Source organism: Bacillus cereus group sp. N8, assembly GCF_016483685.1.
Classification (GTDB): Bacteria; Bacillota; Bacilli; order Bacillales; family Bacillaceae_G; genus Bacillus_A; species Bacillus_A proteolyticus.
This window is the reverse complement of record NZ_JAEHBK010000026.1, coordinates 1-51,595: the sequence shown is the minus strand read 5'-3', so window position 1 is coordinate 51,595 and position 51,595 is coordinate 1. Positions and strand designations below refer to the sequence as shown.

Here is a 51,595-nt window from a genome sequence, read left to right as displayed (position 1 = left end):
GCCAGCATTTTGGAAAAAACCATGCTAAGCAAAAAATACAATGAGCCGCCCATATGGACAGCTCATTTACATAATGACCGTTATTGGAAGTTGTAATGTGGTCTCTTGTTTTAAACGGTTAACTAACTTTAAATTTTTCCATTTTGACGACATGCTCAACGCCGCGAAAAAATAAGTTTATTTTCTGTTCCTGAAAGTAACCTTTTTATATTTTCTCTATGCTTGAAAATAACTATAAACGTCATTAGGAAAGCAAATATATAAAAATATATGGTATTCCCGAAAACTGGAACAAATGAGATCGCTGCAAAAAGCATTGTAGCGCATATTGTGCCTAAAGAAACATAACGGGTAAAAACTACTATCGTCACAAAAAAACAAATGCATAAAATGGCCATAACCCAGTTGATCATAAACATCACAGCTACTCCCGTAAGTGCTCCTTTGCCCCCTTTAAAACCAAAATATATCGGCCAGTTATGCCCTATAATCACTCCTGCACCTGCCGCTAAAAGGCTTACGCAATCTTTAGCCTCTCCTGAATAAAAGTAAACGCTAAGGAACAATCCTATAAAACAGGCAATTATTCCTTTTAATATATCTCCAGCAAGAACAAATACTGCAGCAGATTTACCAAGTACCCTCAGGGTATTGGTAAGCCCGGCGCTTTTGCTTCCATGGTTTCTTATGTCCTTTCCGTATATTTTCCCTACAATCACCGCTGTATTAAGGCTGCCTAAAAAGTAGCCCAAAGCTAAGGCCGAAAAAATTTTAAAAATATCAATCATCACTCTTCTCCCTTTAAATTATTCTAATTTTCTTTTATTTCATTTTATCAGAATGTAGCATGTAGCAAACTATGAATATCGTATACATGCTTGGTTAACATAACGCATTATTATCAGTAGTTAATAATTAATAGAATTTTCGTTATGGGGGGATATTGATTCTTTAGGTTGATAGCGATGTGGTGCTACCCCATCCCTATCAAGCTAAACTCATACAACGTCACTTATAGTAGAGGTTATTTCTTTTTTTCTAGAGGATACATGTAGGGAATTTAAAGATTTGCATACGAAAGAAACCCTAACGGGTTTCATTTTTTTCTGAAAATCCAATGTCCTTATAACACTTTTCTAAAATCATTAAAAACATTTTATCTACTGCTTTATCCCTATTAAGTAAGGTATCATCTAAATCAAATAGCATTGCTTTATAACCTCTCAAATAACTTCACAGCCTTTCTCACATTATATAAATAATCCCTAGTTCGCACCTTCAAACTTTCAGTTTACCAAAAAATGTAACCTTCAACTATCGCACCCGATAATTGAAGATAAGCAAAACTGAGTTGTCAATTGGCAACCAGTTCTTAAAATCAAATTCATTTCTTTGTTAATCATTATGTAAAATCTATTACAACGGGGTTGGAGCATTAATTAGTTGGTCAAAATTTATTTCTAAAAGTTGTCCTGCGTGAACTAAACCACTTCCAAAACCGTACATAAGAACTCGATCTCCATTTTTGACTTTTCCTTCACGAATTCCAAGATCAAGGGCTAAAGGAATTGTAGCAGCAGAGGTATTTCCATAATTGACTAAGCTATAAAGGGTTTTTTCCAATGGGTATTCTAATTTTTCGCAAATTGGTTCTATCAATCTTAAGTTAGCACTATGGGGTATAAACCAATCAACTTGATCTAAACTCGTTTGCGTTTTTTCTAAAATCTTTCGTATACTATCTGGAATATTTCTTACAACCCAACGAAAAACTTCTCTACCATTTTGTACAAGGCATTGAGTATCGATTAACTCAATCCCATTGACCTTTTTGGATAGTCCAGAACGATATACATGTTGTGCTCCTCTTCCATCACTTCCTAAATGAAATCCAATGAAATCGTTTGATTGTTCATCCCTTTCAACTAATACTGCACCAGCACCATCACCAAATAGAATACATGTACTTCTATCGGTATAATCCGTAATTTTTGAGATTGTGTCTGCTCCAATAACTAATACCTTTTTGTGTAGTCCAGAAGAAATTAAACTGTTTGCTGTATGCAATGCGTAAACAAATCCTGCACACGCTGCACTTAAATCTATAGCACCTGTTTCGGTTATATTTAATTGATCCTGTATTATGCTGGAAACAGATGGGAATGGGAAATCTGGTGTGCTAGTTGCTACAATAATCATATCTACATCTTCGACTTTTTTATTATATCTGTGCATTAAATCTTTTACAGCAGATACACATAAATCACTGGTAAATTCATCAGAACGAGTTATTCTACGTTCATGAATTCCTGTTCTTTGAATAATCCAATCATTACTTGTTTCGACCATTTGCTCAAGCTCAAAATTTGTTAATTTCTTTTCAGGTACATAGGTACCAATAGCTGTAATCCTTGCTTTTGACATCACTTGTTTCTCCCCCTTTACTATAATTATACTTAGTATTATAATCTAACATTAGTATCAGATACTAATATTTGTCAATGATTTAAAATGAAAATACTGGTAATTGAATATCCGCTTATGAAAATATAAAAAGGGAGAGGGAGTCATGTTCAATACTCAACAAATTAAAGAAATTATTCCACATCGTTATCCGTTGTTATTAGTTGATCGTATTCTTGAAATAGAGAAGGGAAAACGCGCAGTTGGAATTAAAAATGTTACTGCTAATGAAGAGTGCTTTAATAGTCACTTTCCAGAATATCCAGTAATGCCAGGTGTTCTAATTGTAGAAGCGTTGGCACAAGTAAGTGCAGTTATTATGTTAATGAAAGATGAAAATCGAGGGAAAATTGGATTATTTGCTGGCATTGATCGTTGTCGTTTCAAGAAACAAGTTCACCCTGGAGATCAATTGCGTTTAGAAGTAGAAATGACAAGGGTTCGTGGTTTGATTGCAAAAGCAAACGCTGTTGCCACGGTAGATGGAGAAGTTGTTTGTGAAGCAGAAATTACGTTCGCTCTTTACAACAATAAGAAATCCTAAAGGATTATTATAATCTTTAAATTAATGGAGCAAAAACATATTTTAAAAGGGCTGTTTTCCTAAGTATCGTTGCTAATAAGGGTCCCACTCCATGCTCATCAACTTAAGCATTCGGAACGCCCAATGCCGATCAACCTAATAGAACGGGTTGCCCCCAAAACGATAAAAATGAACTTCGTTGCTACAAAAGACACAAAATTTTCGTTTTGGGGGCATTATAAAATTTTAACTTGATGGCGATGGGGGTAGTTCAATAAAACAATATTTCTTTATTTCTCAATATAAAGAGTCTAGAATTTTCACTAACAATCATGTAATATATAAGCAAAGAGTAAGGTAAGAGTTACTCTTTGCCATTTTAGAAGAGGATTTGCTATACATAGCAGGTCCTCTTTTGTTTTGATAAACCCTCACTAGTTGCGATAGGTAAGATTTTGAAGTTATCTCCATCTTTTCCCCAGCTTAACACTGTACGTACGACTTTCACCGCATATATCGTCCCATCTTATCCTGTTATACTAACGCCACTAGATTACAACCAATGTTGTTACTACAGATATTATAAGCCATATACATAACCCTATAGGAACTAGAACTACTACTAAGCAACCAAGGTTAGGAAGGTTACTTTGAATAAACTCTAACTTATCAAAGATTTTTTTTATTTTCACACACAAGGTTGTTACGAATTTAGGGCCTATTTTTTACAAATAAAAAAGATGACTCATTTCTGAGCCATCTTGAATAAATAATTCGCTATATTCTTAACTGTTTCCGCAGAATGTTCGTTTACAACAATAACTTTAATTCCCCAAAATTCCTTCATTCCGATTTTGCTCTCAACCTTTTTAATACTCTTTTATTGAAAAGAAATTGAACGAAACAAATATCGTTCCTTGTCACTTCAGCAATAGATGATGCAGTTAACAAAAGCAAGGATATCCTCTATTTCCAAGTATTTTTGAAAACCTAAGGAAAATACGGCCCCTATTATTATATGAATTTAATCTCTTTTTTCTCCACTCTTTACTTTTATTACGTTACGTTCTTAACAATTCGCAAATACATAGTATCCTTTTTCCCAGCGTTCTTTTAACCACCGCAATTTAAATTCCATGTTTGGTTCATAGGTAACAGCTACTTCCATCAGTTTATATTCCTCTAGAATTTCCAAACATCTATTTGGGCTCGGAAGCGTGCGTATAAACTTAATATCCTCATCCTCCAAAAAACCCCATACAATTCCCTTAAAATTAATTGGGAGTAGTTCCAATATCGTATCTCTACTTAATCCCGATGATTCTAAAAAATCTTGAAGATACGATAAGGATAAATATGTCCATGAAGTACTTTGATACTCCTCTCCCAAATTTAAATTCTTATCGCTATTAGTACCACTACATCCAGTATGTCTTATCGCTTCTATTCCCCATTTCATCTTTTCCCCTCCGAATTTACTGCTCATTAGATAATAGAAAAGTATTTACTTTAGTAATTTCTATTTCTATTTCATGATTAGAATAAGTAGCTTTATCTCTATTTCCAAGTAATGAATTTAGGGATAACCTGTACAAAACATGTCAAAACATTGTGCAACAATCGTATGTTCTTCAGTATGTACTTGGAGAACATGGAAAGACATTTTAATTTTAAAAGAAAGAAAAAGAGACACATTCCTTACAGGCTCTTTTTCTTTTATTATTACCTCTCTTATTTCTTCATGTAATTCTATTAAAAGTCGTTACCTCCAGTATTTTTATTAATTTATTATTGAAAAACAAATCAACTAGCTAACATAAAATAACAATGCAGCTGCCTCTTGACGTTTCATTATTTGTTTTGATAGATAATCCGCTGATCCATCTTCGTTATATATTACCTCTGGCCCAACTAAACGATGACCTACAATGTTCTTCACAGACTCTTTTGCCCAATCATCAGTTTCTCCTTTTAAAGTAGCGTCTACAGGTGGTGCACCTAACATTTTCAAATACTGCCAAGTAATCCATGCTGCTTCTTGTCTAGTAATAGCACGATCTGGATAAAATTGTTCCCCTTCTTTTTCGTATAAAATACCAATTTCATATAGCTTTTGAATATGAGATGCATAAGGATGATTTTTCACGTCAGAAAATACTGGGTCTTTTTTTGAAGGTGGTGTAAAGTAAGCAATTTGAGATAACCAATATGCAAATTCTGCACGTGTAAGAGAGGCTTCAGGAACAAAATTCCCCTCCTTATTTGCTTTTAATATCTCGTATTGGTGTAAAGGATCTATAAATTTAGCATATGGATGATTTTCCTCTACATCATGGAATCTCTCAGGTTCACTTAATTTCACTGCTGAACTACCAGAGTTCCAGTGTATCATTTCTTTTACAGTACCATCTTTGTGTAGTTTAAACGCCATATAATTACCTTTATCATCCTCAAATATTAATGGATCTATTTGTTTTAATTCCTGCTTACCATATACTTTATCACTTACATATAACTTTCCTTCACTTATATTTAAATGTGAAATAAGATTTTTCACCCGCAAATCACGGTACACGCCTTCAAATTTTTTAAGCTCTTCTTCGCTAGGTTTTAAATAATCTGGCTTTGTTTTGTCTGGAAAATAATGATTCATAAATTCATTAAATATTTCTATAGGAAGTGATGAACTATCTTTATTCGTAACAACAAAAACTCCAATTTTATGTTCAGGAATTAACCACATTAAAGATGAAAACCCTGGTATATTTCCGCCTTTGCCAAACACATATTGACCATTATGACTTTGTGGTGAAAAGAATTCAAATCCATATGTCATATTAGGATATTTGGGATGTAACGCAAATTTTGTTTTTTGCATATCTTGAACAGTTTCTTTTTGTAGTATTTGGTTATTTTTAAATTTACCATCATTCAATTGAGCAATCATAAAATTGGCTACGTCACTTCCTGTAGAAAACATGCTCCCTTGCGGCATGTCTGTCGGTCTTGTTTGATAAAATGGGATAGCATTGCCTTTTGCATCGTATCCTGTTGCAAGTTTATCTTTGATAAAATTTGTCATAACAAAACTACTATTATGCATTTCTAGAGGGTAAAAGATATTCTTAGCCATATATTTATAAAAAGGTGTGTTTGTCAAATTTTGAACAATATACCCCTGAAGCATAGAAGCAAAATTATCATATGTATACGTATCTCCTGGCCTTCTCACTACTGTGGGTATATTTTCTTCTACATAATCTTTAAGTTTTGTATAATCATTAACTTGATAATGAATATCCTCCGGTCTAGGATCCACGAAATCAAACCCTGTTGTATGGGTAAGTAGGTGCTCCATTGTAACAGGTTCACCCATGTTATTTTGGTACTTTAATCCTCCCATATAATTTACAATATCTCTATTTAAATCGATTTTTCCTTGTTCAACTAACTGCATTACAGCACTAGCAGTAAAAACCTTTGATACTGACGCTAATCGAAAAACTGTTTTTTTGGGATCGATGGGAATATTATCTTCTTTATTGGAAAAACCGTACCCTTTTTGAAATAGAATTTGATCATCTTTCACAACGACAATAGCTACACCTGGTGCATTTTCTGCTTTCATTTTCTCTGGAATAACTTTATTGGTAAAAGCTTCTACATCTTTAGCATTCAATCCTATAGATGAAGCCGTTTCAGCTTTTGAATAATTACTACCCAGGAAGACTAACAAGAAGCAAATACTTATAGCTACTAACCTTCGAAAATGATTCTTCATTCTATTACTCCTACTTTCCAAACTAATTTCCCCTTTATTACTAGATATATTGATTATTATTCTATAGGCTAAACGCAGATCCCAATAACCAAACCATATTCTACCATTATACGATATATTTTTCTAATTTTATTTCTATTCTGTCATTTATCCCCTTTTCCGCTTTAGAATAACATTTCATGCATGGTAGACCTTAGTTATAGAAGAATGCTGTTGCAAACAAAATGCGAATTGCACAAAAAAAGAAGCATAAACCTGCATTTTCTGCAAAGTTATGCTTCCTGTTATATATGCAATTGGTTCTATATGTAGGATTCTGGTGCAAAGATAATGAAATATTAAAAAGAGAACGACAGATTCCTAATTGAATCCATTCTTATGCTGATAAGCCAAAAGGATTATAAATGCTTTACATCATCATTGTAAAAACATAACAAAGGAAAAAAACTTAGTAAGATTCTTCTCCTTTTTATGTGTGTAGTTTATAAAATTACGAAATAAATGCTCATACAAAAGCACCTAAATACAACCAGTTTTACTTTGTTACATAAAAATTACATACTATATTCTGCATAGAAGACGGCAAAAAATTGTTGATGAACAGAATCCACGTTCTTTTAAAAGTTTAGAGACATCACGATAACTTAAAGAAAAGCGACAGTAGTATAGGGCGGCTACCAAAATAATATCTTTCCTGAATTGTTTCCCTTTAAATATTTCATTTGTGATTCTCCTTATTCACTTTACCAAAAATTTAACTTAGAAAACTTTGCAACAGAACCCAAGAAAGCAATTAAAAACAGCTCCTGGAAGAGGAACTGTTTTAGAAAAATATTATTTTATAAATCGTTTTTCAATATCATCTAACATTAAGTTTGCAGCCATTACACCGCCAGCTGTATTCCAAATGATATCATCAACTTTGTATACTTTCCCGTTTTTAGAAGCATTTAAGTTCTTGAATAGGGGATCATTGATATATTCTTTCTCTAATTCAGATCCTTTTTTTTCATTACCTTTATCATATGTGAAGTAGAAGATGATATCACCATCCATTGCAGGAATACGCTCTTTAGATACATTACGTTCTGCAAAGTCATTTTTGTATTGATCACCAGGACGTTTGAAACCAAGTTCTTTTAAAATAACACCAGAGAATGTATCTCCGTGATAAATACGAACATCACCAGGCATAAAGCGAACCATAGAAATTTCTTGATTTACTTTATCTCCAAGTTTTCCTTTTAAATCTTTGATACGTTTGTCGTAATCAGCTAATACCTTTTGACCTTCTTTTTCTTTATTTACTGTTTTTGCATAAAGTTTAAAGTTATCTTTCCATTCACCACGCAGTGTTTCTGAGAAAACAGTAGGAGCAATGCCTGTTAATTGCTCGTATATTTTTTCGTGACGCAGTTTGTTACCAATAATTAAGTCAGGTTTTAAAGAAGCAATTGCTTCTACATTGGGTTGAAGCTCGGTACCGACAGTTTTTACATCTTTTAGTTTATCTTTCGTATGTGGATACCATGGGTTACCGGTAGGTGATTCAGCAGCACCGACTGGTGTTATACCAAGGTTAAGTAAAGCTTCTGTTCCTTCATTTGTTAAAATAACGATACGCTTTGGATTAGCAGGAACTTCAGTTTTACCCATTGCATGTTCTACCGTAATCATTTCTTTCTTCTCTTCTGTTTTAGATTCAGCTTTGTTATCAGATTTCCCACATGCCCCTAAAAGAAGTGAAAATGATAACACAAATACAAATAATACAAATGATTTTTGTTTGATGAAATTCATTATGTATCCCCCTTAATAATTGATAATAATTTTCATTATCGAAATTGATATTAAGACCTTACAACTATATTGTCAATAGTTCTCATTGACAATATAAATTAAGTTGGAATACACCGACAACGTATCATTATACATTGAAGAAGAAACGCTGGTTCTGGTACAAACCTCGAATAGTATCAAAATACACACAAAAATATGAGCTTAATTCCGAATATTAAATGGATATTTGTTAATAAAATACGCGTTTTCTCTCTAGATTTCGAATGATTTATTTTCATAATCATCAAATATTCAGTTTGGAATTGTTATAAAATTATTTTTGCACCAGAACCGATATTACTGAAGTAGCAAAAGGAGTTGGGTTTGATTTCCGAATCAGTCCCCATTTTCACTAAAGCTTAGATAATTTATCTCTTAATTCTAATTCATCCTCTGTTTCAAAACCCTTAAATAATAAATGAACAATATGGTTATGGTTAAAAAATACATTATATTCTTTTAATAAATTACCATGAGGATATGGACAAGAAACATAATCCCATAATTTATTATCAGCTTGTTATTGTTTTAATTAGATTCCTGTTTTAAAGGTCTAAATGCAAATGCACCTGAAATGATTTGTAAAACCACTGGAAGGAATAAAATAAATAAACCTAAAAACAATGAAATTATACTTAATACAATCATGCAAATACCATAAGTTTTATTATTTATTTTATTAACACAACAAGCTAGTACTAATAGGCCTATTTGAATAATTAAGGCGATGCTAGAAGTAATGATAATATATTCTTCAATGCCTCCAGAACTAGTATTAGAACTTGTGTAGGAAATACAACCAATTACAATAAATAAAGAAAGTAAGAGTCCTAAGATTCCTCCGATTAAGCCGATTACAAATTCTACAGTGCGTTTCAAATTACAATACCACCCTTCAAAAATATTATTTAAATTTCCCCTTATATATTTACCATGATTTTGGAATAGCTAAATATTTTAATTAGATTCTTGTTTTAAAGATCGAAACGCAAATCCACCAGAAATAATTTGAAGAATTACTGGAATAAATAAAAGGAATAATGACATAACCAATGTTACTAATGGGAGCAATATCATACAAAGTCCGTAAGCTATATTGTTAACCTTATTTACTGAACATGCCAAAACTAACAGCCCTATTTGAATAATTAATAAAATAGAGTAATAAGTCAAAACTTTATAATCAATATAGCCATCCATAGCAGTAATAGCTATCATCAATATAATAAGAGAAACTATTACTCCCAAAATACCACCAATTAAACCCAGTATAAATTCAGGCGTTCTTTTCATTTCTAATATCTCCCTAACTATTAATATATTATATATTTAATGTCCATTTATCTATATTATCAAATGTCTTTTAGGAAAACTATACACAAATGTATTGGGTTTAATATTATATGTAGTTTTATTCCACAATAAAAGCAACAACTACGCTTCAATTTCATTCGTAAAATATCAGGAGTAATCCCCCATCGATCACTCGCTTCTCTCGGTGTCATAATCTCATATAACATAAATAGCAATTAAAACCGCTTTATTAAATCGTTGATGTCTCTAAACAGCTTGATAACCGAATTAAAGAAGTCGTAGCGACATTTTGACTCATCCTTACAAATAAAAAGTACGCCATCTTATCTCAATGGCGCACTTTTTTATACAAATCATTTAGAAGAATATATTTATTCCATGCCGTGTATGTAGAAATCCTAAGTGAATCAGGGTAAGGGTGGTGTTTCATTAAAGATTTTTTTTAGACTATAGAAAAAAGGGTTCTGGTGCAAAAACTTCAAAATAATTTACGAGTGTTTGTGCACCAGAACCCGTTTGCTCATGAATAGAATACAAATTTGTACTCTATTCATGAGTTCTGTATGTTCATATATATTTACTTTAATTTCAAAATACGTTCTATTTCCTCCACACTTAATTTACTTGCTTTTGCAATAGTTTCAAGCGGTACACCAATTTCATGCATCCCTCGAATCATTTGCATCTTACCTTGCTCAATACCTTTTTCCATACCCTCTTGTTCTGCATGCGCTAGCTTAGCTTGTTCATCTAGAAGTAACTTCTCTCGAGCTTCATATGCTATTCGGAAAGAAGAATCATGGCTCATATTTTCCCATTTATTTATAGCCTTTTGTAAAATTGGATCTTGATTCATTGCAATCTCCTCCAATGTTTGAGTTAAATGTGCATCTTCATGCGCTGGTAATAATAACATCCAACGGACAAATGTATTTTCCCACAGGTTTACTTTTTCTTCACGCCATTGTTTTACAAATTTCGGTATCTCTACAAAATGGATTTCAATGTCGTCACTTAATAGTTGCTGCATTTTTGTTTTCCATAATTGTCCGATGGTATGAAATGCATCATCCTGAGAAAACAAAATAAAGTCTAATAAGTTAATGGTAATTGTTTTCCGAAGTGAACGATATGGCATCCCTTCTTGCATTTGAGATGTATAAAGTTTACTCCAATAATATAAAGATTGCTTCACCATATCATGTGTATTTCGAAGCTGAATTTCGATAGTTACTTGCGTCCCATTATCTAATGTTGCTAATAGATCTAAAATCGATAATTAAACAAGTAAGATTGACTAAATCTAATTTTTCCTGTTTTATTTAATAAATTGTTTAGGCATTTCTTTAATGTGATTGTCATCATCACGCCAATCATAGGTTTCTTTCTTTGAAATGTCTAAAGTTTGATCTCCAATTCTAACACTATCCTTATTTACCCATTCAATATATGGATCTGCATCTGGATAATTCCAATATATATTTTCCGCTGAATCCGTATTAAGATTAACTAATTCACCCCTAACAGCATCTGCACTTAATGATCCTGCATTATGAAAATATGTTTTTATGAGGTATTTTCCATCTGGGGATTTCACTGTTTGAATTAATTCGCCTTTTGGAACACCTTGCAAACTAAAAAATTTCCAATATCCGAACCCAATTATAATTACTAACATAGAAAATATAATTATTAATGCTTTTCCTTTCGTTTTTTTTATTTTACCCTTTGTATTTACATCATCCATTCTTTCAACTCCACCCTATAGAATATAAACTATATTGTACCATTTGATAAAAGGTGCAATAGATCAAAAAATACATATTCCACCTTTTAATTATTATAAAAAAGGGCATTGTTCACATAATTCCCGTTATCAGTAGTTAGTCTGCCAAATTATAAAGTAGAATAAGCTCCTTTATTTTCTTTAAGCATAGCATGTAAAAGAATATGATATATTTATAAAAAGTAGGTGAAAACATGAAATTAGATTCTCATCGTATTATAGATTTCCCTGGAATGGATATACCAGTTAGCTATAACCCTCATTTCTAATACTTTATATTTGTATGTAGATGGCAATAGATAAGATTAACCCTTGCATCAATCCGTTAGGGTCATCTTACCTATTGCTATCTAGTAGGTAGGAGATGAATTTCCCTTTCTGCGCATAAATAGGAAAACGAGCACCCTATCGCTATGAATAGGAGTGCTCGTTTTTACTTTTATGGATAATTATCGAATCAATATAGTCTCTCCTAGTAAGTAAAAATTAAATCTACTTCTTAGAAATTTCGTAACTTTATCTTAAAAGAATCAGTTCCTACTTTTTTATACTTTTTTTGCACCAGAGCCCATACATCTGTAGAGCTACCCTTATTTTATCATTGTCTAGTTGAGGTCTACCTAGTTTAACTCCACGTTTCTTTGCGCTTGCTAGTCCTTCTTTTGTTCGCTCTGCTATTAAGTCCCTTTCGAGTTGGCTGATTACTGCCATCATAGAGAACATAGCTTTCCCAGTTGGCGTTGAAGTATCCATATTTTCCTTTAGTGATACGAAAGTAACACCCATATTATTTAACTCCTCAACAGTTGTAAGGATATCCAGAGTGTTTCTCCCTAGTCTGCAATAGCTTCTACACTAACGGTATCACCTTCTCAGGTAGAGCTCAATAGTTATATTTTTATACCCTTTATAGTTCCTATGTTGATGTACTGAAAAGTGACCTCATCGAGGGGGGTTTTGCTATTTAGTATCACCTGACAGTTACTTTAATTGGTTAGAGATTGCAACTCCCTATAGCTACAACTAACAAGGCGACCGAGCCAGCAAACCACTTGTTCATTACTATCTCCATAGTTTCCTACCTCCCAATTGCTACTTTATAAGTTGTTCTCTTGTAGGTACCCGCATGAGACACCCTAAATCGTATATTCGTTCCAGTTAATTTATTTTCAACATATAGAGTTTTGTATTTCTTATTAAAGTTAGCTACAAAGTTCATTGCATCATCACCTATGAGAACGACTCTATCGTCACCGATATAAAACTCAATAGCTGCCTGATCTAGATCATCGTGCCAGTTAACCCACTTCGTAAACCACTTAAACATTTTATATTCCTCCTCTTAGTTTTCATAAATAGTTATTCTATTTATTCCCAATTCCCCCCTATCAATACCACCTGAGACGGCACCTATTTTAGTCTCCTACTTTTGTCGAATACTAGCTCACAGGTTTTGTCTGAATAGTACACCTTGTTAGTTTGCTGTCTCAGTGAATCTATTAGTTAATAATCATTTACAATATCTCCCTTGAGAGTACCAACTCAAAAGCCACACCTGTGGAGGTCGTTACAAAAAGTGCTTGACCACGTTATTTTTGTATTTAACTTATCAGCTTCACCTACTAACCCCTGCCTCGGGGAGATTTCTACGCATGAGCACACGAGGCAATCTACCTTGACCACTGATTAGCATTAAATTTGAAAGGGAATATGTACGGTATTATGGTAAGTGATGTCAACTTAATAGCATAATGAAAAGAGACCGGCTCTTTATTTGGGCCGGCTTTTTAATATATTCGTCTGTTTGCCTATACTCCGTATGTCATTTCATCCAAAAATTCCCCACCATTTCTAAGACATATTACTATCCTAGAAATTGCACAATTAAAATAATGCTTTCTTGTTCCGATGGATTCTTCTGGAACAGGTTCTAAATCATAAAACATTTCCTCTTTTTTATGAAAATACATTTTCCCAACTTTTTCTGGTGATTTAGATGGATAATATCGATATACAACTATTTCCCCATCTTCAAATTCTTTATTCATTGTTATATGGATTGCCATAATTTATCTCCTTCCCCGATTAAAATTATGAAACGAAAGGATAAATATATAAATACTTAGATGAAGAAAAAATCCCACTTTCCAGCTGATTCATGTGCCAACAAGAAATACCTAAGAAGTACAACTCGAAAGTCACACCTGTGGAGGTCGTAGCAAAAGAGGGTTGACCAAATATTAAAACTCCTTTAGTATTTTCCGTAAGAAACTCTAACTGAAGTGGTTCTCAATGAGGATAATAACTTGAGAGCCTTGATACATATAAGTTTTACTGATCCCAAACCTCTACAGTCCACTGGGAAGTTCCCTTGACAGGGTGGAGGTCATGAACCTGAGCCACCGGAGTCATACAACTACTTTCAAAACAGTTTATAACTTATAAAAATCTGTCTCATTATTTCTTATTTCAGACCTTAATTGTTAAACTTCAAACATAAAACTCCCACGGTTGGAAGATCCGCCGGGGCCCACTTTAACTCCAATAAATTATTAACATGAACCCATATCAACTCGGCATGCTCAAGAGCTTTAGGTATACCGGAATCTATGTATGCCTTATAAGTAGCAAGATGAACCATAATATTCTCATACTCATGATCCACTTCTTCTATTTTTTCACCAACAGTAATTAAACATCCTAGTTCTTCTTTGATCTCACGTATCAATGCATCTTGCGGCATTTCCCCTTCATTAATTTTTCCACCTGGAAATTCCCAATAGTTCGGTAATGACATTGCAGGAGAACGTAATGCACATAGTATTTCATTCTTCTCATTAAAAATGACCGCTCCAACAACCGATACTTTTTTCTTCATGAATCGTCACTTCTTTCACATCTTATTTAGTACATATACTCTCTATATCTCGTCTTCTTACTTATATTGCGCCAGCTTTTTCTCTAATTTTGCAACATCTTCATGTAGATTTACAACATGTAACTTTCGATGACAATTTGCACATACTCCAATAGTATTATAAATTGAATCTTCTCCACCCTCTGATAGCCATTTCACATGATGTGCTTCTAAGTATGGATTCCCTTTTTTATCTTGGAAAGGAGCATGCTGTTCACACAACTCACATATACCTTGTGCACGCCTTTTAGCTAGCTCAGCTACATACTCATTTCGTTGATATGTTGTAGTTTTTGTAAAGCGTTTATTATTACCATGAGATACTACCTTGGTAGCTCGATCCTTTAATTTGTTATAACTTAACTCTCTTGCTTTTTTCTTTTCCCCCTCTTGACGATTTTCAATAACACTCTCAGAAATAACTACATGCTTATTAGACAACTGGATTGGAAAAACCCATACATTTCTATCCATTCCTTGTGTATCCTCTTGGATTTCTTGAAAAGCTTGATTTACAAGCTCTACTCGCTCCATAAAAATGTGCTTTCCTGATTCAAATGCTTCAAATAAGTAAACATCTACTCCATTTTCTCTAGATTCATATAGAGTCTTATTTTGATTCCCTTCTAAAACTTGATCTCCTTCTTGGCCCATCCCTGTGTAATATAATATATCCTTATCCCAGCGGTCATCGTAAATACCTTTTGTATGATCAGAGAACAAAACTAATGTATTTGTTTTTTTAGATCGTCTCATCCCTCCCATATTCCCACATTTATATACCCTAGAAATTTCTTTATTATCATATTCCTGACCGATTACCATTGAATGAATTTCTTCTCTCATTATTTGAAGCCATTCTTTTACTAGCTCTATATCATACTCTTTCGCACGAGTTCCTATTCTTTTAAACGGCAATCCCTCTTTTTCCATAGCAAGTAATGAATCTTTTGCTATATTAAAGTAGTCCATTAATTCTATTTGGTTTACTATTTTTTTCTGTTCCAATTACTCTCAACCTAATTTACCATTTTTTTCATCTATTAATATTTAGATTATTGTTATCATTTATGAAAGTAAACTTTTACTTTTAAATTTACATTCATAAAAATAATTAATCTTATTCAAAACTATAAATACTAAAAGGCAAACAAAGAAAATCTATTTGTAATAAAAAACCTAGCAAAACCGTATTATATACATTAATATATCCTTATATTGACAATATATATAATGAGGGGCTTTTAATGAATAAGAAAAAAATAGGTTTATTAATTTTAGTAATTATTATTCTTTGGTTTGTATTTCCTCTTTCACCTTATTTAGCAGATTTAAATTATACAGAACAAAAGTTATATGATAAATTACAAAAATCCCAAGATATTTATACACTAAAAGAGCAAAAACCTAAAACAATAGTAAGATTATATCTACATTCAATACAAGAAAAAAATTATGAAATAACTTATCTTTTCTATAAAAATGATGAAAAAATGACCGAGGAAAAGAAACAATTTTTAAAAGAAGCACCCGAATTTCATAAAACAATTCTATCATCTTTTAGATTTGCAAGATCATCTGTAATAATAAACGAAGATTACAAGGATTCCGCAGTTATTAATATGCCCCCATGGATAGGTACCAACATTCAATTCCATATGTATAAAAAAAATGGAACATGGTTTATATACGACGTTCCTTTTCAATAATTAAATAATATACCTTATTGATTTATCAAAAAGAATGACGGAATTCCAGGATTCTTTTTATATTTTTGAAAGTAAACTATTAAATATTAGTTTACTTTCATTCCCCCTACATCATTAACTTCATACCAAATTACCTGATATCCTCTATTGATATAACAAAAGTATACATTCAAAATGTTATAAAAGAAGCCTATTTCTTGGCATCCAGAAATAAGCAAAGAGAGGTAAAACATGAGCTAAGCGAAAATATAAACATAACTCGGGTTATTTCTCTCTTAAAATAGTGACCATATTATTCATTATCTCTCAGATTTGATAGTCTTTAAAATACTTCCCCCACTTTGCATTCATTATGAATTCTTTTAAATTTGGAAGCTACTTCTTCCAAATTACTAACCTATTTATGTAATTAAAACATACTGATCAATTAAAAAAGCACCCGGTGCCTTTCATAGACAATCAAGTGCTTTAAATTTATATATTTTCTAAGTTTATTAAGTTTGCAAGTTTTTTAGGTTGTTTTTATATTTACAGTATGACATCCATAGTGGTCCTTGTAAGTAAAATGTTATCTCACCTATTCCCACCCTTATTACATACATTAGTATTTAAATCTCACTCTCTCTAATTTTAAAAATTTTTCAAACCTATTTATCATATCTTCTTTCGTAGTTGGGACTTCTTGAGGCATATAATTAACAAAACTCACCATATCTTCTGGGTAGTGATGATCTCCATAAAACTCTGCAATTTCATTTAATAATTCATTATCTTCTTTACATCTTTCTTTTATTTCAGATAAACAAACAAATCTTAGTTTTCCATTCTCCTCTACTAACATTGTACTTTCTTCATCTAATTCAGGAAAATAATTAGTTTTTATTTCTAACATCACCTTATCTAAATCTTCACTAGATACTCCCCATGTAAGTTCACTAACAAACCCACTTTCATCACCCATATCCATCAATTCTACCGCATAATCAGAAATGACGTCTTTACTAAAATAATTTTCTTGGACGCCTACAAAAATAGTCTTCCAGTCATACTTAATATGTTTATTTTTTAAATCTTTTAAGTTCATATTATTTACCTCTTACTTTTTTGGAATTTGATTTGGCTTACCCGTCATAACACCATTTTCAATGAATCTTCTGTGGCTCACATCACCATTGGACTCAACAATCCATTCAAAAACACCTTTATTACCATTGTTACTTCCTATTATTTGATATAATTCCCTTTTAACCTAGGAATCCCCATTGGGCTTACCTTATGTTCTGTAAGTGTTATAGACTTCACATCTTTTACATTGTAATGAATATACTTTTCTACTCGTGCTTCTTGTTCCTTCCAAAACTGTTCCTCTTGTTCTTTTTTTCTACATATTTCATTCCAATATATCCCCCTGCTATAATACAAATAATGGCTAATGTAATTACCAATTTCTTTTTAATTTGGAATCTACTTGAATTTAAATATAATCAAAATATATCACGAAACTAGTTGGAATATATGAGTGAATTTCAAAAAGAACCGATTGCTACAGAAGAAGATTTTTTAAAATTATCAGACCAAATTTAGGTGTGGATTTGAAATACAGTTTAATCGTTTTGAAAGAAGATTAACTGTTTATAAAAAAGGTAAATTAAAATATTGGTTTATTGTGGAAGAACGAGTTTACAGATGATATGTTTATAATTGTGACAGAAAAGATGTGTTCCTATGAAAGACTTCTAATGTAACTGTTAGGCTCAAATAAGACAGGGGGATTAAGATGTTAACAAACAAGTACTTAGACGATTTATTCGAAGAATTAAAAATAGAAGGTGAAACTTACTTTTATTATTTCTACTCCTATATAACACCATCAGCATCAGAGTATTTTACATACGGTCTTGGAGCATTGGCAGACCTTGAGCATTTAATCATATGTTTTACCGATAAAAGACTTATGGTATTAGAAATATCAATGAGTGGTAAATTCACTGGTAATATAAAGTGTATAGACATGAAGGATATAGAAAGTGTGAAAGTTAAGAAAGGTTTGTTTAGGACTAAGATAACTGTCACTTCAACAGGTAACAGGGGAGATATTGTAATTAAAGCAAATAGTTTTACAATAGGCTTATCGAATCAGAAGAAAAACCTAATAAAATTAGAAAAGAAGTATAGTTAAAGATAAGAGACAAATAGGTTTTTATTTGAAGAAGGCTTACGCCTACTGATATTCATCTCCCACCTAAAATTGGTGTTTCACACCTTTATATTTTTGAGGAAGAAGTCTCCTGTCAGAAATCGAAAAAGAAGATTGAGACACCTCATCTTCTTTTCAGGCAGAGTTAGAGAAAGCATTCTATTGGATAAAGTGCTTTCTCTAAGAACTAGCTCTGCAAAAATCGTTGTATTTCTATTTCTGGTAATCCTGTAAGCTTTGCAATATCTTCTACAGACACACCATTTTTATGCATGCCTCGAATGAGTTGCATCTTTCCTTGCTCAACACCTTGTTCAATTCCCTTTTTAATTCCCTTTTTAATTCCTTGTTGTTCTGCATGAGCAAATTTTGCTGCCTCATCCATTAAGGCCTTTTCTCTTGCTTCATATGCTTGACGGAAAGAAGAATCTTGACTCATACGTTCCCATTTATTCATTGCTTTTTGTAAAATCGGATCTCGGTTCATGGCAATATCCTCCAATGTTTGTGTGAGATGTTCATCTTCATTCGCAGGTAATAATAATAACCAACGAACAAATGAATCTTCCCACGGATTGACTTTCTCTTCGCGCCATTGCTGCATTAACTTTGGAATCTCTACTATATGAACTTCTATATCATCACTTAATAGCTTTTGTTGTTCCTGATTCCAAAGGATGCCTGTTGTATGAAATGCTTCATATTCAGGAAACATCACAAAGTTTAACAGGTTAATTGTAATCGTTTTATGAAGTGAACTATATGGCATGCCCTTTTGCAATTGAGAAGTGTACAACCTTCCCCAATAATACAAACTGCGTTTAATCATATCATGATTGTTATTCAGCTGTATTTCTACATTTACCTTTGTTCCTATATCTAATGTAGCCGAAATATCTAAAATCGATAATTTATCTTCTTCATGTTCTCGATGTAAATGTGGATCTTCTAACTGTAGGGAAACAATAGGTGCTTCTAAAGATTTTTTTAACATTGCATTTAAAAAAGCGATTAAAATGTCCTCATTCCCATTTGTTCCAAATAACTGTTTAAATGCAAAATCAATACGTAAATTTACTAATGGATTAGACATCGTTTCCCTCTTTCTGTTCCAGATAATATCTATATCTTTATTGTACATAAAATCAAGGTATAGATGCAAATAAGCTCTTCTAGTGAACTACCCGTTCCGGTGCAAAAAAATGATAAATAAAAAGAATCAAGAAGTCCTAACGGAATCACCTGCTAAGCAGTTAATCCAAACAGAATGATGGTTTTTACACTACAGAAGTATTTGCGTGGTTTGAGGATTACGGATATGAGTATTGGGCTCCTATTAAGCAGGGGTTATCGTTAATTGATACAGAAAAACATGCCATATCCATAGCAATGGAACACTTAAAAGTGTATTCAGGTGAGAGTGATTAGTGGGGGCCGCCGAGATTTATTTCATTTATCAAGGTTCACTTTAGTAAATAAAAAGGCCAGCTAGCCCTTATAATGGACTAACTAGCCTGTTTATTATTTTTTCCTTTTCACATATGTTTCTCATGCAATTTCCGTTCAGAGAATTCAATAAATTCTTCTAGCTTTTGTTTTTCTAAAACCGATACGAAAATATACACTAACTAAATTTCAACAAAAAGGAATAGAATTGATTCTATTTTTAGTAAATATTTTTACAAATATTACGATACATGAAATTACTATATTAATCCTAAAAAAGCCCCTTGAAAGGAGCCTCTTATTTTACAAGGTATTGTTCTATTTCTTTTATTAATAATTCTGCACCTTCTGGACTTAATGCTATCTTACCATTTGCTAATGATATGTTCCGATTTGATATTTCTCCTGTTAATGCACAAACACCACCAGGCTGATACTTCTGTAAAACAATGTCTTCACCTTCTACAAAGATCTCTAATGGTGATTTTTCTTTAATACCTAGCGTATTTCTAAGTTCCTTTGGAATTACCACACGCCCTAAATCATCTACTTTTCTAGTCACTCCGGTTGCTTTCATCTAGCATCTTTCCCCATTTCATTATCAATTGTACCCAAGTTATTCTCCACTATTATAACAAGCTTTCCCCATGCATGAAAATAAGCTGAGAATCAAAATGAAGCAATTCGTCAGCTCGTAGAGAAAGGGTTAAGTCGTAAATAATGACTACCCTTTCTATTTTTCCTATAAACCCTAAAAACACATGTAAAGCCTGTATATACCTTCATATGCGTTTTTATAACGAATTAGACCAATTGCATTAACTTCTTCATCAGAACGCAAAATAAACAAATTTGAAAAGTCGTTTTTACATCAAACCTCATTTTTTTAATACATTCTTTCAAAAAAGGAAAAAGAGCTGGATTTTCATCACAGCTCACGTATTGATTGGCTCTGTATGTGTACATGTAGGATATTGAGAACAGCCATTGAACTCCCCCCACTTTCACTTCGTTTAGAAGAGGGGGATTCCTAAGTAAAGAGTTCTATCGAACTCTAATTTATTAGGCTATCTCCACAGTCCTTGCGGTTAGAAGCCTTATCGCTTCATTCTTTAGATTGATACTTGCGTTAATATCCCTATCATGGTGTGTACGACAAGAAGGGCAGTCCCATTTACGTAGGTTTAGATTTTTAACGTCTTTGTTTTGATATCCACAACAAGAACATAATTGGCTTGAAGCAAATGTTTTCGATACGACAATGACTTGTTTGCCGTACCATTTTGCCTTATATTCCAACATGGCTCGAAACTGTGACCATGATACCTCACTAATTGCTTTTGCTAACTTATGATTCTTTAACATATTAGATACTTGCAAATCCTCTATACCAATAACATCGTGGTTTTTGATGATTTCAGTTGAGACTTTGTCCAAGTAATCTTTTCTAGCATTCGTCATGTATTCATGCCAATAATTCCACCTTTTTCAACAATCGTATATGCAGGAAGAAAACGCTCTCTATTTTTCTTATAAATGTTTCCTGCTAACGTCTTTCCCTTATATTGCTCACTAACTTTTTTCAATGTATCTAATCCAAAGTTGAATTCATGATTTCCAAATGCCCAAGCATCATATCCCATTGCATTCATCGCTACCATCATTGGCGATTGTGGCTTATCATTGAATAATTCTACTGAGTTTCCTTGAATTGTATCCCCAGCATCTACTAATATGGTATTGGGATTTTCTTGACGTATCTTCTTTATAACCGTATAAAGCTGCGTTAAACTTCCACTCATATTTGCACCATCAAGCGCATAATCCCAAGGCATAAATCTACCATGAATATCTGTAGTACCCAATAATATAATATTAACATCAGGTTCCTCAGCTTTAGAGATAGCTGGTTTGATTGTTACTGCTGTTACAAGAAGTATAAGAATAACAAAATAACATACAAAGTTCTTCCATTTCATTTTTTGCATAATAACAATATTTCTCCCCTTTTTGTACTGTCATAAAGTTGCTTGAACTTTAAAAATGTAACTTATTATTCGGAAAACTTCAACTACAAAAGATAATTTTGGAGATAGTACGTTTAGCATCTCGAATCTCTCTGACCATCTTCATAAGATTTTCATCCCTCTGATTTAACCTTTTTCTATTCTTCCATTACGATTTTTTCACTCTTTTTCTTTCTTATAAAACTCATTTTCTTCTTTCTCTATATGCTCTTCCACATAAATTCTAATTTCACATGCATCTTTTATTTCGCATCATTTCAAAAGATAAAATTCCCCCGAAATGATATGGTGATCCCTAATAGAAAAAAGCCCATTCCTTATATACAAATAGATATGGAGTGAGCTTTTTGGGTTACCAATAAGTGGGGTTATATTAAATTTAATATTTTATACAAGAATTGGGCGAGTACCGTTACAAAGAATGGACAAGCTGCATTTATTAATATTGTACAAGCTATTCTATGAATGAAAGGAGGTTAGTTTAAAACATGCCTAAACCTCATCCTCGTAATCCAAGAAAAAATAGAAATCGCAATTATGAAGATTATAATGATCGTTCCTACAACCAAAAACAAACGGACTATATTCCTTTTGTTAATAATGTGAATGTAAATGTAAATTACTATACACCGCCAACTACACCACCAACTACTCCACCAACTACTCCACCAACTACTCCACCAACTACTCCACCAACTACACCGCCAACTACACCGCCTGGAAATTCGTTTTAGTCTTTTTAAACAAAAATGTATTTATAACAGTAAACAAACGGACAAGCATCTTTTAATTGTTTTATCAGAATGTAACATTTCATAATAAAGGAGTGGAATAAATAATATGCCTTATCAATATCAACGTACTCCCTTTAACATATCACAGCCAGTCTATGTCGTGGGTACTGAGTGTAGCGAAAATCATAAAGGAGCCAGAGATATAGGATTTTCCGGTATCAAATGGCAAGTGATGCAAGTAAGTAATGGGGTAATAACAGGCTTTGTTGGCAATGGCACACCTGTTTATGCTGTAGAGTCGGGCACAGTAGTATATGTCAACCGAAACACTACGTGTTGGGATAATACTAATCAACCATCATTATGTCCGGAAGCTCATGGTGTAGCAATTAAAGGTAGTGATGGGTACTACACTTTGTATGCTCATGTTTATCCTGCTGGTTATTTAGTAAAGGGTTCCACAGTCCAAGCAGGAGATTTCCTTGGAAACGTGGATAATTCAGGAAATACAACAGGACCCCACGTTCATTTTGCACGTTTTGCCCCTAATTCAGATGATAATAATTTTACACAGAATTGGACTTGTGATTGGACCATGAATGGTCTTATTCCTTCTAATACAAATGGTTGGATTCAATCAAATGGGCAATGGTACTATTTTGTTAATGGAAAACCTTGGTTGGGCTGGGTACAACTTGGATCCAGTTGGTATGAATTCGATATTAATACCGGTGCTTTTACAGGGTGGGCATGGTCCCAAGGAACCTGGTACTTTTGGAATGGATCATGGTGGCGCTGGAATGGCACTTCATGGGTATCCGGGGCACCGCCAGCGTAGCTTGAGCCTATCTGTATAGCAGTAGTAAAATGGCATACAGTACAAAAATAGGTTTCTATCAATTCGGTTTTAACTATATCCTAACTACCGAAAATGATAAGTTATGTGAATAGCAAACCCCTTTCGTAATAAATGGAGGGGTTTGCTAGAGGTATTTAATTACATATAGGTATCGTTACATCGCAATATAAATCTAAGATTTTTAAAGAGTAGTACTATAAGTATTTCCAAGATTTAGAGATTCGCCCTAGAGTTTTTGCACCAGAATTATATTTACTATCTTAACGTTTTCGCTCTTATATCTATCTAGCACTAAAAAAGTCCCCAATCTAACTTAGGGACTTTTTTGATATATTTACAGTTGTCTTGTCCTGATGAACATTTGAAATATTTTTGGTCATCAAACTGACTATTACTAAAACTACAATATTCACAAATAAAGCGATAATTCCTTCATTCAAATCTTTAATTACCTGAGGAAAATCAGGGAATATTTTACCAATGCCGAGGTTTCCTAAGTCCATAATTGAGACTAACAATCCGCCTGTAATAATCCCAGCAAACGCCCCTTGTTTAGTCACAAAGTTCTTTCTCATCAAACTCGCAAAAAATGCTGGAGCGAGTTGTGTAATGAAATTATAAGCAATTAGAGCTAGACTAAACAGGGTATTCCCTCCTTTAAAGGTCAAGTAAATTCCAACAAGAGAAATAAACGGAACTAAGTATTTTACCAATTTGCTAAGCTGCTTTTCCGTTACAAATGGATTAAATACTTGATATATATTTTTGGCAAGCAATGTTGATATTGCCATTAATAATAATGAACTTGATACTAGTGCCGCTAACACTCCCGCTCCGCCAATTACCCCTACAAACCACGGATCAAAAGCTTGTTTAGACAGTTGCAGCAAATCCAACGAAATAGGCAAATAGTAAAATTAATTGATACATTGGCATTAAAATTGCATTTTTTCGTAATGCTTTTTCACTTGATGCAGCAAAAATAGGGGAAAAACCATGTGGCCACATATAAAATCCAATAGAACTTAATATTACTGTCGATATATAGTCTCGATACCTTTTATCGTACATGAAGCATGGCGAAGATTTTGAAATCCTGCAGATTTGGCAAAACGTCTCTTGACATGCCTATGATTCTGGTCAATAAGATGGCTAAAATTTTTGATTCTACAATGGATTGTAGTTTGATAAACCGAGAGACCCTTTAGAATAGAAATCACTTTTGACACAAAACAATGATTTTATATGGTGTAGTTTGAGCTGGTATACTCATTGTCGTAAAACCATAAATAGCTATTAAATTTCGATTTACAAGATTACCTGTAAAGAATTGACCATTTGTTAATAAAATTTGAGTAGAAGGAGAAATATTTAATTTTAATTTTCCATCACTACTCTCCAACTGTTCATTAAAATAGTCTACTTTTACATTTTGATGCGGTTTATATTTTGCCATAACAATCGCTTGAAATTGTGGTGGAAAAATAAGAGGAGCAGGAGCGTTGGCATCGTAAAACCCAGTTACTTTATCTCTTACTACTACCGTTGTATAGTCGATAAAATACGTATTTGGTTTCACTACAAAATTTATTAGATTCCCATAACCATTATCTACGGACATTAATTTATTACATCCTATATCTTCGTTTGATCCTGTTACAAAATCGTTAATCATAGTTATTGTACCATCAAATGATTGAAATTTTTTCATTCAAATACCTCTTTTGTTTATATAATTAAACCTCTATCGTTACTCTATAATTTTTAAAAACATGTAAATGAAATAATTCTTCTCGTATCAATTCCAAAAATAACCCAAAACCTACCGTTCCATCTAAAACCAGCAACAGTCCTTGGTCCTACAAAAATTGGGAAATACCAAAACTATTCACCATTACTAAGCCATATATAAGTATTTCGAAATAAACATAATGAAATTGCTCCTGGATCAACAGCAAATGGTGAAGCTGTTGATTGTTGAGGAATAAACGATGGGGGGGGAGATGTTGGAGCTTGTGAACTTTGCTGTCCTGGAAAACTTGGTACACCCGGAAAACCTGGTTCACCCGGAAAACCTGGCATTCCAGGTATACCTGGAATCTGAGGACCAGGGAATTGCCGATCGAAGTATTGATCATAATTTATATAAGGATAATATATTGACTCATTATACATTTAAAAACCACCTCTTTATTTTTAAAACCTTCTAAATTATTAATATGTAATGTGGTTCGTATAGGAAGCTTATTCGCTTCCTATACGAACCATATTTTAAACAAAACAAATATCAAACAGGAAAGTATACCCATACCCTTTGTTTTCCAGTATGAGGTAAAGGCTGGGGGAAAATGGAGCGAGGGGCTAGCCTCTCCTAATGTCATAAAAAAAATAAAGAGTGAGAGAAATTCGTCACACCTGAAAATGTCCTTCTATAAAAAAGACCGCAGCTATTAAGCCGCAGTCTATAAAATTCAAAAACACATCGTAAACTCAAATTTTACGGAAAATACAAAGAAACCGCCCTTAAAGGCAGTTTCATATGACTTTTGCTGTACCATCTCACTGTTAGCAAAATAAAGTCAGGTTAATAATGCTTGCACTTAAACAAATGTTTTGTTTCCATACCGATCAAACACCTTTGTGGAGTAGTAGTATCCGTATGTCCAAGTTTGATAGATTTTTTGTACCAGAACCATTTTTCTTATATTTTTTTAGTAATCCTATTAAGTTTTTTGTAAAATTCACCTTTTGTTTTTACACGATTAAACTGATTCGGATTAATATTAGCTTTTTGAGAGAGTACTACAATCTCTTCTTTTGTAATTGAATCTTTAGTATTTATAGACGCTATATTTGTATATTTTCCATCTTCTGTTTTGGGAATTTCTAAAATCCCTTTATTTACAAGATCTACTACAGCTTTATGCTCTGAAGAATGTGTATCTACACCAGTAATTTTCCAATTATGCATAACTTTTGGCGTGTATACACCCTTCTTTACTTCTTTTAAATATGTAATAGCAAGGTTACGGATGGTTCCACCTGTTTCTCCGAATGCATTCTCTTGTTTAGATGACCAAATTTGTTCAAACTTACGTCCCTCTAAAGCTCCTCCTTTTGCCTGAAGAGCCTCCATTCTATATGCATTCATTCCCAGCGTCATAACATCGTTCATTTCGATTGGTTTATTTGTACGAATAGATCTTAAATTTGTAATTCTACTTCCATATGGTTTTGTTAAATCAATTTCGTATTTTACGCCCCCAAAGAAATCGTTCGTACTGTATTTAGACGCACGGCGGGTTTTATCAAAGCTAACTGTTACATCTCCGGCACGAGATGAGTTAAAATACCCTGCCGCCCATTCCATGTAGTCTTTTAAATCTTTCCCAGTTATCTTATATACTGTAATTTCTCCCAAAGCATATTGGTAATTGTATGCAATATCTTTCTTTTTAATAGGACCTACATCCAAACGGGCATAATCGTTATCAATTTGATGGGCTACTACATCTGCTTTGCTGTAATAGAGCATGACTTCATGAAAGAAATCTGATAAAGGTGTCTCTTGAATTTGCACACTTGGAATACCTTTTATTTCATTTTCAGGAACTAGATTTCTACCCTTTAATTGAGCGACTACAACATTTGCATCTCCTCTCGCATACTCGTGAAAAGGAGTTAATGTTTCTTCAAGTGTAGGATCAGATAATACAGTTGTTCCATCAGCATTTTTTACAGGTATAGCGGTAGCTGTTTTATTTTTTAAAACCGACTTTCCATCTTGCTTTGTAAAAGTAAGGTCAATACGTGAGATATGTGTTCCATATTTATCTGGTTCTGTAATAATTACGCCATTTACAACCTCTTTTTTTACAAGTTTATGCATATGAGCTGCAAAAATAGCGCTAAGTTCGGGGCAAGCATTCGCAATATCTTGAACCCCAGTACCAGGGATGCCATTCTCATTTTCGAGGCCCATATGCATAACTCCTACCATTACATCTACTTTACCTTCTAATTCTTTAATTGCCTTTTTTGTCTCTTCTACTGGATTTTTCACCACTAAACCATCCAAATGATCTGTCCCTTTTTCAAAATCACTAATCATTGGTGTATTCATGCCAATAATCCCGACTTTAATTCCACCTTTTTCAACAATCGTATATGCAGGAAGAAAACGCTCTCCATTTTCCTTATAAATATTTCCTGCTAACGTCTTCCCCTTATATTGCTCACTAACTTTTTTCAATGTATCTAATCCAAAGTTGAATTCATGATTTCCAAATGCCCAAGCATCATATCCCATTGCATTCATCGCTACCATCATTGGCGATTGTGGCTTATCATTGAATAATTCTACTGAGTTTCCTTGAATTGTATCCCCAGCATCTACTAATATGGTATTGGGATTTTCTTGACGTATCTTCTTTATAACCGTATAAAGCTGCGTTAAACTTCCACTCATATTTGCACCATCAAGCGCATAATCCCAAGGCATAAATCTACCATGAATATCTGCAGTACCCAATAATGTAATATTAACATCAGATTCCTCAGCTTTAGAGATAGCTGGTTTGACTGTTACTGCTGTTACAAGAAGCATAAGAATAACAAAATAACATACATAGTTCTTCCATTTCATTTTTTGCATAATAACAATATTTCTCCCCTTTTTGCACTGTCATAAAGTTGCTTGAACTTTAAAAATGTAACTTATTATTTGGAAAACTTCAACTGTAAAAGATAATTTTGGTGGTGGTTCTGGTGCAAAAATAAAAGAGAGTAAAGTATATACCCCTAACAGAGTTGCACTTACGCCACTCGTCCAAACAATTGATGAATAAATTCTTTCTAATTTTGAATAGACTGGTCCAATAAATCAATCTATTCTTTTTTGATCACATGAAATCAGATAATAAAGGTATTTAATTTAGGTGTTATAAATGCAATAACCACATATCATTATTAAACTAACAAATGAAAGTGAAGCAAAAATCCCCCCATTTATTTTCCCTTCAATCTGACTTATTGACTGTGAAGCACTTCTCCATATGAATCCCCCTTGATAGGTTCTGGTGCAAAGATAAAATAAAAGAGACTATAGCGCATATATTTCGAGCGGAATTGTATTTTATGTGTTAGCCCAAACAATTGACGGATGAATTCTTTCTGTTTTTGAACAGACTGATCCCGTAAATCAATCTGTTCTTTTTTAATCATATGCATGACTTTTACTCCTGCAAGAATGGATATAGCTGTGCCAAAAGACTTGAACCCTAACATAGAACGCACACGTTTCTTAATAAAACGATGATCTTGTTCCACTATATTCTTGAGATATCTAACTTGTCTTAGCTTTATGCCTTCTTTCAACGCTTGAATTGCTACAGGATAGGCAAGGTTCTTATCTACTGTTATCACGCGAGGTTTAGAAACGTATGGAAAAGCCAGGGCTTTCTTGAAAAAACACTTGGCGGCTTGTTTATCTCTTGATTTACTTAGATAAAAATCAATTGTATTGCCCTCTGAATCAACCACACGATATAAGTACATCCATTGCCCTTTTACTTTAATATAGGTTTCATCGCCTCTCCATGAATCATTTGTTGATTTTAGATGATGTCGTACTTTCTCTTCTAATTGAGGTCCATATTGATGAACCCAGCGCATAATCGTTGTATGAGCAATGGATACTCCTCTTTCCTCCATCATTTCCACCAGGTTACGGAAGCTCAAATTGTACTGTAGGTACCACCTTACTGTTAATAAGATTAGTTCAGGCTGATAATGTTTCCTCTTGAATAGGTTTTGCTTTTCCATACTGATCACGTCTTTTTTTAGAGTACTAGTATCAGTATGTCTAAGTTTCAGAGATTAGTTACATAAATCTTATAGTTTTTGCACCAGAACCGAATACCTTATATCGCTTATGTATGCAAAATTACATATCGGCATTTATTGAAAATCATTCTCATTGTAACTATAATGGTTTCAGGAGGTGATATTTTCACTTCCTTTTCAAATCTCACAATATATTAAAGGAGGAACTAGCATTATGAAAAAAGTTATTTTAGCAGGGGCACTAGGAATTGCAGTACTATCAGGTATGAACTTACCAGGAGCAGAGGCACCAAAAGCGAGTGCAGCAACTACAAATTTAGAAATTCAAGAAGTTACAAAATATTACTCTATGAGTTCTTACGAAGTGTCTCAAAAGGAAACATTTAATCTCAATAAAGGAGAAGAACTTACAGTCTTTGTACAAAATTCTGGGTTTCCAATTTCTTATACGGTCTTTGATGCAGATAATCAAATAATTGGCACCTACAATGCTAATTCACCATATGGTCGCGTATTCAAAGCACAAAAAGATGGTAATATTTCTGTACAATTTCAAGCAGGTGCAAATTCTTCGTACATGAAGAAGATGAATTTCACAGCTAAATTTGCAGTTTCAAAGCTTAACTAACAATCAAAATTTCATTATCCTCTTTCAAAAAATTAAAAAGGTATATCCCTTCAATGGGATATACCTTTAACTTTAGTGAATTTTATATTGACCAGATAATTGCTCTTGCGCCATACGCACTAAACGTTTGGTAATTTCTCCACCTACTGAACCATTCGCTCGTGCTGTTGAATCCGGTCCAAGTGTAACACCAAACTCCTGAGCAATTTCATACTTCATTTGTTCAATTGCACTTGCTGCAGCTCCTACCAAAATCTCGTTTGAATTATTATTTTCGCGAATTTGCATTTCTTACACACCTCCATTGAATTTGGTAATATCATGCTCTATTTCCAGAAAAATATGTAAAAAGATCAAAAAAAAGACGCATTAAGGTGTCTTTTTTCAATATGTTTTTATCAGAGGCAAAATAAAAAGCAAAGCCTTTTGGCTACGCCCTTCACGCGCTTAAAGAAGGAGAATTCTTTCGAGGAATTCGTTAAAACAAAAAGAACTTGTAGGAATCTCTACAAGTTCTTTTTAGTTTCAGGTGAATATACGAGACAAACTATCTTACAGATTCATCATAGAAACTACTGGGGTAATGCTTTGACAAATATATTATATAACAAATATTAACAGCCATAAATTTTAATTTTGAAAATTATGTGAATTAAGAACGAAATTAGCTTTTTTCTTAACTATTATTAATTTCGTTTACTACTAACTTCTTTTTCCTTAAATAAACTGCTCGATCCGATTTTTTTGCAACTTCTTGTGAATGCGTAACTACAATTACACATTTATCCTCTTGATGAGCGAGCTCCTGAAACAACTCAATAATTTCATTTGCTGTTTCTCCATCAAGGTTTCCTGTTGGCTCATCAGCAATAAGTAAATCGACATTGCAAGATAGTGCTCGAGCAATTGCTACACGTTGTTGTTGTCCACCACTTAGTTGCAAGACATTTCGTTTCGCTTCTACTTCTGTGAGCCCTACCTTCTCTAATAATTCTAATGCTCTTGCTTTTTTATTTTGTACCTTCACACCTGTAATTTCCATTGCCGTTAGTACATTCTGAAGAGCGGTCATATAGGTAATCAAATTATACGATTGGAAAATTACGGATACATTTTGATTACGGTATCGATCCAAACCAATTTTTCGAATATCCTTGCCATTATATAGTACATAACCGTTTTTAGGTATGTCCAGCCCATAACCTAAGCTAAGAGTTGTGGTTTTGCCAGATCCAGAGGGCCCTAAAATCGTGTAAAAATGCCCTTTTTGAAAAGAAAAATTAACATTATCTAGTATCGTTACTTTTTTCCCGTTACTTTCATAATAATAATCTAAGTTTTTAAATTGTAAAATCGTCTCCATATCGAGCCTCCTTATTCATCTTTTAAAAGAATTTGTTTTGGATTTAAGCGTAGAATAGATAATGCTGGAAGAAGCGTTGCTAATATAGCAATAGCTAGTCCAATTCCCCCCATTTTCCCTACATCTTCTCCCGTTACACTTACATCAATTTTATCAATTGGATCTTCGTTTTGGTTTTGTGGAGTACCACCAGCTCCAACCATCATTACACTACCATTTTGTGAATTGTCTTTTTCTTCGCTTGCTGTAGCAATTTCACCCGAAAGTAAATTATCCCCTATAAATTTAGAAACTTTAGCCCCTGTTGTTAGGGATAATCCAAACGCTAAAATAGCGATACATACTACTTCTACTACGAACTGCGCCATCAGTTTCCATTTTTTCTCTCCAATAGATAATAAAATCCCCATTTCCTTACGACGTGCTTTAATTGATAACATAATGATTAATCCTAAGATAATCGCACCTGCAATAGATACTATATAGATAATCATTTGAGACGTAGAAGCGATATTTTCGATAGGACCAATCATTTGTTTGTACAATGAATCTTGTGCATCTAACTTAAAATAATTAAAATCAATTTCAGATTTTTTTGCTTCTTTTTTAAATGCATCAATGTCTTGTGGATCGTTCAATAAGTACACAACTTGAATACTACTACTCATACCTTCATCTGTTTCTAATTTTTTCAAAGTAGAGTAAGGCATATATAGTTTATTAGCTGGATTCATCATAGGAGGGGGATTTTGACCCATTGGTTGCTCATTCGTTTCGTAAATACCGATAATTTCAATTTCAAGAGTTTCCTTCTTATCCCCTGATTGAATTTTAACTTTATCTCCTACTTTCAAATTGTTTTGTTCCGCTAATCGTTTTTCCATTAAAGCTACATTCTGATCTTGCATCTGTTCTGTAATTGGTTTTCCATCAACGATTTTACTTTTTCCATTTTTAAAACTTTCTTGTAATAAAGTCTTGCGAACTCCTTCTATCATAAGAGAAGAATTCATATCTATTTCTGAACCTGAACCTGATCCTCCCACCATTGCAACGTTACCTTTTCCTTTTCCTTCTCCTTCTGAAGCTCCTACTAATTTAAACCCATCCGCAATTCCGAAATTATTGGTTATATAATTATAGTCTTTTACATGCTTGGACTTCGCTAATTGGTCTGCTTCTTTTGTGTTGAGCTTCGGCGGCTTAGGCATCTCGCCAGTTTCCCTAGCTTGTTGACCTAATTTGTCAAAATCAAGACCTAAAGTAACATCTGCACCTAGTTTTTTTCTTGCTGCATCAGCAGCTTTTTTTGATGCATTTTGGATTGTGAATCCTGCCAGCACTAAATTTGTAACAATCAGGAAGACTGCCATCAAAATTAATGATGTTCCTATTCTTTTTTTCATACTGAGAATTGCGCGTTTTATAAAATTCATTTTTCCTAACCTCCTTGATAGCTGTTATTCTATATACGCTATCTAGAGTTTGTATGGAGTTACTCAGTAGTTTATCTAGAGATATATGGAGTTTATGTGTACTTATTCATTGACCTTAGCAAGAAAAACTGGAACACAAATTAGAATACGCAATCGATTTTGAATATTGGTAGAGAGCCAGTCCATTAATGTGGAGTGAGGACGAATGGAATGATCGTACATATAAAACTAGTAAAATAGAAAAAACCACCGAAAGGTGGCTGTTAAGCGGTACGTGTTTGTTCCATTAATTTCACGGTTTTTGTTAGTTTTTCACCATTTCGATAAACGGTTACTTTAATTGTATCTCCCAATTTTTTCTTTTCATATAAATATTTACGGAATTGAACGACATTTTCTATTTTTTGTTCATCCAATGCAATCACAACATCATACTGTTGTAAGCCGCCCTTTTCTGCTGGTGATTGATTTGAGATATTCCCCAACACGGCAGCATTTGATATCTCTTTTGGTAATTTTAATTGATTACGTGCAGAATCTGTCATTTTCTCTACATCTAATAACTGTACACCCATCATTGGACGTTTAACTGTTCCCTCTTTTTCAAGAGACCCTAGGATTGTTTTGGCTATATGAATCGGGATTGCAAATCCAATTCCTTCAACAGCTTGTTGTGCAATTTTACTCGAATTAATTCCAATGACTTCACCCTGTTCATTAAATAAAGCTCCTCCACTATTCCCAGGATTAATAGCTGCATCTGTTTGAATTACCTGTGCTTGCCAATCCACTTGTTGATTTCCAAGTGTACTAACAGGTATTTCTCGTTCCTTGCTACTAATAATCCCCTTTGTTACAGTACCTTCTAGCCCCAATGGATTCCCAATGGCTATTACCGTTTCCCCTGTACGAATTTTTTCTGAGTCTCCAAGTGTTGCCACTCTTTTTACATCTGTCCCGTCAATTTCTAATACCGCTAAATCTAATAATGGATCTGTCCCTACTACTTTAGCGGGAACCTTTTTACCATTATTCAATTTCACTTCTACATTATTCGCACCGTCTATCACATGATTATTTGTAACAATGAAAGCCTTATTACCGTTTTTTTTATATATGACCCCTGATCCCGAACCTGCTTCTTCTGATTGATCTTGCGTATTAAATGCATCTGTATTTTGTTTATAGTTAATGACACCTACGACAACTTCTTTTGCAGATTCAATCATATTTTGAAGGTTGCTCACATCTTCTGGTTTGTAAGAGGTCGGCGTAACCTGATTTACTTCGTTATGTTTAGGAGATTGGTCTGCATTTCCTTTGATTTCATTTATATAAGGGATGGTCAATCCAATGGTAATTACACCAATCATTGCACCAATTATTCCTGTGAAAAAATACCCTGTTTTTTTATAGGCTTTATTCCTATTGTTTTCTGTTTGATTTGTATCATAATGTCCCATTGTGAACATCCCTTTCTCCTTTAATTTCAATTGAATATTTTTATCTTCACATTTGAATTACGATGTATGAATGTGACATTTAGGAATCACCATTTCAAAAAAAATTTCACCTTTAGGCATGGTTCAGATATAAATCAACTGTTTTTTCGTAGGGGTAACATTATATTTGAATTTTTCCATAAATACATGTATGACGATATTCAAACCCACCTCGAGCTGATCTCTAAAAAAAAGAGCCTATTCGGCTCTCATCAAATCAATTATTCAATGTACATAGCATGTTATACGGGTATTGGCACAAAGCAGCAAGAAGGAATCATAACCTCAATTAGATTCTTTACTCTTTTGTTATAAACTTAGAGCCTAGCATTCTCGTGAGAATGGATGGTAATAGGTTTGCGTGTAAATAAGAAGGAAGGGATAAAAATTGATAGATTGTGTATGTCGTCAACATCATGTATCATTCCTTTCTATTTGATACATGTAGCATACAAACCTAATCTGTATTCTATATGGAGTTAATCTAGAGTTATAGTAAAGATTTTCAGTACCTAGTTATTGAATGCAAAAAAAAGAATCAATTTGATCCTCTCTATTTTTGTTCACTAGACTTATATAGTTTTCTTTTATTTACACTTGTGTATTTATTTAAGCACGGCGCTAATTTCAATTTTTGTTTTTTCTCTTTTATGCGACCATTATTCGAATGAGTGGCCATCCACAGTTGTACATCTAATAAAGAAAGAATGATGTTTGCTTCCAGTGACATCTTGATTACCTCCCTCTGTCTTGTTATGTATATAACCTATCTCATGCATCTGGAGCTGATTTGAAATACATGTAGTTTTCTTGTGAAGTTTTTATCGTGTTTCTAATACGTCTCCACATCAACTCCAGATTGGAAGGTTATAATGACTACAAGAGGTGATATTATGAAGAACTATCACATTCTGGTGGTAGAAGATGATCAAGAAATACAAGAATTAATCAAACAATTTTTAATGACACAACAATATAAAGTTATAGTTGCATCAGATGGATTAGAGGGCATGAAACAATTTAATAAGCAGTCCTTCGATTTAATTCTTCTAGATGTGATGATGCCAAACCTGAATGGATTTGAAGTTGCCAAAATGATTCGAAGTCAGTCAAATATACCAATTATTATGCTAACTGCGCTAGAAGAAGAACAAGATCAAATGAAAGGATTTGATCTTGGAATCGATGATTATATTACGAAACCTTTTTCTTTTCATGTTTTGATGAGACGAGTCGAAGCAGTACTGAGAAGAAGTAATAATCAAAGTACGGATAATCATTTTGTATTTAGAGAACTACATGTCGATGGCGATGCATATAAAGTATATGTAAATAAAGTTGAGGTTCCCCTAACGACAAAAGAATTCGAAATTTTGCAACTACTACTTCAAAATGAAAAAAAGGTACTCACAAGAGAAAATATCGTAGAAAAAATTTGGGGATATGAGTATGCCGGAGACACACGAATGATTGATACGCATATGAAAAACATACGAAAAAAATTAGATATACCCTACATTAAAACAGTAAAGGGCATTGGTTATAAAATCGATGAATAGGATTGTAAAGATCATGAAGATGAAGAGAATTACCTATAAACTCTTTATGACTACATCCCTCATTTTGTTAGCCTTTGCAACCTTAATTTATGTAACTTTATACTTCTTTCTCCCTAAATTTTATGAGAAATACAAAACAGATCAGCTTCAAACGGGAATCGAAGAAATAATTGATAAATCTAAAGATCTTACGCTTCAAAATGCAACACCACTTGTTGATGAATACGCACAAAAAAATAATGCAGTGATATATCTTCAAGATAATGAGGGAAGGGTTATTTATTATCCTTTTCTTCAAAGTACTATTCAAGGGGGTACTGTTCAGGGGAGTACTGTTCAGGGGGGTACTCCAGCAAAAGGTTTTGTTACAACAGTACCAATAAAGGGTTTGGCTCAATCTCGTAATTCATATGAGGCTACCAAGCCAATACAATTCCAAGATGTTAACTTAACGCTTGTGGTGTTCGCAACATTTCAACCGATCGATGAAGCTTCACAGGTCTTGGTACGTTTTCTACCCTATATTAGTATCATTGTACTGGTTATTGGTTTAGGAAGTGCTTATCTCTATTCAAGATTTATTACTAAACCACTTATTTATATTAATGAAGGTGCACAAAAGATGGCAAACTTGGATTTCTCCGAAAAAATTGAGGTTCGTTCTATGGATGAATTAGGGGAATTGTCCAATAGCTTGAATGATATGTCCATAAATTTACAACAGGCAATTTTTGATTTACAAAAAGCGAATCATCAATTGAAAAGCGATATTGAAAAAGAAAGAGAAATAGAGGCAAAGCGAAGGGAATTCTTTGCTATTGTAGCACATGAATTAAAAACTCCTCTTACTGTTATGAAAGGTTACTTAGAGGGGATGATATATAATATCGGCCCTTATCAAAATCGTGACCAATATTTAAAGAAAAATCATCAAATAATTGGAAGTATGGAACAACTGGTTCGCGAAATTTTAAGCACATCAAAACTAGAACAACATACCTTTAAACCACAAGTAGAAGAAGTAAATCTTTCGAAGTTAATAGGTACAATCACAAAAGACCTCGAATTTTTTGCTTCTCAAAAAGACATTCAAATAATAAAAGAAGTCGATTCTGACATTTTTGTTTATACGGATTGTGTTCTTTTAGAAAAAGCTTGTAAAAACATCATTCATAATGCAATTATGTATTCACCACTTAACGAAAAGGTCTATATAAAGTTAAGCCAAAAATCTAAGCAAAACTATATCGAAATGCAAGTCCTTAATACAGGTGTCGAAATTAAAGAAGAGAATATACAACATATATTCGAACCCTTTTATCGAATCGAAAAGTCAAGAAATCGAAATACTGGAGGGAGTGGCTTAGGATTATATATTGTAAAACAAATTTTCGAATCTCTTTCTATCACGTATTCTATGAATAATACCAAACAAGGCGTACAATTTTTGGTTACCATTCCATTATCCATCAAGTAAACAACAAAAGAGTCTCGATCTTATTTCATCCTATAGAAATAAGATCGAGATTTTTCATATAGGATACCGTCACATTGATAAATATAATTACCTAAAATATAAGTTATATTCTAATATTTTATTGCTGATAACTGACGGTATCATTATATTTCATTCTGCAGCTTATTTAGAAGAGTTATGTACATTTCGAAGAAGTTCTTCAATAAGTTTTGTTTTTTCATTCACCTTTGTGGCATATGTGAAATCACCATAACAATATGGATACCTAAAATTATTTTTATTTCCACCACAAGTGTACATCGCTGGATTTTGATCAACTTTCATCTTAGAAAACTTTTTAGCCGAATCTTCCGAGTGTTGTTTAACTTCTTGACTGGCAATAAAATCAATATACCCTGGTCCCATATTATAGCTTTGAATAATTGCATCCATGCTAACATCTTTTTCCGTTCCATATTTGTACATTTTAGCAAAGTGTTTTACCCCTTGTTCAATGCTCAAGCTTGTCTCTTGAATTTCATTTGGCTTTAATCCAAGTGATTCAGATGACTGCATAGGGTCGTTTCCCTCACCTCTACTCTCTTGGTACATAATTCCTAATAAAACTGCTGTTTTCCCTCCTAAATTATATTTTTCTAATTCTTTTTTCAAGGTAGGTTCATATTGCAATACACGTTTTTCGGTAGCGAGCGCTTTATTTTGTTGAACATTAGTTTTATGATTAATATATAGTATTCCAAGCATTGTTCCTAAACCTAAAATACTAATAAGGAATACTTTAATAATTTGTTTTTTACTCATATCCTTCATATATTTCTCCTCGTATAAGAAATTCAATTTTTCAATGGCGGTTGGTTATTTACAAAATATATAATAATCATCTATTTCTCTACCCCTTTCAGACTCAAATTTATTTCTTTTAGGTTTAAAGTTTAATATAGAAATTTAAAGATAAGATAAAGATAAAATAAAGAAAAGATAAAGTGCATTTTTAGAGCACTTTAAAAAGATATTGGTACAAACGAATATGTGGGACAAGTTGTAGATATGAATGGATATAGTGATAATCGAGAGGTTATCATACAAGTTATTAATTATGGAGATATCATTCTATAAGAAGTTTTATCCTATCTTTTTAATATACTTTATTACTAGTTCATAACTTACTTTAAATTTACTTTGCTCATTTACTGCATTCTAACAATCATCATCACACATGACTTAATATATTATTGAAAAGAAAAAAGCTCTGCACTATGCAGGCTTTCTTTATGATTTCACCGCTAAATTATTCATAAAACTTTCTATAGAATTCGCCTGGAATATACGTAAATAAGGAGATTGAACGTCGTAATGTTTGTCAGTAATGATAAGGATTGAAGGAAAGAATTTAGAACCTTTCGGTTGCCAGGATTCATTGTGCCATTCTTGGCTATGGAAGTATAACTCGTATCTGTTTATCTTATCTTGCATTATCTTTTTACTGTACACTGACTTTTGAAATTCAATAAAGAATGGCGATCTACGCCATATTGTAAAAGCATCCGGCTCCATATATTCTTTCCCATACTTTGGTTCAACTTCAAATAGTTTAGGATTTTCATAATGAACGAGTTGTTTGTATACGTCCACAATACCAAGGAAATGAGGAATTTTTTGACTTGTCTTTCTGATAGAACTTGGCTGCGGAAAATAAATGTATGGGTGCTGCAATACCTTAGCATCAACATAGCCGTCTCTTCTTAATCGTTTCATAACCGTATTACAACAAGTTACCGCATTCTTTAAGCCTTGAAAATGCAAGTCAATAATATCGTCACGGGACATGCATCTAAATCGCTTCAAATCATTCAAAATTCCTTTATCTCTACTCTTCATCATCTAACACCCCAAATAACGGAATTTCTTCTTGCGATGAATTCTGGGGTATTTTCTCCTCTTTAGACATGCGATATGTTTCAACAATCTGTTTCGCCTTACTTAATTCCAAATAAGGGGCTTGCACTTTCTTTAATCCATTTCGTTTTAAAATCATTTGGCCTGATTGCTCTAAATGCTCTGAACCAGGAGTACCCATGATATTACTATTAATCGCACTATCACATTTAAAGCCGATTCTTACGGTCATATTGAGCTTTAACTTACCATCTAACACTTTCGCATCTGGCCGCTGCATACTAAGCATAAGAAAAACTCCAAGTGATCGGCCGACTGCTGAAATCTTTTCAATCGTAGTCATACACTCTTTTTCATCTTTAAGCATAGCCACTTCATCGATAGCAAGTAGAATATATGGTTTTTGATGATTAGGATTTAATTTGTTGTACGCATCAATATGATCAACTTCATATTCTTCCATAAGTTTTCTTCGTTCTCTAATTTCCTTCCACACCTTTTGAAGCATTATTTTCATTTCAATTTCTTCCATACAAACTTCTTTTACATGCTTCACTCTACGCAAGAAATGAAATTCAGAGTTTTTTAAATCTCCAAGATACAAATGCAACGTATCAGGAGACATATATTGAATGAGTGTGGATAGTACAACACGTACCATACTACTTTTCCCGCTTCCCGTTTCCCCTGCTATTAATAAGTGTGGTGTATTGGAATCAACCATATCGTACGTAATCGTTTTTCCGAATTGATCCCGGCCAACCACAACAGGAAGACGGTATTCTTTTAATAATGGCTGCCATTCTTTATAACAGTAATTGTATGGTTTTAGTCCAGCATCTGAACGGAATACATGTAGTACAAACTTTTTCACATCCCCTTCAATCATAATATTCCGTCCTAATATTTGCTGAAAACAAAACCACTTCTTTTCAATCTTCTGTGGATCTAATCCGTTTGGTATGGTAAAAACATACCTCACGCTTTCTGCTGAAGAAGAAACATTATGTACCTTTGGATAAATAGGCACTTTGCCCCCACGCGTTTGATGTTCCGTATATAGACCTGCTTTTCCGAACACCTCCATAAGCTGATTCCTTAACCTTTGCGTACGAAGCCACTCCTTTATAATCCCCATTACTCCCTTCCCTCCTTAAAACATGATTACGATACGAACAAATATATATCCAATCAAGCAAACTCCACTAATTCGCGTGCCGTGATAAATACCTTCGCTTACAAATTTAGCTGCTGATATATAGTCATGTCGCACCAAGTATTTTTCTAACATGACTGCTCCGATTAAAATCGTTCCCATAACTCCTAATGCAATGTAAGTATGTAATACCTGATCCGACATATGAAGGAATGCGAAAGGACTTAATGAATTGTATTTACGAATTTTCTTTTCTTTATCTTTGTATGACCGATCCATAAACTCGCGAAAAGGAATTGTTTCCTTCCTAGCACGCATTTAAATACCCCCTTTATAAACAGAATTTAGAATGTAGATATTACATAGCTTCATCTACTTAATACCGTGGTAGTTTTACCTTGGTAGAAATCTTGATAAATACTGTGGTAATCATTCGCAACTTACTTTGGTAACCTCGTATTCTTCTATCTTAATAAATACCGTGGTAGCTGCTTTGATACATCATATTGTGGACAGCTTGTACATTATGTAAAAAACTTTTGCCGTCTATGCGAATAGTTTTTTACATTTATGTCCACAATGTTGAAAATAGGTTCAGGAGGGATTTAAGTGTTTTGGAAATTTGGAGGGAAAAACCGAACGAAATTAGGTGATTTTTTAGATCGGAATGGCCTCAGCCAAAATGATTTAGAAAAGACCGCGAAATTAAGTCGTCCTACAGTTTCAAAGGCGTGCAATGATAAAGAATACATACCTAGTCCAACTGTAATGAAAAAGATTTTAAAAGTTATTAGGCAAATAAAACCCAATGTTAAATCCACCGACTTTTGGGATATGTAAAAACTGGCTAACTAGAGTCAGTTTTATTTTTTTACAAAAACCACTTCATAAAAGAACGTACATTCGCGCACAATAAGAACAGACGTTCTCGTTAAAGGAGGCATAACGGTGTATGATTACTCAATCTTGCCAAATCGAATTGTTTTATATATGTACTCCCTTTCGAAAGCAAACGTATTTCTATATATATTGCTTTTATTATACCGTCTATCGTAGTTTTTAGGATATCGCTCTTTTACGTTTACAATTAAACAGCTTTATTATCACTGCACAGCTTAAATATAAACTAATGCGTGAAACGGCAACACCGATATTACCACAAAAGGCAGAAAAAAATAGCCCTACTTTGGCAGTGGACTTGTTGTTTAGCTATAAGCGCGCTATACGCTCTTAGCTATATGCCAGGGGTATTGTATATATTGCATGTACTCAAATCATAGTTTTAGATTGCAGCTGTTCCATTACAAAAGGTATTAAACTAACTAGCAAATATGCGATTTTTATATGGGAAATAAGGACAATTCTGAGACTGCATACTTAATAAAACAAGTATGTTTTTTTCTATAAATCTTTCAAAAGAAAAAAAGGTGTAATCCTTGATACATAAGGGATAAGCCTCTTTGCTTACCTCTTGCAATAGTATGTATTGGCAAATACCTATATATGATATCACAAATTAATGTTATATTTCCCCAATCAGGATGAATACCACTATCCAACCATCTGTACTTTCCATATAATTGAAATATTCTATGTGTCGAGGTGAAATCATGGATTCTTCTTCGTTTTACTCTATTGTGATCATAATTGCTGCGTTAGTCATATGGCGTAGAACTTTGGCAATGTACCGCCCTATTAAAGGAAACGGAACCCGCATTCTCTTACCCATACTATTTTTGTTACTCCCCTGCATTCACATCATCTTAAATCCAAAAGCACATGCCGCTGGCTGGGAATGGATTTGTGCAGCTATCTTTGGATTTCTTTTGTCAATTCCACTTATTTGGACCACTCACTATGAACTCCGATTCGATCAGCATATTTATGCTGTAAGAAACAAGAGCTTTATTATTACCTTTCTCATCGTACTTATTATCCGTTTTTTACTTCATGATTATTTAAAATGGCTAGGTCCAGAAACAGAAGCAGCACTATTTATGACTGTAGCACTGGGATATATCTTACCTTGGAGAATTATCTCTTTCATCAAATTTCGTCAACTATACAAAAGTCGAATCCAAACTAACAATAACATTGACTTACGATAACACTAATTATGTGAATGGAAAGTACTTTCAGAACTTCTGAGGGGACTTTCCAGGTTTTGCAATACATTGGTTTTATGCTAACAAAAGATGCTTATTTTTTTGAAGAACTATGTTAATTTTGAGGAACAAAGGGACAGATTTACTGCCCCCTATTGTTTACTTATTTTGATTTTTTTTGGGCTCTTAATGCGATTTTTTCAAGTCCATTTTCTCCCGCAAATTCTACATCTGCTTTTGGTACAGCATTTTTATTGTTCTTCAATTGATTATTCTTATTTTTAGCCATTTTTTCACCACCCTTGTAGCTTGATTTAGTTATTCCTTCAAGGATGCCAACTATAATAAATACACTATATACAGATAGCGGAGTTGTGTTTTTTCGTCATCAGCACCCACGATTTTAGTTTGCTTTCTTTTTTGTAGCCTATACGATTTGATTTACTTCTTTAAATAAACTGCCCCATTCGCTCAATAAGAAATTGAATACAAAGCGATTGCACCCAATGGTTTTAACAATTAATATTTTTTGTTCCTTCGTTGGATAGATACGAAATTTATATGCTTTGTTGTAGCTTTTGAATAAAGTTTGATTAAATTAACCTAATAAACCTTGATAAAAGAGCAAATAGAAAAAGCGTGCTTTGAAAAAAGATTGATCAAAACACGCTTTTTCTATATTCAATTGAATCATCCTTTTATAAAAAAGTTTGATGATTTTTGTAATCCTTGCTCAATTAAAGCGCCCGATTATTGAAGTTCGGTTTTAGACTAATCCACTTCACATATTTACTTTATGAAGCTTCAAGATGAAGACTGCTGCCACGATAAGAAGGGACACCGTCAGAAAAATAACTGCGAACGCGCTTTGCCCACTTGCGTACAAAGCTGCGGAAGCAACAATGAACACAACCAGCTTAAGCGTAGTTCGTATGGGGAAGGAGAAGATGGGGAGCGACGCCTTCGGGGAGAGAAACATACCCCATAGAGTGGCTATGACTAGTGGCGTGGCAACCGCGAGTATAATTTTGACCGCTGCCCCTGTCTTGATATGATAACCCCAGTAACTGAACGCAGCCATTGCACCAAGCTCCAGTAGAAAGAATCCGGTGAGGACGCTAACACCTATCCATTTTATTTCCATCCGACTCTTCCTCCCAATAAAAAGAATTAAGAAACTAGTGTTAATTTTTTTATATACAATATGTTTCGGTCATATTCTAAAATCCTGCCATTTAACTTAATAACAATTATTTCAAAATTCTGTAATTTGAGCAATCGCTTTATTCCAGAAAATGGCCCTATTCAAATAGATATGTCTTTATATATGCACGCCTCGATTTTTATTAAAGATTAATTTCAGTAGCTTTCAAAAATATTTAATATAAAAATCGTGTCTCAACTTTCCGCTCAGCTGAGCATATATTCTCGTGGTTTCACTCTTCTCATGACCAAGTAAGCTTTGTATTACTTCAAGTGGCGCACCGTTGTTAATCATATGTGTAGCATAGCTGTGACGTAATTGATGAGGATGAATACTCTTTTTAATCCCACCACGATTCGATATACGTTTGATAATAAATCTTAGGTTATCAATACTCATACGTCTTTTTGGCCTTCTTTCCGTAATAAACAAACAAGGCTCCTCATCATTTCTTTCATCTAGATACCTTTTTAACCAAATGGTACAACGAGTATTAAAGTATACTTCCCTTTCTTTATCACCTTTCCCACGTACAATGACAGAATTCGTTGAGAAGTTAATATCGTCACGATTCAGTTTTACGACTTCCCCAATACAGCAGCCAGTAGAATACAAAAATTCAAATAATGCATTCTCCATTGAGTTATGACATGCTTCCCTAAGATGTTCAATCTCTAGTTCTGAAAGGAATTTTGGGATTCTTTTGCCTAACTTTGGTTCTTTTAATTTAGCAGCAGGGTTTTTAAGAACAAAGCCTTCATCATGTGTCCATCTAAAAAGTGATTTGATGCATCGAACTCGATGTCCTAAACTAGATGGCTTTAAGTGTTCTCCTGCTTCAATTAAGTAGCCCTTTAGTTTTTCTGTAGTAAATTCACTCATGTTAATGTCACCAATATAACGCAATAAGAGATTATATTGAAAACAAGATGTTTTTAAAGTCAGAGGTGAATATCCCTCAATTTTTTTATCTAATTGATACTGTTCTCTGGCCTCAGATAATAACATTATTCTTCACGCTCCTATTCTGTAAATCAATTAATCTAGATTCTATTATATTCAAGGAGAGTCTCTTTTATACACTAGTTATTCAACAATCGTAGAATACAAAAAATTACTTAACCATGAGAACACTTGAAATACAAGAAAAAGATGCTTTCTCTATAAAAGAATAGCGCCCGATTGTTGAAGATCATTGCTTAAATCTTATTCAAGATAAGCACCCGTTCGCTGAATGTGGAATATCGTTTAACAAATCATAGGATATTGTGAATCTAACCTTTTAGAAGGTTTAAAAAGACCGTTCTAAACTCTAGAAGCGGTCTTTCCTTATATATTCAAATATTAACTACTGCTCTCGTTACTACTTTCCTCATGAGGTGGATGATGATGATGGTCGCTGCTCTCTTACTGGTCACACCGGTAAGCTAGTGTTGCGGGATTTGTATTGCCAAACGTCAGGTACCACGGCACTCCCAATGGTCCGCCCTTTTTATAAGGAGGGACCACCTCCTTGAACTTCTTGCTATGGACATTATAACGCCGTACTGAACCGGTAAATTCGCCTGTAGGGGCCCCCGTAGCATTGTCAAACGGGCCCGTAATAGGGACAAACAATTTTCCATCCGGCCCAAAAAGGAGTGCCTGTGCGAAAGCACGTGGTTTTCCCGGGGCATAGAGGTCAATCTTGTCGATAAACTCGCCCGTATCACCATCGAAGATCAGAATTTTGTCGGTGTCATTAGGGTCATCAAGTTTTTTAAAACTAGTGACGTAGAGGTTGCCGTCAGGACCGAAGACTAAACCTTCGGGACGATGGAGGTTGTTCTTGTTATCACTCACAATAAACACATCGAATCCCCCTGATTTCAGGTTGAAGCCCAGCACCCAGCCTTTATTCGAATCTAAAAAGTCAATGACGGAGACATACAGCATGCCGTCAGGACCGAAGACCAATCCGCGGGGGTGGAAAGGGTTGAAGCAGGGGTGGTCGACGTTGCCTAGAAACATCCCAGTGGAACCATTGTACATCCGCACTTCTCCAGGCACTTCTATGCCCGTGTTGAAGTCGAAGTCACCCAAATCCGCCACAAACAGGACATTATGTTTGGAGAGTAAGATACCGCGCGGTGCCAATGGAGCGCCTGGTTCAGCTGAACGGACGAGTTCGCCCAGAAACGCCCCGGTTTGCCCATTTAACTTCAATACGTCGCCATTCTCGGGTTGCCCGACGTTCTGGTTAGTGACAAGGAGATTGCCCACATGGTTAAAGATAAGTCCCCGGGGACCATGCAAGTTTCCACTATTTGGTGCGACAAAAGTGCCAAGGAACTTCCCTGTTTTCGGGTCGAAAGTCTTCACAGTGTCGTCGAAGCTATCGCCAATGTAGAGAAAGTCGCACTGGAAGCACCTGTCTTGTTTTTTTTGATTATGCATTTTATCACCCTTTTAAAAACATATTTTAAGTAAAAAACTAGCTTTTACCTAAATTAATATATGCTTACGGAGATTTTTCGTATAGGACATGCAGCTGATAATATAGCATATTTGTGAACTACCCACCACTTAGTATCTCTTACGAGCTTACTTGAAGTGGGGGCTTCTCGGTTAGTCGTTACTTTTGATAGCTAACAAATTTGTCTTAAAACAGCCGAACTAACTCCCTTGTTCCAAAGGTTATTTTGTTACTATTTATGCCAACGCTAATAAGCGGATCGCTTCCTTTTTGATATTGATAGCTGCGTTATAGTCACGACTTATTGTTAGTCCACACGAACACTCATACATGCGTTCAGATAGTGACATATCTTTTCTGTTTCCACAATGACTACACATCTTTGTAGAAGGAAACCACTTATCTATTTTTACAAGTTGTTTTCCTTGGTCTTGTAGCTTATATGATAAAAATGTCGTGAACATCCTCCAACCGTTATCCGCTACACTCTTACCAAAGCGAAGCGCTTGTGACATTCCTTTCATATGTAAGTCTTCGATTGCTACAACGTCAAAATGAGTAGCCAATTCTTTAGACTTATGATGAAGGAAATTTTTTCGTTGATTTGCGACCTTTTCATGTAACTTCGCTACACGAATGCGTTGTTGATTCCAGCGCGCTGAATCTTCCACACGTCTTGCTAATACTCGTTGTGCCTTTGCTAATTTGTCTAACATCTGACGATAAAAGCGAGGATAATTGGCTTTCTCATCTTCGCTACTCACGTACAATTCAGCCATTGCGAAGTCTAATCCAACTACACGTTCTACTTCTTTTTGAGCGATTTCTTTTTCATATTCGGTCAAAATAGACACGTAATACTTACCAGTTGGTGTCATCGAAATCGTGCACGATTTGATGGTATGGTTTTGTGGTATCTCTCTATGTTGCTTCAATTTCACCATTTTCAATTTCAGTAATTTGATATAACCATGAAATAACATAATATTTCCGTTTACTCGATTCGTTGTATAAGATTTTCTACTTTTTCTACTTTTGAATGTAGGAAACTCACTTTGACCACTAAAAAAATTCTTATACGCAGTTTGCAAGTTTAATTGAGCGTTGGCCAATTCTAATGAATCGACTTCTTTCAACCATTCATACTCCACTTTGTATTTCGCAGGAGTATGGAATTTTTGTTTCTTCAGTTCTTCCTTGTTCTCTTTGTATGTTTCGTATATTTCTTGCCGCTCAGCCAGCATTTTATTATACACAAATCGTACACACCCGAAAGTTTTACAGATCAGATGTGCTTGTTCTTCTGTTGGATACAGACGAAATTTGTACGCCTTATTCTGCTTTGTCATATCAGTTCACCTCACTTTTCGCCTTCATTTCCCATAAGCTATGACGTTGATAACACAGCCTGAACACTACATGATTATCTAATTTCATTGTTATACCAAACTTTACCTTTTATAAGACTGATTATATCAGAGCCGAAATAAATAGGAAAACCAAATATTTGGCTACGCCAAACCGAAATTCATCTCCCACCTACCGCCAGACTATCGTCCTTCACGCGCTTGAGGAAGGAGACTTCTTTCGAATAATGCGTTAAAAAGGAGCTCTCTTGATAAAGAGAGCTCCTTTTCTTATTTCTTCTTCTTTTCTGTCGGTTGGCTTTGTTTAGCGAAATTAGACGAATCATCGAAATTCGGTTGTTTTTTACCAGCATTATTACTTCTACCTTTTCCCATATGTAATGCACCTCCCCTCATCCTTACTATTCCCAATAAAAAAATCCTCTTGCATCCAAGATAATTTTTTATTAGGCTCTTATAAAAAATGTCCAAGTGGTGTATGCTTATCTAAAAATCTAAGGAGTCATATATATGGTTAAAACAAAAGAAATGGCTGAGGTTTTTAGAATAGGATTACAAATTGGTTTATTTTCAAAAAATGATGTAATTAATTGGGCTGATCATACTATTGAAACACTAGATAGTCCTGTGAATGAAATTATAGACGTTTCTTTATCCAGTAATGATAAATTGGTCGATATTGCATCTAAATTAAAAAACATAAAGGGAAGATATGATGAAAAATTACCGGTGAAAATTATACTGGGACTGTTATGGGAGAAATTTATTATAAATGAAGAAAATGTACTGAAAATAAAACCTTTTATATCTAATTTGATACATAATAATTGCTGTAAAGGGTTCGATAATGTAGATAAACAGCTGTATAATTTTAATGAGGAAATAAATTTAGCCGAAGATAATATATATGGGAATCTAGAAGATATTAGCCAAGAAATAAAAGAGTTTTTATCTATTTATAAAGATTTTATTATGTGTTTTCATTTACCTTATGGTGTGCTAAATGATGAATAAAAACAACAGGTCTCAAAGACTCTTAGAACTTCTTGAAGCAAATAGAAAAAAGCACAAACCTACTTATGGTGCTTTATATGACGAATGCGTCTGCGTGTTAGGTACGGAAACTAAAGAATTATCTCCTGAAAGAGGATCAGAAATATACAAATTATTAAATGACTCTTACCCTTTTGAATGGTGGGGACGAATTAATTGGAATAAGGTTGCCTTTAAACATACCATTGACTCCATCGATCAAATATCTCATCTTATCCCATTTGAAAGTAAAGTCTATATCTTATGGAGTACTGGACCTATTCCTGCTCTCTATGCGAATTTACACGATGTATTACGTAATATTGATGATGTAACGGCGGTTGGTAGCGACACTTATCTTTTTTGTCCAAATAATTTTGTTATAAAATGTTACCATGAAGGTGAAATCATGATTGGTTTTGGAAAAGACCGTATTTAACAGCCAACATACAAAGAATTTTTTTGTTTCTAGATATATTGATGCTGATAATGATCTATTATGTAAGCTTAATAAGAATACCTTATGCAATCAAAATACCTTTCATCATCTATATTCTTGATGTGGTACACTCTGGATAAAAGGTAGAGGGAGATAGACAATGGAAGAAATTATTAAAGAGATTATTTCCACAAGTAAAAGATACAAAGTTCAAGTTATCAAACGAAATGATGGTTTTTACACTACAGAAGTTTTTGCGTGGTTTGAGGATTACGGATATGAGTATTGGGCCCCTATTAAGCAGGGGTTATCGTTAATTGATACAGAAAAACATGCCATGTCTATAGCAATGGAACACTTAAAAGTGTATTCAGGTGAGAGTGATTAGTGGGGGGGGGCAGCCGAGATTTATTTCATTTATCAAGGTTCACTTTAGTAAATAAACAGGCCAGTTAGCCCTTATAATGGACTAACTAGCCTGTTTATTATTTTTTCCTTTTCACATATGTTTCTCATGTAATTTTCGTTCAGAGAATGCGATAAATTCTGCCAGCTTTTATTTTTCTAAAACCGATACGAAAATATAAACTAACTAAATTTTTACAAAAAGGAATGAAATTGATTCTATTTTTGGTAAATATTTTTATAAATATTACGATACACGAAATTACTATATTAATTTTAATAAAAGTCCCTTGAAAGGAGCCACTTATTTTACAAGGTACTGTTCTACTTCTTTCATTAATAGTTCTGCACCTTCTGGACTTAATGTTATCTTACCGTTTGCTAATGATATGTTATGATTTGATACCTCTCCTGTTAATGCACAAACACCACCGGGCTGATATTTCTGTAAAACAATGTCTTCACCTTCTACAAAGATTTCTAATGGTGATTTTTCTTTAATACCTAGCGTATTTCTAAGTTCCTTTGGAATTACCACACGCCCTAAATCATCTACTTTTCTAGTCACTCCGGTTGCTTTCATCTAGCGTCTTTCCCCATTTCATTATCAATTGTACCCAAGTTATTCTCCACTATTATAACAAGCTTTCCCCATACATGAAAATTTAGTTACATTTACAAAAGAACAAGTGGAACAAATAGAAAATTATTGGCATGAAAATAGGCTGAAGAATCGAGATGAAGCAATTCGCCAGTTCGTAGAGAAAGAATTTAAGTCATAAATAATGAGTACCCTTTTCATTTTCCCTAAAAACACATGTAAAGCCTGTATCTATCTTTACATGCGTTTTTATTATGAATAAGACCTATTGTATTAACTTCTTCATCAAAACGCAAAATAAGCCGATTTGGAAAGCCGTTTTCAAATCAAACCTCACTTTTTAACGCATTTTTACAAAAAAGGAAAAAGTGCTGGATTTTTATCAACTATAATCACCCGGGTATTAGAGACATGAAAAGACCGCAAAGCTTTCTTAAAGAATCGCCTTGCAGCCTTATGATTTCTATATATTTAATTATTTTTATATTTAAATTTATTAATAAAAGTTCACCATACTCATTTTCGGTTAAATAGTTTCAAATTCTGTCATTATAATATAATGGTATTTTAAATACTTTTTTACTTTCTTTGTATATGTAAAATTACATAAAATTATTTATAATTTCGGCTAAAAAAGTCTTTTCATGTCGATTCATGTAGATTAAACTTTAAATATAATGGTTTTATGTTTTTGCTTCACCCTCTTCATAGGAGAAATGAAGAGTTGTTGTCATTTTCGTAATAGTAAGCACTTACAAAATGTCCAATCATTTCGATATGTAATATTTCATAAAACATTGTTGGTTTTTTTAAAAAAATATTCAGGGGAAATAGACGAAATGCAACAGAATAATTTATCAGATGGGGAGAAAATGATCGTATGTATCCAAAATTTATTGATAAAATAGCGTTTTCGAAAGCGCATAAAGAGTTACTAATTAAACTGTATAATAAAGAAATCTCAAGAAGCGAGTATAATCAATTGGTAGATGCTTTTTATCGTCCACAACAAAAATAAATATGAAGTATATGTTTATTGTTTTATGTATTCTATAATAATAAAATTCGTTTATATCATTTTTGGGGCAAGCTCATCTGCTAGGTTGGTGGGCATGTGGCGGTACCCCACATCCATCAACTTAAGATATATTTTTATATAAAATTCGGTCTTTCCATATAGTTTTTATTATCTTTTATAGATGTTATAAAAGCAGGCATATCAAATAAACCCTGACGGGTTTCAAATTTTTTACTATGCTACCTGATGAGTAGAAGTGGTATACTCATAAACAACACCCAAAATATCAAAGACTGTCTTTTTCTCGTATCGATGAGATTTTCGTCCGTTGCGCTGTAGGAGGTTAAACAGACGAAGGAGAACCTTTGATAACTCTTGGGTGTTTTTGTGTAATGCTTGGTGAAAAAGTGAAAAATAATCTTTAATTATGTACATCGCTTTATATTCACTTAGCTCTTTCTGTTTCTTACGTAACAGGAGTTCTCTCATCTTAAACATTGTAGAAGAACATAA

Annotated in this window: 47 protein-coding genes and 16 pseudogenes; 13 read left to right on the top strand and 50 right to left on the bottom strand. The window is 33.7% G+C overall.

The genetic code is table 11. From position 1 onward, the window contains the following. Positions 1 to 155: 155 nt before the first annotated feature. The 3 genes and pseudogenes from plsY to JDS80_RS24680 all read right to left on the bottom strand — a co-directional run bounded on the left by plsY (position 156) and on the right by JDS80_RS24680 (position 2,424). Complete coding sequence (gene plsY, locus JDS80_RS24685) at positions 156 to 788, bottom strand: glycerol-3-phosphate 1-O-acyltransferase PlsY (RefSeq protein ID WP_199640191.1); 633 nt, start codon at positions 786 to 788, stop codon at positions 156 to 158. Positions 789 to 1,098: 310 nt separating this feature from the next. Continuing rightward, positions 1,099 to 1,209, bottom strand: a pseudogene (locus JDS80_RS31640) (HAD family hydrolase); the annotation flags it as partial. A gap of 207 nt (positions 1,210 to 1,416) precedes the next feature. Further along, entirely contained in the window at positions 1,417 to 2,424 is a 1,008-nt protein-coding gene (locus tag JDS80_RS24680) for a ketoacyl-ACP synthase III (RefSeq protein WP_071748151.1), read from the bottom strand. 145 nt (positions 2,425 to 2,569) lie between these two features. Between JDS80_RS24680 and fabZ the strand changes: the two genes are divergently transcribed. After that, positions 2,570 to 3,007 (top strand): 3-hydroxyacyl-ACP dehydratase FabZ, encoded by a 438-nt coding sequence (gene fabZ, locus JDS80_RS24675; RefSeq protein ID WP_199640190.1) that lies wholly within the window; start codon positions 2,570 to 2,572, stop codon positions 3,005 to 3,007. A 1,048-nt stretch (positions 3,008 to 4,055) separates the two neighbouring features. Here fabZ and JDS80_RS24670 read toward each other — a convergent pair. The 15 genes and pseudogenes from JDS80_RS24670 to JDS80_RS31635 form a co-directional block, all read right to left on the bottom strand. Continuing rightward, entirely contained in the window at positions 4,056 to 4,445 is a 390-nt protein-coding gene (locus tag JDS80_RS24670) for a hypothetical protein (protein ID WP_199640189.1), read from the bottom strand. 348 nt (positions 4,446 to 4,793) lie between these two features. Further along, complete coding sequence (locus JDS80_RS24665; RefSeq protein WP_199640188.1) at positions 4,794 to 6,767, bottom strand: serine hydrolase domain-containing protein; 1,974 nt, start codon at positions 6,765 to 6,767, stop codon at positions 4,794 to 4,796. A 585-nt stretch (positions 6,768 to 7,352) separates the two neighbouring features. Continuing rightward, positions 7,353 to 7,484 (bottom strand): annotated as a pseudogene (locus JDS80_RS24660) (IS6 family transposase); the annotation flags it as partial. 117 nt (positions 7,485 to 7,601) lie between these two features. Further along, positions 7,602 to 8,567, bottom strand: coding sequence for an ABC transporter substrate-binding protein (locus JDS80_RS24655; RefSeq protein WP_199640187.1), 966 nt, complete (start codon positions 8,565 to 8,567; stop codon positions 7,602 to 7,604). A gap of 391 nt (positions 8,568 to 8,958) precedes the next feature. Beyond that, positions 8,959 to 9,126: pseudogene (locus JDS80_RS24650) on the bottom strand (DUF4176 domain-containing protein); the annotation flags it as partial. 8 nt (positions 9,127 to 9,134) lie between these two features. Continuing rightward, positions 9,135 to 9,485 (bottom strand): DUF4064 domain-containing protein, encoded by a 351-nt coding sequence (locus tag JDS80_RS24645; protein ID WP_070139500.1) that lies wholly within the window; start codon positions 9,483 to 9,485, stop codon positions 9,135 to 9,137. Between the two features lie 78 nt (positions 9,486 to 9,563). Next, the gene (locus JDS80_RS24640; protein WP_071746693.1) at positions 9,564 to 9,899 is read right to left on the bottom strand and encodes a DUF4064 domain-containing protein; all 336 of its coding nucleotides are present in this window, start codon (positions 9,897 to 9,899) and stop codon (positions 9,564 to 9,566) included. 143 nt (positions 9,900 to 10,042) lie between these two features. Then, a pseudogene (locus tag JDS80_RS24635) lies at positions 10,043 to 10,135 on the bottom strand (MarR family transcriptional regulator); the annotation flags it as partial. 362 nt (positions 10,136 to 10,497) lie between these two features. Next, positions 10,498 to 11,199 (bottom strand): annotated as a pseudogene (locus JDS80_RS24630) (Rpn family recombination-promoting nuclease/putative transposase); the annotation flags it as partial. Positions 11,200 to 11,238: 39 nt separating this feature from the next. Next, entirely contained in the window at positions 11,239 to 11,667 is a 429-nt protein-coding gene (locus JDS80_RS24625; protein ID WP_002205062.1) for a DUF5412 domain-containing protein, read from the bottom strand. A gap of 609 nt (positions 11,668 to 12,276) precedes the next feature. Further along, positions 12,277 to 12,578: pseudogene (locus tag JDS80_RS24620) on the bottom strand (recombinase family protein); the annotation flags it as partial. Between the two features lie 206 nt (positions 12,579 to 12,784). After that, positions 12,785 to 13,033, bottom strand: a complete 249-nt coding sequence (locus tag JDS80_RS24615; protein WP_002118722.1) for a hypothetical protein — start codon at positions 13,031 to 13,033, stop codon at positions 12,785 to 12,787. A gap of 481 nt (positions 13,034 to 13,514) precedes the next feature. Beyond that, positions 13,515 to 13,772, bottom strand: a complete 258-nt coding sequence (locus tag JDS80_RS24610) for a hypothetical protein (RefSeq protein ID WP_199640186.1) — start codon at positions 13,770 to 13,772, stop codon at positions 13,515 to 13,517. A 410-nt stretch (positions 13,773 to 14,182) separates the two neighbouring features. Beyond that, positions 14,183 to 14,584 carry a (deoxy)nucleoside triphosphate pyrophosphohydrolase gene (locus tag JDS80_RS24605; protein WP_199640185.1) on the bottom strand — a complete coding sequence of 134 codons (402 nt, stop codon included), beginning with the start codon at positions 14,582 to 14,584 and terminating at the stop codon, positions 14,183 to 14,185. A 57-nt stretch (positions 14,585 to 14,641) separates the two neighbouring features. Beyond that, on the bottom strand, positions 14,642 to 15,631 hold the full coding sequence (locus tag JDS80_RS31635) for an HNH endonuclease (protein ID WP_242477411.1): 990 nt from the start codon (positions 15,629 to 15,631) through the stop codon (positions 14,642 to 14,644). Between the two features lie 239 nt (positions 15,632 to 15,870). Between JDS80_RS31635 and JDS80_RS24595 the strand changes: the two genes are divergently transcribed. Next, positions 15,871 to 16,332 carry a hypothetical protein gene (locus JDS80_RS24595; RefSeq protein ID WP_199640184.1) on the top strand — a complete coding sequence of 154 codons (462 nt, stop codon included), beginning with the start codon at positions 15,871 to 15,873 and terminating at the stop codon, positions 16,330 to 16,332. Between the two features lie 601 nt (positions 16,333 to 16,933). On the opposite strand, the gene JDS80_RS24590 is transcribed toward JDS80_RS24595, so the two are convergent. Together JDS80_RS24590 and JDS80_RS24585 are read right to left on the bottom strand one after the other, a co-directional pair. After that, the gene (locus tag JDS80_RS24590) at positions 16,934 to 17,416 is read right to left on the bottom strand and encodes a DUF2247 family protein (RefSeq protein WP_199640183.1); all 483 of its coding nucleotides are present in this window, start codon (positions 17,414 to 17,416) and stop codon (positions 16,934 to 16,936) included. Between the two features lie 155 nt (positions 17,417 to 17,571). Next, positions 17,572 to 17,789, bottom strand: a pseudogene (locus JDS80_RS24585) (DUF1433 domain-containing protein); the annotation flags it as partial. A 320-nt stretch (positions 17,790 to 18,109) separates the two neighbouring features. Here JDS80_RS24585 and JDS80_RS24580 point away from each other — a divergent pair. After that, entirely contained in the window at positions 18,110 to 18,511 is a 402-nt protein-coding gene (locus tag JDS80_RS24580; RefSeq protein ID WP_071746689.1) for a PH domain-containing protein, read from the top strand. A 205-nt stretch (positions 18,512 to 18,716) separates the two neighbouring features. Here the strand turns inward: JDS80_RS24580 and JDS80_RS24575 are convergent, their stop codons facing one another. The 5 genes and pseudogenes from JDS80_RS24575 to JDS80_RS32380 form a co-directional block, all read right to left on the bottom strand. Next, entirely contained in the window at positions 18,717 to 19,622 is a 906-nt protein-coding gene (locus JDS80_RS24575) for an Rpn family recombination-promoting nuclease/putative transposase (protein ID WP_071746688.1), read from the bottom strand. A gap of 651 nt (positions 19,623 to 20,273) precedes the next feature. Further along, a complete protein-coding gene (locus JDS80_RS24570) occupies positions 20,274 to 20,552 on the bottom strand; it encodes an AbrB/MazE/SpoVT family DNA-binding domain-containing protein (protein WP_071746687.1) in 279 nt (92 codons plus the stop codon). Between the two features lie 485 nt (positions 20,553 to 21,037). Beyond that, positions 21,038 to 21,445, bottom strand: a pseudogene (locus JDS80_RS24565) (RNA-guided endonuclease TnpB family protein); the annotation flags it as partial. Beyond that, positions 21,436 to 21,963, bottom strand: a pseudogene (locus tag JDS80_RS24560) (metallophosphoesterase); the annotation flags it as partial. The pseudogenes JDS80_RS24565 and JDS80_RS24560, both read right to left, overlap by 10 nt. 79 nt (positions 21,964 to 22,042) lie before the next feature. Then, a pseudogene (locus tag JDS80_RS32380) lies at positions 22,043 to 22,138 on the bottom strand (DUF3967 domain-containing protein); the annotation flags it as partial. 352 nt (positions 22,139 to 22,490) lie between these two features. Between JDS80_RS32380 and JDS80_RS24550 the strand changes: the two are divergent. Together JDS80_RS24550 and JDS80_RS24545 are read left to right on the top strand one after the other, a co-directional pair. Continuing rightward, on the top strand, positions 22,491 to 22,736 hold the full coding sequence (locus JDS80_RS24550) for a hypothetical protein (protein ID WP_199640182.1): 246 nt from the start codon (positions 22,491 to 22,493) through the stop codon (positions 22,734 to 22,736). A 106-nt stretch (positions 22,737 to 22,842) separates the two neighbouring features. Beyond that, positions 22,843 to 23,574 (top strand): peptidoglycan DD-metalloendopeptidase family protein, encoded by a 732-nt coding sequence (locus JDS80_RS24545; RefSeq protein ID WP_199640181.1) that lies wholly within the window; start codon positions 22,843 to 22,845, stop codon positions 23,572 to 23,574. A 329-nt stretch (positions 23,575 to 23,903) separates the two neighbouring features. Here the strand turns inward: JDS80_RS24545 and JDS80_RS24540 are convergent, their stop codons facing one another. From JDS80_RS24540 to JDS80_RS24520, 7 genes and pseudogenes are all read right to left on the bottom strand, one after another. Continuing rightward, a complete protein-coding gene (locus JDS80_RS24540; protein WP_242477410.1) occupies positions 23,904 to 24,491 on the bottom strand; it encodes a hypothetical protein in 588 nt (195 codons plus the stop codon). Continuing rightward, a complete protein-coding gene (locus JDS80_RS31975) occupies positions 24,469 to 24,603 on the bottom strand; it encodes a hypothetical protein (RefSeq protein ID WP_274605847.1) in 135 nt (44 codons plus the stop codon). Before JDS80_RS31975 ends, JDS80_RS24540 begins: the two co-directional genes overlap by 23 nt. Positions 24,604 to 24,635: 32 nt before the next feature. Beyond that, positions 24,636 to 24,788, bottom strand: a pseudogene (locus JDS80_RS31625) (IS6 family transposase); the annotation flags it as partial. 23 nt (positions 24,789 to 24,811) lie between these two features. Continuing rightward, entirely contained in the window at positions 24,812 to 25,306 is a 495-nt protein-coding gene (locus JDS80_RS24535; RefSeq protein WP_199640180.1) for a hypothetical protein, read from the bottom strand. 53 nt (positions 25,307 to 25,359) lie between these two features. Then, positions 25,360 to 25,770, bottom strand: a pseudogene (locus JDS80_RS24530) (collagen-like protein). 526 nt (positions 25,771 to 26,296) lie between these two features. Next, the gene (locus tag JDS80_RS24525; RefSeq protein WP_199640179.1) at positions 26,297 to 28,249 is read right to left on the bottom strand and encodes a bifunctional metallophosphatase/5'-nucleotidase; all 1,953 of its coding nucleotides are present in this window, start codon (positions 28,247 to 28,249) and stop codon (positions 26,297 to 26,299) included. A gap of 485 nt (positions 28,250 to 28,734) precedes the next feature. Further along, positions 28,735 to 29,418, bottom strand: a pseudogene (locus JDS80_RS24520) (IS6 family transposase); the annotation flags it as partial. A 235-nt stretch (positions 29,419 to 29,653) separates the two neighbouring features. Here JDS80_RS24520 and JDS80_RS24515 point away from each other — a divergent pair. Then, positions 29,654 to 30,067 (top strand): hypothetical protein, encoded by a 414-nt coding sequence (locus JDS80_RS24515; protein WP_070147096.1) that lies wholly within the window; start codon positions 29,654 to 29,656, stop codon positions 30,065 to 30,067. A gap of 72 nt (positions 30,068 to 30,139) precedes the next feature. Here the strand turns inward: JDS80_RS24515 and JDS80_RS24510 are convergent, their stop codons facing one another. The 5 genes from JDS80_RS24510 to JDS80_RS24490 form a co-directional block, all read right to left on the bottom strand. Then, complete coding sequence (locus JDS80_RS24510) at positions 30,140 to 30,355, bottom strand: alpha/beta-type small acid-soluble spore protein (protein ID WP_001167057.1); 216 nt, start codon at positions 30,353 to 30,355, stop codon at positions 30,140 to 30,142. A 388-nt stretch (positions 30,356 to 30,743) separates the two neighbouring features. Next, a complete protein-coding gene (locus JDS80_RS24505; protein ID WP_199640178.1) occupies positions 30,744 to 31,430 on the bottom strand; it encodes an ABC transporter ATP-binding protein in 687 nt (228 codons plus the stop codon). An 11-nt stretch (positions 31,431 to 31,441) separates the two neighbouring features. Continuing rightward, complete coding sequence (locus tag JDS80_RS24500; RefSeq protein ID WP_199640177.1) at positions 31,442 to 32,866, bottom strand: ABC transporter permease; 1,425 nt, start codon at positions 32,864 to 32,866, stop codon at positions 31,442 to 31,444. 263 nt (positions 32,867 to 33,129) lie between these two features. After that, a complete protein-coding gene (locus JDS80_RS24495) occupies positions 33,130 to 34,338 on the bottom strand; it encodes a S1C family serine protease (protein WP_071746682.1) in 1,209 nt (402 codons plus the stop codon). A gap of 583 nt (positions 34,339 to 34,921) precedes the next feature. Beyond that, positions 34,922 to 35,098 (bottom strand): hypothetical protein, encoded by a 177-nt coding sequence (locus tag JDS80_RS24490; protein WP_002150942.1) that lies wholly within the window; start codon positions 35,096 to 35,098, stop codon positions 34,922 to 34,924. 163 nt (positions 35,099 to 35,261) lie between these two features. Between JDS80_RS24490 and JDS80_RS24485 the strand changes: the two genes are divergently transcribed. Continuing rightward, positions 35,262 to 35,927 carry a response regulator transcription factor gene (locus tag JDS80_RS24485; protein WP_002150943.1) on the top strand — a complete coding sequence of 222 codons (666 nt, stop codon included), beginning with the start codon at positions 35,262 to 35,264 and terminating at the stop codon, positions 35,925 to 35,927. A 13-nt stretch (positions 35,928 to 35,940) separates the two neighbouring features. After that, positions 35,941 to 37,404: a sensor histidine kinase gene (locus JDS80_RS24480; protein WP_098889909.1), complete on the top strand. Its 1,464-nt coding sequence runs from the start codon at positions 35,941 to 35,943 to the stop codon at positions 37,402 to 37,404. A gap of 162 nt (positions 37,405 to 37,566) precedes the next feature. Here the strand turns inward: JDS80_RS24480 and JDS80_RS24475 are convergent, their stop codons facing one another. From JDS80_RS24475 to JDS80_RS24460, 4 genes are all read right to left on the bottom strand, one after another. Continuing rightward, positions 37,567 to 38,214, bottom strand: a complete 648-nt coding sequence (locus JDS80_RS24475; RefSeq protein WP_098889905.1) for a lysozyme family protein — start codon at positions 38,212 to 38,214, stop codon at positions 37,567 to 37,569. Positions 38,215 to 38,673: 459 nt separating this feature from the next. Continuing rightward, the gene (locus JDS80_RS24470; protein WP_098889910.1) at positions 38,674 to 39,249 is read right to left on the bottom strand and encodes a replication-relaxation family protein; all 576 of its coding nucleotides are present in this window, start codon (positions 39,247 to 39,249) and stop codon (positions 38,674 to 38,676) included. A 22-nt stretch (positions 39,250 to 39,271) separates the two neighbouring features. After that, the gene (locus JDS80_RS24465) at positions 39,272 to 40,438 is read right to left on the bottom strand and encodes an FtsK/SpoIIIE domain-containing protein (RefSeq protein WP_098889906.1); all 1,167 of its coding nucleotides are present in this window, start codon (positions 40,436 to 40,438) and stop codon (positions 39,272 to 39,274) included. A gap of 15 nt (positions 40,439 to 40,453) precedes the next feature. After that, entirely contained in the window at positions 40,454 to 40,774 is a 321-nt protein-coding gene (locus tag JDS80_RS24460; protein ID WP_071746678.1) for a hypothetical protein, read from the bottom strand. A gap of 291 nt (positions 40,775 to 41,065) precedes the next feature. Between JDS80_RS24460 and JDS80_RS24455 the strand changes: the two genes are divergently transcribed. Continuing rightward, complete coding sequence (locus JDS80_RS24455) at positions 41,066 to 41,296, top strand: helix-turn-helix domain-containing protein (protein WP_071746677.1); 231 nt, start codon at positions 41,066 to 41,068, stop codon at positions 41,294 to 41,296. 770 nt (positions 41,297 to 42,066) lie between these two features. Beyond that, positions 42,067 to 42,564: a CcdC protein domain-containing protein gene (locus JDS80_RS24450; RefSeq protein ID WP_071746676.1), complete on the top strand. Its 498-nt coding sequence runs from the start codon at positions 42,067 to 42,069 to the stop codon at positions 42,562 to 42,564. A gap of 160 nt (positions 42,565 to 42,724) precedes the next feature. On the opposite strand, the gene JDS80_RS31970 is transcribed toward JDS80_RS24450, so the two are convergent. The 6 genes and pseudogenes from JDS80_RS31970 to JDS80_RS24425 all read right to left on the bottom strand — a co-directional run bounded on the left by JDS80_RS31970 (position 42,725) and on the right by JDS80_RS24425 (position 47,569). Continuing rightward, positions 42,725 to 42,850 carry a hypothetical protein gene (locus JDS80_RS31970; protein WP_001107285.1) on the bottom strand — a complete coding sequence of 42 codons (126 nt, stop codon included), beginning with the start codon at positions 42,848 to 42,850 and terminating at the stop codon, positions 42,725 to 42,727. Between the two features lie 147 nt (positions 42,851 to 42,997). Then, positions 42,998 to 43,132 (bottom strand): annotated as a pseudogene (locus JDS80_RS24445) (helix-turn-helix domain-containing protein); the annotation flags it as partial. 210 nt (positions 43,133 to 43,342) lie between these two features. After that, positions 43,343 to 43,705, bottom strand: a complete 363-nt coding sequence (locus JDS80_RS24440) for a YrdB family protein (protein ID WP_071746675.1) — start codon at positions 43,703 to 43,705, stop codon at positions 43,343 to 43,345. 225 nt (positions 43,706 to 43,930) lie between these two features. Then, positions 43,931 to 44,773, bottom strand: coding sequence for a tyrosine-type recombinase/integrase (locus tag JDS80_RS24435; protein WP_199640176.1), 843 nt, complete (start codon positions 44,771 to 44,773; stop codon positions 43,931 to 43,933). A gap of 399 nt (positions 44,774 to 45,172) precedes the next feature. Continuing rightward, on the bottom strand, positions 45,173 to 46,201 hold the full coding sequence (locus tag JDS80_RS24430; RefSeq protein WP_199640175.1) for a Vgb family protein: 1,029 nt from the start codon (positions 46,199 to 46,201) through the stop codon (positions 45,173 to 45,175). A gap of 255 nt (positions 46,202 to 46,456) precedes the next feature. Next, complete coding sequence (locus JDS80_RS24425) at positions 46,457 to 47,569, bottom strand: RNA-guided endonuclease TnpB family protein (RefSeq protein ID WP_199640174.1); 1,113 nt, start codon at positions 47,567 to 47,569, stop codon at positions 46,457 to 46,459. A gap of 528 nt (positions 47,570 to 48,097) precedes the next feature. Here JDS80_RS24425 and JDS80_RS24420 point away from each other — a divergent pair. The 3 genes from JDS80_RS24420 to JDS80_RS24410 all read left to right on the top strand — a co-directional run bounded on the left by JDS80_RS24420 (position 48,098) and on the right by JDS80_RS24410 (position 49,446). Next, positions 48,098 to 48,601: a hypothetical protein gene (locus JDS80_RS24420; protein WP_199640173.1), complete on the top strand. Its 504-nt coding sequence runs from the start codon at positions 48,098 to 48,100 to the stop codon at positions 48,599 to 48,601. Beyond that, on the top strand, positions 48,591 to 49,058 hold the full coding sequence (locus JDS80_RS24415; protein ID WP_199640172.1) for a CDI toxin immunity protein: 468 nt from the start codon (positions 48,591 to 48,593) through the stop codon (positions 49,056 to 49,058). Before JDS80_RS24420 ends, JDS80_RS24415 begins: the two co-directional genes overlap by 11 nt. A 160-nt stretch (positions 49,059 to 49,218) precedes the next feature. Continuing rightward, entirely contained in the window at positions 49,219 to 49,446 is a 228-nt protein-coding gene (locus JDS80_RS24410) for a hypothetical protein (protein ID WP_071746669.1), read from the top strand. A gap of 321 nt (positions 49,447 to 49,767) precedes the next feature. On the opposite strand, the gene JDS80_RS24405 is transcribed toward JDS80_RS24410, so the two are convergent. The 3 genes and pseudogenes from JDS80_RS24405 to JDS80_RS24395 all read right to left on the bottom strand — a co-directional run. Next, positions 49,768 to 50,046: an AbrB/MazE/SpoVT family DNA-binding domain-containing protein gene (locus tag JDS80_RS24405; RefSeq protein WP_071746668.1), complete on the bottom strand. Its 279-nt coding sequence runs from the start codon at positions 50,044 to 50,046 to the stop codon at positions 49,768 to 49,770. A 387-nt stretch (positions 50,047 to 50,433) separates the two neighbouring features. Continuing rightward, a pseudogene (locus tag JDS80_RS24400) lies at positions 50,434 to 50,529 on the bottom strand (IS6 family transposase); the annotation flags it as partial. A gap of 787 nt (positions 50,530 to 51,316) precedes the next feature. Beyond that, positions 51,317 to 51,595 (bottom strand): annotated as a pseudogene (locus JDS80_RS24395) (IS4 family transposase); the annotation flags it as partial.

Excerpts from the sequence above, each read along its gene's own strand:
- JDS80_RS24420 (WP_199640173.1), top strand. The coding sequence starts at position 48,098 with ATGGTTAAAACAAAAGAAATGGCTGAGGTTTTTAGAATAGGATTACAA.
- JDS80_RS24670 (WP_199640189.1), bottom strand. The coding sequence starts at position 4,445 with ATGAAATGGGGAATAGAAGCGATAAGACATACTGGATGTAGTGGTACT.
- fabZ (WP_199640190.1), top strand. The coding sequence starts at position 2,570 with ATGTTCAATACTCAACAAATTAAAGAAATTATTCCACATCGTTATCCG.
- plsY (WP_199640191.1), bottom strand. The coding sequence starts at position 788 with ATGATTGATATTTTTAAAATTTTTTCGGCCTTAGCTTTGGGCTACTTT.
- JDS80_RS24440 (WP_071746675.1), bottom strand. The coding sequence starts at position 43,705 with ATGGAAATAAAATGGATAGGTGTTAGCGTCCTCACCGGATTCTTTCTA.
- JDS80_RS24475 (WP_098889905.1), bottom strand. The coding sequence starts at position 38,214 with ATGAAGGATATGAGTAAAAAACAAATTATTAAAGTATTCCTTATTAGT.
- JDS80_RS24680 (WP_071748151.1), bottom strand. The coding sequence starts at position 2,424 with ATGTCAAAAGCAAGGATTACAGCTATTGGTACCTATGTACCTGAAAAG.
- JDS80_RS24570 (WP_071746687.1), bottom strand. The coding sequence starts at position 20,552 with ATGAAAGCAACCGGAGTGACTAGAAAAGTAGATGATTTAGGGCGTGTG.
- JDS80_RS24430 (WP_199640175.1), bottom strand. The coding sequence starts at position 46,201 with ATGCATAATCAAAAAAAACAAGACAGGTGCTTCCAGTGCGACTTTCTC.
- JDS80_RS24485 (WP_002150943.1), top strand. The coding sequence starts at position 35,262 with ATGAAGAACTATCACATTCTGGTGGTAGAAGATGATCAAGAAATACAA.
- JDS80_RS24580 (WP_071746689.1), top strand. The coding sequence starts at position 18,110 with ATGTTAACAAACAAGTACTTAGACGATTTATTCGAAGAATTAAAAATA.
- JDS80_RS24625 (WP_002205062.1), bottom strand. The coding sequence starts at position 11,667 with ATGGATGATGTAAATACAAAGGGTAAAATAAAAAAAACGAAAGGAAAA.
- JDS80_RS24425 (WP_199640174.1), bottom strand. The coding sequence starts at position 47,569 with ATGACAAAGCAGAATAAGGCGTACAAATTTCGTCTGTATCCAACAGAA.
- JDS80_RS24490 (WP_002150942.1), bottom strand. The coding sequence starts at position 35,098 with ATGTCACTGGAAGCAAACATCATTCTTTCTTTATTAGATGTACAACTG.
- JDS80_RS24610 (WP_199640186.1), bottom strand. The coding sequence starts at position 13,772 with ATGGCAATCCATATAACAATGAATAAAGAATTTGAAGATGGGGAAATA.
- JDS80_RS24595 (WP_199640184.1), top strand. The coding sequence starts at position 15,871 with ATGAATAAGAAAAAAATAGGTTTATTAATTTTAGTAATTATTATTCTT.
- JDS80_RS24605 (WP_199640185.1), bottom strand. The coding sequence starts at position 14,584 with ATGAAGAAAAAAGTATCGGTTGTTGGAGCGGTCATTTTTAATGAGAAG.
- JDS80_RS24590 (WP_199640183.1), bottom strand. The coding sequence starts at position 17,416 with ATGAACTTAAAAGATTTAAAAAATAAACATATTAAGTATGACTGGAAG.
- JDS80_RS24405 (WP_071746668.1), bottom strand. The coding sequence starts at position 50,046 with ATGAAAGCAACCGGAGTGACTAGAAAAGTAGATGATTTAGGGCGTGTG.
- JDS80_RS24575 (WP_071746688.1), bottom strand. The coding sequence starts at position 19,622 with ATGTCTAATCCATTAGTAAATTTACGTATTGATTTTGCATTTAAACAG.
- JDS80_RS24535 (WP_199640180.1), bottom strand. The coding sequence starts at position 25,306 with ATGAAAAAATTTCAATCATTTGATGGTACAATAACTATGATTAACGAT.
- JDS80_RS24615 (WP_002118722.1), bottom strand. The coding sequence starts at position 13,033 with ATGTTTAAGTGGTTTACGAAGTGGGTTAACTGGCACGATGATCTAGAT.
- JDS80_RS24415 (WP_199640172.1), top strand. The coding sequence starts at position 48,591 with ATGATGAATAAAAACAACAGGTCTCAAAGACTCTTAGAACTTCTTGAA.
- JDS80_RS24515 (WP_070147096.1), top strand. The coding sequence starts at position 29,654 with ATGAAAAAAGTTATTTTAGCAGGGGCACTAGGAATTGCAGTACTATCA.
- JDS80_RS24655 (WP_199640187.1), bottom strand. The coding sequence starts at position 8,567 with ATGAATTTCATCAAACAAAAATCATTTGTATTATTTGTATTTGTGTTA.
- JDS80_RS24510 (WP_001167057.1), bottom strand. The coding sequence starts at position 30,355 with ATGCAAATTCGCGAAAATAATAATTCAAACGAGATTTTGGTAGGAGCT.
- JDS80_RS24410 (WP_071746669.1), top strand. The coding sequence starts at position 49,219 with ATGGAAGAAATTATTAAAGAGATTATTTCCACAAGTAAAAGATACAAA.
- JDS80_RS24480 (WP_098889909.1), top strand. The coding sequence starts at position 35,941 with ATGAAGATGAAGAGAATTACCTATAAACTCTTTATGACTACATCCCTC.
- JDS80_RS24500 (WP_199640177.1), bottom strand. The coding sequence starts at position 32,866 with ATGAATTTTATAAAACGCGCAATTCTCAGTATGAAAAAAAGAATAGGA.
- JDS80_RS31970 (WP_001107285.1), bottom strand. The coding sequence starts at position 42,850 with ATGGCTAAAAATAAGAATAATCAATTGAAGAACAATAAAAATGCTGTA.
- JDS80_RS24525 (WP_199640179.1), bottom strand. The coding sequence starts at position 28,249 with ATGCAAAAAATGAAATGGAAGAACTATGTATGTTATTTTGTTATTCTT.
- JDS80_RS31975 (WP_274605847.1), bottom strand. The coding sequence starts at position 24,603 with ATGTGGCCACATGGTTTTTCCCCTATTTTTGCTGCATCAAGTGAAAAA.
- JDS80_RS24550 (WP_199640182.1), top strand. The coding sequence starts at position 22,491 with ATGCCTAAACCTCATCCTCGTAATCCAAGAAAAAATAGAAATCGCAAT.
- JDS80_RS24465 (WP_098889906.1), bottom strand. The coding sequence starts at position 40,438 with ATGGGGATTATAAAGGAGTGGCTTCGTACGCAAAGGTTAAGGAATCAG.
- JDS80_RS24495 (WP_071746682.1), bottom strand. The coding sequence starts at position 34,338 with ATGTTCACAATGGGACATTATGATACAAATCAAACAGAAAACAATAGG.
- JDS80_RS24545 (WP_199640181.1), top strand. The coding sequence starts at position 22,843 with ATGCCTTATCAATATCAACGTACTCCCTTTAACATATCACAGCCAGTC.
- JDS80_RS24640 (WP_071746693.1), bottom strand. The coding sequence starts at position 9,899 with ATGAAAAGAACGCCTGAATTTATACTGGGTTTAATTGGTGGTATTTTG.
- JDS80_RS24450 (WP_071746676.1), top strand. The coding sequence starts at position 42,067 with ATGGATTCTTCTTCGTTTTACTCTATTGTGATCATAATTGCTGCGTTA.
- JDS80_RS24665 (WP_199640188.1), bottom strand. The coding sequence starts at position 6,767 with ATGAAGAATCATTTTCGAAGGTTAGTAGCTATAAGTATTTGCTTCTTG.
- JDS80_RS24505 (WP_199640178.1), bottom strand. The coding sequence starts at position 31,430 with ATGGAGACGATTTTACAATTTAAAAACTTAGATTATTATTATGAAAGT.
- JDS80_RS24460 (WP_071746678.1), bottom strand. The coding sequence starts at position 40,774 with ATGCGTGCTAGGAAGGAAACAATTCCTTTTCGCGAGTTTATGGATCGG.
- JDS80_RS24435 (WP_199640176.1), bottom strand. The coding sequence starts at position 44,773 with ATGTTATTATCTGAGGCCAGAGAACAGTATCAATTAGATAAAAAAATT.